Source organism: Cytobacillus oceanisediminis (assembly GCF_007830235.1).
In the GTDB taxonomy this organism is placed as follows: domain Bacteria; phylum Bacillota; class Bacilli; order Bacillales; family Cytobacillaceae; genus Cytobacillus; species Cytobacillus oceanisediminis.
This window is the reverse complement of sequence record NZ_VLKI01000015.1, coordinates 57,672-115,342: the sequence shown is the minus strand read 5'-3', so window position 1 is coordinate 115,342 and position 57,671 is coordinate 57,672. Positions and strand designations below refer to the sequence as shown.

The following is a 57,671-nucleotide window of genomic DNA, read 5'->3' as shown; positions in this document are numbered from 1 at the left end:
ATACGCTTGGCAAGGATCGGATTAAGGAAATAAGCAAAAAGGAGCCTGGGATCCTGCTTCCGCTCTACCATCATGCTATCCAGGACCATATTAATCTGAAAAACAGGGACCATTACCGCGAGGCCGTCCGGAAAATGAAAAAGCTTCGTACCCTGTACAACAAGCTGAAACGCCAGGAAGACTGGCAGCTTTTCCTTGAAATGCTGCTCGAAAAAACAAAACGTCTCCGCGCCTTTCAGGAAGAATGCAAAAGGGGTAAGCTAATCGATGCTTAAAACGAGATTTCTCCATGTGAAAGTCAAACCGATAACCCATGACCGCTATCTGATTTTTGCTGTAAATGAAGAAGGCCGCCTCCTTTCTCCAAAAGAATGGAAGCCGCTGCTATTTAATCATCATAGAGAAAGCTTTTTCGGTACGATGCTCGATATCGAAAATATAGATGGAATCAATGGCATCGCAGTCAGCGGCTGGCAGCTTGTAACTCTTTTTGCCGCTGAGCAGTTTAACCGGCTTATAGATTGGGATTGGGATGATACTGCCCAAATTCTCCTGGCTTCATCGCATGCACTTCATGATGCCATTTTAGAAAAAGAGTGGATGCCCGACTTCACTGCCTGGGAAAATGACCAGTTCCGCTGGGCACTCCCGGAAAGTGTGATGACTGAGTTCGGCTCAAACTTTTGGGAGCAGTCAGTCGAAGCTGCTCCTGTCAGAGAGTTTATTGGGGATTTATTTCACCACTCCCTTGACGGCTATATGAACCAAAATCGTGAAACAAAAGCCCAGTTTGGCGAAAAGCTTGAGGCATTGCGAAGTGAGCATCTCTCCCCACGCGACCTTGCCGCCTACTTTGATGAAGAAAGCTGGCAGGAATGGATTGGGGTTAAATCAAATGAAGCTCCTTTTTCGATCGGACTTAAACTCGAGGAGCCAGGGGATATTGATACAAGCTGGGATCTGAACATTTTCCTCCGCGGGAAAAATGATCCGGATGTGTTTGTCGATTACAAGGATTATTCAAATTATCCTCGAGCCTGGCATGATTACGAAGACACGATTGAAAAAGAGGTAAACCGCTGGCTTGAGCTATTTCCATGGCTTGAGGGTAAAAGCGGCCAGATTGCGTCCCAGCTCACCGAGGATGAGGCATGGACATTCCTGACTGAAGCGAGCGAAACCTTACTGGCACTTGGCGTGGAAATCCTGCTCCCTTCCTGGTGGCAGGCTATGAAAAACGCGAGCCTGAAGGTAAAAGCAAAAGTCAAAGGAACCGGCAGCCATCGCCCATCCTTTGTGGGACTTCAGTCCATGCTCGATTATGACTGGCGCTTTTCCATGAATGGCGTGGATTTGTCTGAGGAAGAATTCCGGGGCATGGTGGAGGAAAAAAGACGTCTCGTCTATATTCGCGGCCGCTGGATTAAGCTGGATCCCCATTTTGTGCGGCATATCCAGGATTTAATGAAAAAAGCGGAAAAGGAAGGCCTGCATGTTCGCGACCTGATTGAGCAGGAGCTGATGGCGGACGAAACCCAGCAAGAAGAAGAACTCGACAATCCAAAAGCTTTTGCCCGGATTCAAATCGAGCTCAATCGCCAGTGGAAGCAGATGGTCAAGCAGCTGCGTGATATTAAAAACCTTCCGCTTGAAGACGCCCCTGCCAGCTTTAAGGGTGATCTTCGCCCCTATCAGAAGCTTGGCATGAGCTGGCTGCTGTTTTTACGCCGATATGGCTTCGGTGCCATCCTTGCTGACGATATGGGACTCGGCAAAACAATTCAGCTGATTTCCTATCTTTTAAAAGTAAAAAAAGAGGAAGACAGCGGTCCTTCCCTTATTATCTGCCCGACATCTGTACTCGGCAATTGGCAGAAGGAAATTGAGCGATTTGCACCTAATTTGAGTGTTTATCTCCATTATGGTTCTAATCGTTTAAAAGGCGATAGCTTTTCTGAAAAAGTTATGGAATCTGATATTGTGCTGACATCCTACGGGCTGACCCATATGGACCTGGATGATTTTGAAACGATTGAATGGAGCTCCATCAGCATTGACGAAGCACAGAATATTAAAAATGCCCAGACGAAACAATCAAGAGCAGTCCGCAAGTTAAAGGGCAAGCATCATATTGCTCTAACCGGTACACCGATGGAAAACCGCCTAACTGAACTCTGGTCCATTTTTGATTTTACGAACCATGGTTATCTCGGCAGTCTCGGCCAGTTCCAGAAGCGCTTCGTCCTGCCAATTGAAAAAGAGGACAACAAAGACAAAGTGAAGCAGCTTCAAGCCTATATCCGGCCGTTCCTGCTGCGCCGCACGAAGAAGGACGAAGAAGTGGCACTGAACCTGCCAGATAAGCTCGAGCAAAAGGAATACTGCCCGCTTACTGCGGAGCAGGCATCCTTGTATGAACAACTCGTCCAGGATACGTTTGCGCAGATCGAAAAGCTTTCCGGCTTTGAACGGAAGGGCTTGATTTTACAATTATTGAGCCGCTTGAAACAGCTGTGCAACCACCCTGCCCTCTATTTAAAAGAGGAAAAACCGAAGCATGTGCTGGAGCGCTCTGTTAAACTTGAAAAACTGAGCGAACTTGTTGGCGCTGTTCACGAACAAGGTGAAAGCTGCCTGATTTTTACCCAGTATATCGAAATGGGTAATATTATCGCACGCCTGATAAAAAAGCAATTCGGCTTTGATGTGCCATTTTTAAATGGAAGCGTGCCTAAAAACGATCGCGATCAAATGATTACGCGATTCCAGAATCACGAATTCCCCGTATTCCTGCTGTCTCTTAAAGCAGGCGGGACCGGCCTGAACCTGACAGCCGCCAACCATGTCATCCACTATGACCGCTGGTGGAACCCGGCCGTTGAAAACCAGGCTACTGACCGTGCATACCGAATCGGGCAAAAACGCTTTGTCCATGTTCATAAAATGATCGCGACCGGCACTTTAGAAGAAAAAATCGACGCCATGCTTGAGAAAAAGCAGTCGCTTAATGATCAAATAATTACCAGCGAGAATTGGATTACCGAGCTCTCAACTGATGAGCTTCGGGAACTTGTTCACCTCACATAGGGCTGCAGGGACCTTGAGGGTGCTTAAAACCTTGATCTTATGCGAAGTGACCGATAAAAACGGAAAAGTGACCGATATATTTAAAATCTGACCGATAAATCATGGAAAGTGACCGATATATCCGGAAAGTGACCGATAAATTATATGAGGATGAGACTTTTCGAAAAAAAACAATATCTCAACCTAAAAAAATTAGTATTTTGATCAAAATAGAAAGAAAACGTCTGTTTTTAGGCAGTAACTTACCATTAGACAACCTAAATTCCAAAAAACTGCAGCTGGAAATAGCTTTATCTTAAACTTTGGTTAAAATATCATCAACTTAGCAAATTTTTTCGGCAACCTAGCCAATATATCATCAACTCTCTAAATATATTGACAACTCAATCCATATATCGTCAAGTATTCCTCTCAGTCGCCAAGCCCTCTTATCAAAGCCGGGCCTGGCGACATTTTGTTTTTTCGACAAAATTCGGGTGGTACCTGGTACCTTAAAAAAGCCAAAAAACTCCCGGCACAAATTGTACCGGGAAAAAACGGGGAAGTTACGGGGACTTGATTGATTCTCTATAGGAAGGAAAAAATAGCGGACATTTTATTTGCGGGAATAATTTAATTCATGATGGTGAAGCGCCGTGACGGGGATGGTTCCTTGGGATGGCCGTTTTGTATTATGGTTTCCCGGATGAGGTATTCGAGCTGAATAACGCGCTTGCTGAGGTCATCTACTCTTTGGTTGGAACGGCCCAGCATTTTTATCAGGCTTTCAAGCAAGGATTCGAGTGTTTTTTCTCTATCAGATGCTCTGTTCAAAAGGGCAGCTCCTCCTTTGTTACGGGAACTTCTTCCGTCTTCCGCGGATCAAGGAAACGGACGGATTCCGCTACCACTTCTGTTACGTATATCCGCTTTTTTTCCTGATTATCATAATGCCTCGTTTGGATTCTGCCGGTAATCCCGATCAGGGAACCCTTGCGGCAATACTGGGAGGTGTTCTCCGCCGTCTTTTTCCATAATGTGCATTGCACAAAGTCGGCATCGACTTCACCCTGCTGGTTTCGGTAATGACGATTGACTGCCAGGGTAACATTTGTAACAGGTATTCCTTCCTGTGTCCGTTTCAATTCCGGATCCCTCGTCAGCCTGCCGACCAGTGTGACTTGATTTATCATGTTTTCAACTCCTCTCTTTGATGAATTCATCTTAACTGCAGATACCTACCAGTGTAAAAATGCCAAAATTCGATTTTATTTGCCGATTTTTATGAAAAACACCCTTCAAAATTCAATTTTCAGCCCCTTTTTTCAGAAAAACTCCTCGAAAATTCGATTTTCACCTCCTAAGGAAATAAAATTCGACAAATCGCCGAATTCGCTTTCAGCCAGCCCTGTGTTATAATTTTTATATACATTATTCGGAAATGTCTGTGGACTATTTAATAAAAAGAGATGGAGGTAAAGGATGAAGACATTTAAACTTGTTTCTCTGCAGTTAGTGGAAGAAGACGGTCTTGTTGATATTGAATTGGATGATGGCTTAATCATTAATAAAGAAGACGAAAAGAGCAACTGGCTGCTTGAGGCCTATATTGATAAGTCGTATCTTGATTATTTTAAAAAGCGTGCTGACAACAAGGATGAGCTGATAATCCAAGTCGTGATTACAAAAAAAGAAAATGACCCGGCCGCGTTCCAGACGAAAATTACCTCTATCAACGAACTTGAAAACCACATTAGCATCCTTTTTGAAGGATCTTTAAAAAGAACGAAAAACGATTACGCCGAACTGCTGCTGCAAGATCTGCTCGGCAAAGGCTTTAAAGGGGACAATCTCCTTGATGAATTTAAAATCAAGATGCAAAGCAAGCCGCGCCTTGCCGCTACTAAAAAACAAAATAAAGAAACTCCCGTCCAATAATGACGGGAGTTTTTATTATTTATTTGTATTAATGCAGTAACACACTATCAAATACATCCGTTCCATTAGAAAGCTTCACTTGCAGCTGCTCTATAATATATTCGACATCCTGCTTGCGGTAATTAAGCAGCGGAAGATCCTCCTGATAAGCCTGGTAGTAAAGAATGGAGGCAATCTTTAGCTCCTCTTCCCCAGCAGGCATTAGCTGCTGCGCTTTTTTTTTAGTTGTTCCTTCATTACCTCTATGACATACTTGGCTTCCAATTTACAGGAATAGTCGTAGTCTTTTTCAAGCTGTTCCTGAAGTTCATTAATCTCATCCATTTGCGCCTTTGTAGGCTTTTCAGATAAAATTTTATTAATGACTTCATTGATTTTTACAGCCAGTTCCTCATGAAAAACAGGATCCGCTTTCGTCTCCTCGCTGATCTGGTTATACCAGGATGCGTGGTTGATTATGTATTCGCGCCATTCGGCTACAAAGTTTTGCATATTAAATTTATCTTCATTCCAGTTAATTCCGTTCATATAAGATTCAAATGAAGTGGTGATCGAACGAGAAATGCTGATTTTTATCCCCTGAGAAAGATCTTTAAACGCCATCCTTGTAAAAGTACCCCCCAAATGTTAAATCTACTCTATATATCCATATAATTCTTATTTTTAATCATATCATAAATACATTACCACAAGTGCGCAGGAAAAACTAAAAAACATGCTCAATATATGGTAAATTACCCATTTTTAAACATCAAAAAAGGACAGGTTACCCCTGCCCCTTACTTTATACTATTCGTCTTTATTGTCTTCGTCTTGCAAATCGCCCTGATCTTCAATGATTTCTTCATTTTCAGTATTTTCATCTTCTACTGGATCTCCATTTTGGTTTTCATCTTCTGTTCCATTCATGCCGCCATTGTCATTGATAAGGCCATTGTCATCACCGTTGTTGTTGTCATCGACAATGCCATTATCGTTGTCCTCTGGAGGCGGCTCCTGGTCATTATTTGTTGCACATCCTGCTAAAAGCATTGCTGAAAGAAGTGAACCTCCGATAAGTTTTAAAAGCTTTTTATTCATCGTAAAAGCTCCTTTCCTAAGTAGTATTTTTTTGACCTGCTGCACTGGTCTTCCTTTATATTTCCCAAAATCCGAAACAACTTGCATAGATTTTTCATTTCTTTTCAGCCGCTTTTTCATAAAAAAAATCCCGCACAATCTGTACGGGATTTCCAATAGGTATTATCTTTCAATCGCAAACATAATCTCGGCTTCCATTGCCACTTCATCGCCCACTTTGGCTACTGCTTTCCCTTTGCCGATGCCTCTGCGGACTGAGATTAATTCGACTTCCATGATGAGCGTATCTCCTGGGCGGACCTGGCGCTTCCATCGGCATTTCTCAACACCTGCGAAAAACGCCAGCTTTCCTTTGTATTCATCAAGAGACAATAGAGCTACCGCACCAGTTTGGGCACACGCTTCCAAAGTAAGACATCCGGGAAATACGTTGTAATTAGGAAAATGTCCATTAAACACTTCCTCGTTCGCACTCACATTCTTTTTCCCAACCGCCCTCTTTCCAGGCTCGAGCTCCTCAATGGAATCCACAAACAAAAACGGATAACGGTGCGGGATAATTTCTTTAATTTCTTCAACATTTAATTTCAATGACGATCGCTCCCTTATAGATATGTAATAATTAGTACCAGATACTAATAATAGCTTACACCTATTTTACTAAAAAAAGCGGTTTTGGCAAAGGGCTGGAGTATATAGGTTTTTATTTGGTACAGCATTAACGGCAAATTTATCTAGTATGTCTTCAAGATTTTCTTATGATTTGAGGCATAGCTAGAACCTACTGGCAAAACTAAACCGGATAAATAAAAAAGAAGGGCTCTGGCCCTCCTTCTCCAACATTATTCCTTTTCAACCAATTCCATGATATGTGTCCAGGTTGATTTTGTGAAAATGTCTTTCACTTCTCCATTGCCCAATACCCCGTATCCGACAGCGGCTCCGGCCATAACGCTCAGGAAAATTAAAAGTGCTACAATGATAATCCGAAGCCAGATTGGAATAAGGCGAACGCGAATCCGCCCTTTACGCGGTGCTTCTTCCTTGCTGCGTTCTTTCTTCTGTTGTTCGCGCGTCTTGACTGCTTCTTGATTACTGTTGTTTACAGACATTCTACTTTCCCCTTTTACCTAACGTATTCCGTTGACCAGCCCCATCATTTGATCGGCCATTGATACGGATCTTGATTGAAATTGATAAGCACGCTGCAGGTTGATCAAATCTGTCATCTCTTTGGACATATCTACGTTTGACTGCTCAAGAGCGCCTTGTGCCATTCCAATTTGGCCGCGGAGAGCTCCGTTCAGCTCGGTAAAAATCTCCTCGCCATCGATACCATCCGGAAGACCAAGCAGATTCCCGCCTTTTTGCTCCAGGAATTGCGGCTTGTTCACTTGAACAACACTCAGATTAAACTCCTGCACAGTACCATTTGCTGCTTCCGCTATAAAGCGGCCATTATTCGTTACTTTATAACTTTTAGCTTGTCCATTTATTATAATTGAATTGTTATTTTCATCAAGTACAGGATAACCATCACCTGTCACAAGCATTGTCTCATTTTCGGAAACCGGTGTTAAGTAAAAAGCACCGTCTCTTGTAAAACGGACAGCCGTACCCCCTTCAGTCTGCTCCAGCACCCGGAAGTACTGGCCTTCCTTTGTGAAAGCCATATCAAGCGGACGCTCTGTTGCTTTCAGAGCTCCCTGTTTCATGACGATTTGGGATTGTGCAAGCTTTGCCCCAACACCCTGCCGGATGCCTGCGGGCGTTAATCTTCCAGCTTCGAAATCCTGATTCTTTTGGTTATTGTATTGCTGGAAAAGCAAGTCGGTAAAATTGGCTTCCTTTCGCTTATAGCCAGTTGTATCGATGTTCGCCATATTGTGGCTGACGATATCCATCTGCTTCTGCAGCTGGGCGAGCGTATTCGTCGCTGTGATCATCGTTCTGTTCATGTTTCTCCCCCTTAGTGGGTTTGCGGCGGGACCTTACCCGATCCGCCCGATTTCATTTGCGGCTTTATCCATACTGCGGTCATAAGCCTGAAGGACCTTTTGATTGGCTTCAAAAGAGCGGTAAGCAGTCAGCATATCTGTCGTCGTTCTGGATGCATCCACATTGGAGCGTTCCAGATATCCCTGCTGCAGCTTGAATTGCACACCTTCTGCATTATAGGCATTTTCAAGAACGCTATCATCAGTTGCAGCGAACAATCCGTCGCCTTCTTTCCGCAAGCTTTCAGGATTTTCTGCAAAGGCAATTCCCAGTCTTGCTGTTTCACCGGCCTCACCTGTCAGGATTCCATCCTCATTTACAGTAAATCTGTCACTGGAAAGCTGAATCCGCTCGTCTTCATTATTCAAAATATATAAACCGCTGGCAGTAGTTAAAAAGCCTTCGCCATCGATTGTAAAATTTCCGTTCCTGGTATAGCGCGGCTGGCCATCTGGGCCTGATACTGTATAAAAAACCGAACCTCTTAGACCGCTTTCATTTGCCGGCATATTGATATCCAGAAGAGCCAGGTCAGTTTTTAAACCAGTATCCGTTAAATCCCCCTGCATAAAGGATGGAAGGCTCTCCTGCATATAAACACCAGTGTTAAGGCTGCCGATTCTTTTGTTAAAAGGAAGATTCAAGCCTTTTTCAGCGGGAACAGACTGCTGGTCAAAACGCTGCAGCAGCATTTCGGGAAAAGCCCTCATACTCGTTTGGTCAGCCTTAAACCCTGGGGTATTGGCATTAGCCATATTATTTGTCAGCACTTCCGTCCTGCGCTGCTGGGCAAGCATCCCGGAAGCCGCCGTATAAAAACCTCTAAACATCAAGTTCACCTCTAAATGAAAAAGCCAATTTATAAAACAAATCCGCACACTTATTCACGATACTTCTATTATAAGAAAATTTCCGACAATAAACATTAAAAAATTGAAGAAAAAAGTCAGAATTTGAAAAAAGTTGTACCTTCCTTTTAAATCGGCTGGAATCGTTAAAACTTTAAGTAAAAATGAAAAAACCCGCCAAAAGGCAGGTTTTCTGTAAACTGTACCATTTTTAGATTAACTTTCGCTTAGGAAGCCTATCAATATTATCAAGCATCATACCTGTTCCAATTGCCACACAGTCCATCGGATTTTCCGCAATCAGGACTGGCACTTTTAGCTCTTCTGCCAGCAGCTGATCAATGCCGTGAAGCAGTGCGCCGCCGCCTGTTAAGATAACGCCCCGGTCAATGATGTCAGCAGATAATTCCGGCGGTGTACGTTCAAGAACACTTCTCGCAGCTTGTACGATTACTTCTACTGACTCGTTTAGAGCTCCTTGAATTTCCTCTGAACGAACTGTTATCGTTCTTGGAAGACCTGAAACCATGTCACGGCCGCGGATTTCCATTTCTTCGTTTTTAGACCCAGGGAAAACAGTACCGATCGTAATTTTAATATTTTCAGCCGTTCTTTCCCCGATTAAGAGCTTGTACTCCTTTTTAATATATTGAAGAATTTCGTTATCAAACTTATCTCCAGCCATTTTTATGGATGAAGAAGTAACAATGTCGCCCATTGACAAAACCGCAACATCTGTTGTGCCGCCGCCAATATCCACGACCATATTTCCGCTTGGCTGGAAGATATCCATCCCTGCTCCAATCGCAGCAACCTTTGGCTCTTCCTCAAGATAAACCTTTTTGCCGCCGCTTTTTTCAGCAGCTTCTCTAATCGCCTTTTGTTCAACACCTGTGACATTTGTCGGACAGCAAATCAAAATGCGCGGCTTCGATAAAAATCCTTTGACATTTAATTTGTTGATGAAATGCTTCAGCATCGCTTCCGTTACATCAAAGTCAGCAATAACCCCGTCTTTCAGAGGACGGATGGCCACGATATTTCCAGGCGTACGGCCGACCATGCGGCGCGCTTCTTCGCCCACAGCCAACACTTTATTCGTATTTTTATCAATCGCCACAACAGACGGTTCATTCAGCACAATTCCGCGGCCTTTTACGTGGATCAGCACGTTCGCCGTTCCTAAATCAATCCCGATATCCCTTGCAAACATTTCTTTTCGTTCCTCCTTGCACAAATGGCCAGCTTATGTCCGCAGCTTTGAAGGCTCTCTCTATTTCGGCTTTCTTAAAGCGAACTTCGCTTTTAATTTTTTAGTTAAAAGTTTAAGTAGTAATTTTTCATAACAGCAGTTTAAGCCACGCAAAAAAATCAGTTCTTTTTCCTAAAAAGAAATGATCTTGCCCGGCATTCTTTGAAGTCCTAGTCTTTACGAACCAGGTTCTATCCTAATTTTATATTTTAACACATTCCTTGTGAATACAGTAACATTTTGTAAAAAATCGCGTGACTTTTTGAGGAATTATGTCGTAAAAAGGAGAAATAAAATGAAGGCGACTTAAGAAGGGGCTAAAAGCATAAGGGAAGGCCATATTGCTGGCCAAAAGAACAACTTATGATCTCAAGCCCCCGGGAGCCGCATGTGAGGTTATTCATAAAGCTTCAAGTTTGGGACTGCACAGCTTTAAAGGAAGCTGCCAAAGCATTTGCAAAGCACGGCTAAAAACACAGCTTTTCGCCGGTGACGCCTAATCGGGCGCATTACGCTTTTCTCATTTAACTGGCTCTTCTTCCAATTCTTCTTTTTTATACTTCATTTTTGTGGCTTCACCACCGCGCAGATGGCGGATCGATTTATGATAATCCAGTATTTCCTTTACTTCGTTTGCCAGTTCAGGATTGATTTCAGGTAGTCTTTCCGTTAGGTCTTTATGGACTGTACTTTTGGATACGCCAAACTCCTTCGCGATTACGCGAACCGTTTTTTTCGTCTCCACGATATACTTTCCAATCTTGATAGTTCTCTCTTTGATGTAATCGTGCACACCACTCGCCCTCCCCGATTTGGATGTGAGAAGTGTGAAATGAGACTCGCTTTTTGCCTGGTTCTATACTGTATTCCGCATGGTGTCTGCTTAAAGCAAACACTAGATAGGATTTGATCTGCATACATGCGGCTGAAAGCTAAAGCCCTCAGCTTGCGATAATTAAACATGTCCTCAACTTATACATTGGTTTCAGTAAAACGATCCCTCACCTCATACATTCTCTTTGTAAGGTTTGTAACAGTTTATTAGCTTGGTTGATGTAATATGCACGAAAAACTCAATAGGGACAAGGTTTTGTGTAAATTTTTTGAAAATAGGACATCTGGAGGCTAAAAACAGGAAATGTTTTCATTAAAATCTTCGGCGTAAAAGAAAACAAACAGGCTAAAGACCAATGAGATGTTACCTACATAATTTCCAGTCAGATAGCCATAACTAGGTATAATTCCCGATTATTCGACAAATATCGATTTTGAGAACTTTAAATCATTTGTTCCAAAAACATTTCTTTTTTAACAGGTAAATTCAATAATCTGAGAATAAGTAGGCTAATTTTAATATTCATCTTTTTATAAAACAGGTGTAAATAATCACCCTAAACCCATTATCTTATAAGCTTTCATACCTATTGTTATAGCCCTATTTATCCCTTACCATGATTCTGGGATTAGCATTCATATATATGGTTATATGACCAGTTTTATCCAAGTTAATTTTCATATGATGGAGTGGGGAAATATGGAGAAAAATGTTTCACGGTCACGAAAAGAAAGAATTTTAGAAGATCAGAAAAAACGGGCAAAAGCCAGAAGATCTAAATTAGCTGGCGTTACATTAGCTACAGTTATTGCAGCAGGTGGTTTACAAGTTGGCGGGAAAGATGCAAAAGCTGCAGCTGGAACCTACACTGTGCAAAAAGGAGACAATCTTTACCGAATCTCAAAAAAATATGAAACGACTGTTAAAGATCTCAAAATGGCTAACAATCTTACATCAGATACCATCTATCCCGGTCAAAAACTTGAGGTGCCACCCGGAAATAAATTAATTCAGCAGAACGAAAGCATCAATGAAAAAGCTGGTGAATCTCCAAATGACTCTGCTGGATCATATACTGTAAAAAAAGGGGACAACCTTTATCGAATTGCCCAAAAGTATGATATGACCATTAAAGAACTAAAAAAAGCGAATAACCTTACGTCAGACTATATCTATCCAGGCCAAGTGCTTAACGTACCTGCTGAGTGGCATACAGCAGAGACATTCCTGCAGCATGCTGCTATCTATACCGTGGTGCCAGGCGACACGCTATTAGACATTTCCAAGCGCTACAACATCTCGATGAACGAGCTTAAAGCTATAAATAACTTGAAAAATTATATGGTTCTTATCAACCAAAGACTTATTATTATGGAAGACATCACTTCTACCAAGGCACAAATTGTCGGTGCAGCCGACAATTTCACAATTGAATTTAAAGCTGGAAATCAATATCTCTCCTTAAAAGTTCCATACGGGACTGCTCAATCCTATCAGAGACTGGCAGGAAAAGAAGTTATTGTTGCACATAAAAATGGGGCATTGATCAATATTCAGTAGGGAAATAAGAAGTAAAGCCGGATCTCTGGGTGATCCGGCTTTTTTATCTATTTTTAATTAGCCAATCTCCTTAGTGACCATTCTTGCCTCTTTTTGATCCTTCAGGCAATAATCTTACTCTTGAGTCCCCTTCATCCATTCTTTCTTCCGTCCAACAGCACTATTCACACTTTTGAGTTCCTGCCCTCGGCTCTTTTTCCATTCTTCGGGAACTATCCAACCACTCAGCTATTAATCCTGAGCCTTAAACCATCCCCCATCATCGCTCACCCGCTCACCAACATGTCAACCACATTCATTTCTCCCCTTAAAACTGCATCGATCTCATCTGGCTGTCGGTTGCTTTGATCAGTTCGCCCCAGGTGTTATAGCCTCTGTCTTTGAACTGTAGAAGCAATTCAACAAATAGGTAAGCAGTGGTTAGTGCATCCCCTATTGCACTATGGCGCTCATAAATTCGGGTGCCAAATGCCATGGCGTACCTCTCGAGATCCCGCATGTCATAGGAGGGGGCGATAAAGCCAATCAAATCCAGAGTGTCGATAGTCAGGAAGTTTTTCAAAGCAAACTTTTCCCGTTTAAATTCGCTTTTCATGGCAAGTGCATCAAAACTGACATAGTGGCCGACCAGGCAGACAGTTTCCCTTGATTCGACATAATCAAAAAAGCTCACCATTGCCTCCAATGCTTGCGGTGCAGCTTTAACCCGCTCATCGGAAATAGAGGTCAATTCTGTTATTTCCCGAGAAATTTGTCGATTTGGGTTTACATATGTCTGAAAAATATCCTTTTCGCACACTTCCAGACCTCTAACTGGAACAGCGCCAATTTCAATAATCCGGTCTATTGTCGAAACCTGGAATCCCGTGGTTTCCGTATCAAACACGACAAATTGCAGATCCTCCAAAGGTGTTGATAGTGGAATATTCTCATAGGTTAAGGAACATGCTACATTTTTTCTGCGAAAAAACATTACCAGCCTCCTTCTGTAGAGCTATACTGAAAAGTGTGCAAACACCTGGCTCTGCAGCTCCCTTAATGTTTTTAAGCTTAAAATCAATTCTTCCTTTTCGCGTGTTGACAGTCTTGCAAACGATACAACGGATGTTAGCTCACTGCCCGATTTCGCCTGCTGCCATCTCTGGGTGACATACATGGCCAAGATGGTACTTACTGCTTCCTTTAGGTCTAAAGAAAACGACTCGGAGAAAACTCTCTTTGCTTTTAAGAAATTAATTTTTTCAATCGGAGTCCCCGATTGTTTCCCATGCAATAGAGATAAAATTTGCAGGCTGTGATGATATGGGAATAGAACTTCTTTTTTCATATCAATGCTTTTCCGTTCAAGTTTAAATAAAGAACGGATTGGCTGGTCCAGGGTCGGAATCGGATTCTCCTTTTCAAGCTGTGCCAGCCGGTACAAAAAGATCCTCGACCTTTTCATCTGCTCAGCAATCAATTCTTCAAATTTCTGATGCAATTTCTCACTGCCAGTAATCAACCGGTACGAAAAGAAATTCTGGGCTAATAATAGATTGTCGTTAGTAGATTGCAGCCTCCATTTTAGCAGTCTATCTTCCCACACAGCCAATGAGCCGCGCCATTTCTGTTCACTGCACATCATTAATCCTTTGCAGCGGGCATATCCTGCGGCTTCCATATTGGATGTAATCTCTCTTCCCAGTTCTTCAAAATAAGCAGAGGCTTCCTCCCTATGATTTTCATAGACCAGGAAATGGTCCTGATCAGTGAGCATAAACTGCTCGCCCCGGCCGCTGCTGCCCATTTGATAGAACGCAAAATCACAAGGCTTCTGTTTGCCTTTCTCCTGCAGATTTTTAATAGAGAGCTCTACTATTCTGCACACAAGGCGGTCATAAAGCCTTGTAATGATTTCAAAGGTTGTCAAAATAGGAAGCCGATCCTTTATTAGCGTATCGATTACCTCATAAATGGCCTTTTTCACCTGCGGAAGGCTATCCATGTCCGCCTGTTCAATCTTCTGGATCGTTTTCATGACATTCTCATTTTTCTTCCTCAGCAAATCTGATAGAGTGACAATTCCAACTACCTTGGAATCCTCCACAACGGGCAAGTGCTTGATTCCTTTTGTAAAGATGAGTGAAATCGCATCATAATAATAAGCAGACCTTGGTATCGAGACCGGATCTCGTGTCATAATGGTACCGGCATCGGCTGATAACTCGATTCCCCTGGCAACCACCCGCTCAACCATGTCCCTTTCCGTAATAATCCCTTTTAATGAATCATTTTCTACGACCAGCACAGAGCTCGTTCTCTTTTCATGCATCAAACGGGCTGCCTTCTGGATACTCTCTTCCGGATTAACAGCAGCAACCTCTTCAGTCATCACATCCTGGACACGTATCATAAAGGCATCATTTTCTCCGTAGTCCGTAGCAAGCTTTACCTGTTCGGCCAGAGAGGTATAAATATCTTTTAACCGAATGGCAACCTGTGTCAGGAGATAATCGTGGACTGCCGGGTCATCCCATCTTCTTGTAACCACTTCAAACGGGATGTACATCGCCCTTACAGCACTCACTGCTTTCACTTCAACCATCACTTCGGTTTTCGCTGGCTTAGATACACCAAGGAAGTCAGCGAGACTGGAAAATCCAATCATTTCGCCTTTTTGGACCACTTCGAGAACTTCCTCGCGTCCATGGGTTTCATTTTTCACAAAAACCTCTGAAAGACCTTCTAAAATGAGCAGAAGGCCTTCCCGGGGTTTATCTTTTTTTAACATGACTTCATTTTTTTCGTATTGGCGGACTTCGCATAATGATATAAGTGAAAGGGCTGTGTCAGTTTCCACCCCTCTGAAAAAGGGGTGAAATCGCACAGCCTCCAAATTGTCTAAATTATACGGATTTTGGTCCATCATCATTCAACCAAACTTCACCGTTTTTATAAACCATTTGCTCCGGATAGCGAAGATCCATAACTTCATCCTGAATCTTTTGCGAAGGAGCCGCAGTCATAAGGGAAACAACGATGTTGGCGATAAATGCAGCTGCTGCACCAAAGACGCCCGCTCCTGTATCAATGATTCCAAGGATTGTAAAGCCGCCATATTTTGCTGCGAAGATGTATGCCAGTGTCACACCCAAACCAACGAGCAAGCCGGCAATAACACCCTGTGAGTTTGAACGCTTCCACCATACACCCAGTACAAGCGCTGGGAAGAAGGTTCCTGTAGCTAGTGCAAATGCCCAGGCAACAATTTGCGTGATCGCTCCCGGCGGGTTAAGCGCGATAAGTCCTGCCAGTAGAGTTGCCACAACTATCGACCAGCGTGCTACAGATAGACGTGTTTTTTCTGTTGAGTTCGGCTTTAGCACTCGATAGAAAATATCGTGGGCAAAAGCGGAAGAAATAGCAATCATTAATCCGCCGGCAGTTGATAACGCTGCGGCCATTGCACCTGCTGCCACTAGACCGATGACAAACAAACCTAGGTTGGCAATTTCCGGTGTCGCCATAACGACAATATCGTTAGAGATAATTAATTCGCTCCACTGGAGAATGCCATCACCATTGGAATCCGCTACTTGCAGCTTGCCTGTATCCACCCATGATTTTGTCCAGCCAGGCAGTTCGGTAATTTTGCTGCCTGCAACCTTTGTCATCAGGATGAAACGGGAAAATGCAGCATAAGCAGGAGCCGATAAGTATAACAATCCGATGAAAAGCAATGCCCATGCACCAGACCAGCGCGCTGCCTTCATCGTGGATACCGTATAGAAACGGACGATTACGTGCGGAAGTCCGGCTGTACCAGCCATTAAAGTAAACATTAGCGCCAAGAACTGCCATTTTGTTCCATTTGTAAATGGCGCAAAATATTCAGAAATTCCCAGCTCACGATCCAATTCACCCATTTTACCAACAATCTCTCCATATGATAACCATGGAGCCGGGTTCCCTGTAATTTGCAGGGACATAAAAATAACCGGGATGATATAGGCAATAATCAGAATGACGTACTGGGCCACCTGTGTCCAGGTAATCCCCTTCATACCGCCGAATGCAGCGTAAAAGGCAATAAGCACAACGCCAATCATGGTTCCAAGCTTGGCATCAATCTCAAACAGTCGGCCAATGACTACCCCTGAACCGGAAAGCTGGCCAACCGAGTATGTGAAACTGATAATGATCGTACAAATCGCCGCAATTACGCGGGCTGTATGGCTGTTATAGCGGTCACCGATAAATTCAGGCACCGTGTAACGGCCGTACTTCCGCAGCTGCGGAGCCAAAAGGAATGTCAGAAGCAAATATCCGCCCGTCCATCCCATAATATAGGCAAGGCCATCATAGCCAAGAAGCATGATCGTTCCGGCCATACCGATAAATGAAGCAGCACTCATCCAGTCAGCACCGATCGCCATCCCGTTAAAAATGGGCGGAATTCCCCGTCCGGCAACATAGAAATCCGACGTTGCTTTTGCTTTGTTATAAATGGCAATTCCAATATATAAAGCAAATGTGGCTAAAATAATGGATAATGAGACCAAAAATTGTGTATCCAAATGCCTTCCCCCTTTTTCACGTACAATATTTTTTATGACGCCCCTTTTTATCTTGTTATAGCCGGCTCGAACAGCCGCTCAATTTTACCCAATTAATGATCAAGCACTTTTCCAGAACTAATCTGCTTATTTTTTTCTTCATCAATTCCATATTTCCGGTCAATTGCATCACCCATTTTTGCGTTAACGAACAGCAAAATAATAAAAGTTAGAACAGCTCCCTGCGCTCCCATGAAATAATGGAACGGGAAACCGTTAATCGTAATGTCACTTAAAGGCTCTGCAAAAAAGACGACTCCAAAGGAAGCCAGAAATCCAATAGCAAAATAAATGATCATATTCCGAGTCTTTTCACGAAAATAACTGTCCGCTACTTTCTTTTCAATTTTCTTCACAACTCCACCCCCGGTTAAAATAATTGGATTTACATGAATGCATAATAGCTGGTAAACAGATTTTCAGCGTGCGGAACCACTCCTTTTAAATAATGCAGCCTGATTGACTGCTATTTCACCGGATCCGTTGACCGGACCCGGAAAAAACCATTACCTTAAACTGAAAATAAATTTGACTGTTTCCATAAATGGTGCAGGGACAAGGATGATTTGAACGAGGAAGTAAGCAAAAATAGACAGGAAAGGTACAGCTAGGAAGATCGGCTTTTTCTGTCTTAAAGCAAGAAAAAGGCAGACACCGGTAATCACCATCAAAGACAATAAAGTAAGCAAGTTTGTTTCCCCCTTTTAAAAGAAAGCGCTGTCATTATTTGTCGCTTTCTGCTTTAAGTTTTTGCGATGGCCGTCTGGGTGTGTGTTTTCTGATTAAACTAAATTTTGAGAAAATTTATACTTCATTATGTACAAAAATTAATTCTAGGTCAAGTATATGCTGTAAATATATTTATATTTTTTTTGTAAAAATAAAGCGGGTTGGCGGCAAGGCTGGCAGGTAAGGTTTTTCCTTAAGTTTGGCTGCCTTTTTGCAATTGGAGACTTTAGGGTATTAGAGGAAAACACTATAGCGATGATAATAACCTATCCCTAAATTATTATAGTGATAATTTAATTTAGCATATAAAAAGGAGCCAAACGGCTTGGCTCCTTAATCTAGTTCTTCTATTATTAATGTGATTGCCTGCAGCAGATCCCCATCCGACCAGCTCGCCATGCTTTTTTTACTTGCAGCAGCCAGGGCATGTGAAGCCGGAATATGTACAAACCCGGCAGGTATTTCTTTGTCTGATGATTTTAACTTATGAAGCACGGAATACATGACATTATTGCAAAGATAGGTTCCCGCTGTATTCGAGATTGCTGAAGGATAACCTGCCTCTTTTAGCCTATTGGCCATACGGCGGATCGGCAAAGTCGAGAAATACCCATCAGGACCATTTTCCTCTATGGCATTGTCTTCAAGGGTAACTCCTCTATTATCAGGCTCCCCGTCCTGGCAGTTAATCGCAATTCTTTCAGGCGTGATAGCTGCACGCCCTGCTGCCAACCCAAGTGAAATAACAGCATCCGGATTTTCCTCAGCTACCGCCTCTACTATTTTCTTTGGTGCCAAATTAAAATCTACCGGCAAATGCAAACCTTTAATTTCATAGTTTCCAACCTTTTGCCCGTCCAGTTCCTTGACAATTGTTTCCGTTGGATTGATCGGAAATTCAAGAAAAGGTTCAAACCCCGTTAAAAGCAATTTCTTCATACTAAAGTCCCCCTGCACAACTTTTCGTCTTTCGAAATATTATACAGGAGGCCGGCAGAATTGTCGAAACATTCCTATTCGACAAAATTCGGGTGGTACCAAGAAAAGCGGAGGCACCCTTCGGAACAAGCCAAAAGCAGCTTGTTCCTGCGAAGCTTATTCTTGGAAGCATTCCTTAGTGCGCATCGATGGAGCGTGGTGGACTGAGGCCCACAGGACAAGGAAGGCCTTCGTCAGCTTTACGTCGCACGACCGAAAGCGGCAGCTTTTGGGAGGATGTGGGCCACTCAGACATTGCCACAGGACGTGGCGTTCTTAGTCTGAGTTCCTTTTTTGAGATAAAGGAAACACAAAGAGCAATAGCGATTCGATGTTGACTTATAACGCTCGGAAGCGCGCACGTCCTGTGCGCCTCGCCTTACTAGCACATCCTATGCGTCGTCGTAGGCGAGGTGAGAGAAGCACGTCGAGTCGATAGGGTGCCGGAGCTAGACAGTTATGGAAGTTCAAAGATAACCAAAAGAGCCCGCCAGTTTGGCGGACTCCCTATTATTATGCGTCTGTAGATTCAGTAGTTTCTCCTTCGACTTGGTCGTCAGTTTGACCTTCGTCTTCAGAGTTTTCAGCTGGATCTTCTTCTGTGTCAGTAGATTTGTCTTCGTCAGTTTGGCCGGCATCTTCATCTGTAGTGCCAGACTCTTCAGTAGACTTATCTTCAGAAGGAGCAGCTTCGTCGTTTTCTTCATTTGCACCGCTGTTGTCAGCAGCATCTGTGTCATCAGATTGCTCCAGCTCTTGTAAAGAGCTTAGCGGCTTATTGAAGTAATCAAGCGGATTGACCGGCAGTCCATCTTTGCGGATTTCAAAGTGTACGTGTACGCCTGCTTCTTCATTAAACAAGCTTTCGCCTGCTTTAGCAAGAGCAGCACCTTGTTCTACCTGGTCGCCAACCTCAACATTCATCTCAGTAACAGATTGATATTGTGTTACAATTCCTTTGTCATGCTCAACTTCAATGACATTGCCCAACAGTGCATCTTCTTCTACCTTCGTAACAGTTCCGCTTAATGCAGCTAGTACATCAAACGTTTCTCCATCCTTCATGCTGATATCAATACCAGTGTTCGGATGGTATGTGTTATTGTAAAATACTAGAGCAGCTTCCTGTTCTTCAGCTTTGCCATCATAGTCATAGAATTGTTTTTGAATGACAACAGAGTCTGGATCCTGAACAGGCATTACGAAGTTTTCCATCGCGCGGTTAACTTCCAATGCTGGCTCATCGTACTTCTTGCCGGTAATATCAGTGGCTTCGTAGTCGTAGCTGTCTGTGTCTGTAGCGTTGTCGCTGCTTTGATACCAAAGAACCCCGGTTAGAATGATTGCTGCACTTGCAATGTAGATAGCTGGGAATGCCCACCGCTTTTTCATAAAGCGTTTAAAGCTGGAATCTTGAGAAGATCGTTTCTTTTCTTCCTCTCTCATTTATCATCACCTCAGCAATCAGTCTGAACAGATTGAGAGGATTATATACATTTCTAAAAAAAAATTTTTTGGGTTTATTTTTCGACAAAGGTTTTATTATTATGCATGATATAAGAAAAAATTATTAAAGGAGTTATTGGAATATGCTTAAGTGGATTATGAGAGTTCTCCCCTTCCTATATATGGCGCTAATCTGGACCCTGTCCGGCCTGCCGCATAATGCCGTTGTGGAGCTGCCCGATTCGGCAGTTGACCGGTTTATAAAAGAATCCCTGCATCTCGTTGAATTTGGCATTCTGTATGTACTTCTCGTTCTCGCTGTATTGACTACAGGCAAGCTAACTCCTGCAGTGAATATCCTGCTGGCAGTCTTTGCCTGCTTTTACGGGATCCTGGATGAGATTCACCAATCCTTTGTCCCTTACCGGTCTGCTACCCTTATCGACGCTGTAAAGGACATTACAGGCGTTTTGGTGTGCTGGTATTTTATTAGCCGCGCTCTTTTTCAAGGCCGGTTTAAAAAGCTAGCTTTCATTCTTTCCTATTTTAAAAAAAGGTAAATAGAAAAGGCTGATTCTGTTATAGAACCAGCCTTTTTATTATTTTTTCGCGGTGATTTTCGTAAGCAATTGGTCAGAGGCTGCAATCTCTACACCTTGATAATAATGAGAAACAATTTCTTTATAATTCTTTCCTTCAGATGCCATCCCATTTGCGCCGTATTGGGACATGCCAACTCCATGGCCGTAGCCTTCTGTATTAATTATGATATTGTCGCCCTTGCGTTCCCATGTAAAGTCCGTAGATTTCAAACCAAGCTTTTCCCTGATGTCCTTTCCGCTGACAACCTTCCCGTTAATCTCCACCTTGGCCACCCGCTGGCCGGCTGTCCGCTCGGTCACATTGCCGATCGTGCTATCGTTAGGAAGCTTCACGCCCAGTTTCTTTTCAAATTCCTGAACCGTGTACACCGCTCTGCCATTAAACTTCGGTGACTGCAGATCCCACTTGCTTTCTACACTTTTTAAATAAGGAACTGAATTTGGCCAGATGGCCTCGGAATTCTCGGTAAATCCATTGCTTGTTGAAAAAAAGGAAGCCGTAATAGGAGAGCCGTCAAAAGTGAGGATTTGGCCTCTCGTTTCATTAACTGCCTCTCTTACCTTCTGGATTTTCCACTTGTAATCGGGTCCCCAAACTTGCTTTAATTCATTTTCATTTTTATAAACCTGATGGACGACTGTATCGTATACTAAGGCTCCTTCAGGCAGATCTGCTTTATTCTCATTCAGCATTTGTTCAACAATAAAAGTCCTTGCTGCCAGTGCCTGTGCCTTCAATGCTTCTTTTTCAAATTCAGCCGGCATTTCCGATGCGACAACACCGACAATATAGTCCTCTAAAGGTACCGTTTCAATCTTCTTTTGTGCCAGGCGATAGACACCTACCTCTATGGCAGGCCCTTGTGGGATTTCCGCCGTCTTCTCCGTTTTAGCATCCTGTTTTAGCTCCTCGCCAAGCTTTCCGCTCACTGTCCCCTCAGTAAAAGGAATCACAAGCAGAGCCGGAACCACAAGAGTGACGGCAAACAACACTGCGGCTAGTACGATGAATGGTTTGAATTTTGTCATGTTTTAAGCCTCCATAGCAAAAAAATAATTCTAACTCACTTCATATTTATGGCTATGGACAAGCTAATATGACAACTTAATGAGCTGGTCTGCATTTTTGTGAAAATGGGTTTATTCAGGTGGCTCGGCTCAGTTTTCTTCCTATATTGAAGGGCGTTTTTGAACAAAGTTATAAGGACTAACCGATTTTCATTCTTTTATTTACCCTTTTTATAAAAAAACAGTTCGCGGCGGCTCCAAAGCCCGCTTTCTTCCGCTAAGAATAAATTTAAAGCATTTTTTACCTAACATGTTTTGGACTTTACCTAACATATTTTCTGTTTTATCTAACATGTTTTACGGTTTATCTAGCATGTTTCAAAATTTATCTAACATTACACACAATTCGCAGTCCGTAAAACCGGTTTCTGGGTCATTTTTAATGTTTATGCTTCACTTATTTAACTTACAGCACTACTTTTAAAATTTATGCGTAATTTCAATTCATTTACGCACCACTTTTAACATATATGCATTACTTCCCGCCATATCAATAAACAGGATCCATATTAGACTCTCCTCAACCGGGTCAACACCGCCAGCATAGTCACTTCCAGCTAAATCAAAAAACCGCAGAATCGATTTGTCAGACTTCTGACAGCTCGATTCTGCGGTTTCTGGTAGGAATGCACGCAAGGCGACTATTTTATGACGACTCTCAAAGGTCGCCTTGATTGGCATTTCTTATGCGTTCATGTCAGAAACGTAGCTGTTATTTTTAGCTGGCGTTTCTTCCACTTCTGTAATACGTTCGATATCAGCGCCAAGTGCAGCAAGTTTCTCGTGGAAGTTTACGTATCCACGGTCAAGATGCTTAAGCTCCGTTACGCGCGTTACGCCGTCTGCAACCAATCCAGTCAGGATTAGAGCGGCAGCTGCACGAAGGTCTGTAGCTGCAACTTCAGCGCCCTGCAGGTTGCTTGGTCCGTTCATGATCACAGAACGCCCTTCGATTTTAATCTCAGCATTCATGCGTCGGAATTCTTCCACATGCATGAAGCGGTTTTCAAATACTGTTTCCGTAATCACACTTGTACCCTGTGCGTGGAGCAATAAGGCCATCATTTGTGATTGCATATCTGTCGGGAATCCTGGATGAGGCATTGTTTTAATATCAACAGCCTTCAGCTTATCTGGACCCATTACACGGATTCCTTCCGCTTCTTCAATGAACGTAACACCCATTTCTTCCATCTTTGCAATTAAAGAAGTGGAGTGCTCTGGCACAGCGCCTTTTACAAGGACGTCTCCTCCTGTAATGGCTGCTGCCACCATGAAAGTTCCTGCTTCAATGCGGTCAGGAATGATATTATGGTCTGCACCAAACAGAACATCAACACCTTCAATGCGGATGGTTCCAGTTCCTGCACCTTTAACTTTGGCACCCATTTTATTTAGGAAGTTAGCCAAGTCAACAATCTCAGGTTCCTTCGCCACGTTTTCCAAAATGGTTGTACCTTTGGCCAATGTTGCAGCCATCATAATATTTTCCGTAGCACCTACGCTAGGGAAATCTAGATATATTTTTGCTCCATGCAAGCGGCCTTCTGGTGCTTCCGCTTCAATAAAGCCATTGCCAACCTTTACTTTCGCACCCATCGCTTCAAAGCCTTTTAAATGCTGGTCGATTGGGCGGGAACCGATTGCGCAGCCCCCTGGCAATGCTACACGAGCACGGCCATTTCTTGCTAATAAAGATCCCATGACTAAAACTGAAGCACGCATTTTGCGTACATATTCAAAAGGTGCTTCTACCTTCAACTCTCGAGATGCATTTACGATTACTGTATTATTTTCAAACTCCACTTCGGCGTTTAAATAGCGTAATACTTCATTAATAGTATATACATCGGAGAGTGTTGGGACATCACGAATTACGCTTTTGCCATCACTTGCTAACAGTGTTGCGGCGATAACCGGTAAGACAGCATTTTTTGCTCCTTCTACTTTGACAGTACCGCTTAACCTATTTCCGCCGCGGACGATGATTTTATCCAAAGTGTATTCCCCTCCGCGTCCAATTTCTCTATATTAATATTCAATCGTTATGATGGGTGTGCCAATTACTATGTTTGTCTTGGCGCCCATTCCTTTTGTCCGTAATCCAAGCTGCATGTTCATTTCCTTGCCATTCGTCTCAATTGATTCACCAAGCAGTGGCGAATATGCTGATGTTGAAATGAATTGGTCTTCTTTTAGCGCTTCTATTTCTTTTGCATCAAAAGCAGCCAATAACTGATTTACAGTATCAGGCAAAGACTTATTTATCTTATCATTGAATTCGCCCTGGATACAAGAGAAAATTGTGGCATTTCCTCGAAAAATGTCAGAAATTTTGCTATTGAGAGTTGTAGCCAGACCCTGCTGTTCTTTCTCCCACCCTTGACCTTTGGCCTCATAAATTACATACGTTTGAACTTGACCTTTTGTGGGGGTTGATAGAATTTTGACAGCCTCTGACTGTGATTCGCTATCCTCTATAACAGCTGTTGCTTCCCAGGATTTTTCCGTTGTTTGAAATCTCCATTCCCAATCAGGATATTTCTGCTGTAATTCATCTGTGAATGCTTCAACTTCCTGAAGGCTTTGAAAATTTCCCATTTTTTCTCTTGCATGTAAAGACCATTCTTTGATTAAAATATTCTCGCCCTGCATTCTTGAGGCCAGCGTCAACAGGTCAAGCTCCCCTTTGGCTACAGTCGTCTTATTCCCAATGTTTATCACCATGAAACCAATTAACCCAATAATTGATAATAATATTGCTAAATTTTTCATTTATAAACTCCTCCCCTTAGTACCATTGTTACCAAGGATATGAGGAGCATACTTGGGAATTGTCGTCACTTTTTGACAAACCAAAAATCAGCTCTATCACATGTTTTGCAGGCCTTTTATTACCGTTTGTGCATACTTTGAAAAAAACTTCACAATAATGTATGTACGCATGAAACAAGCAACAAAACGATTTTACTTAAAAAACTTCAAATTGAAAACATGTATGAAGACCTATATTTATAAAAAATTTATGTTTTGTAGAATAAGCGGCAGCTGCTGGGACCATAAAAGATAATCGAGAAAGAAATTGCTGACTGTCGATCCGATGACAATGGATAACAATACATACAATACACGGGCCTGAAAAACATGATTCGGCCGCAAAAGCGTTTCAAACCGCAATGCCTGAAGAGCCCACCAGGCCAATGCAATGAATACCAAATGAGACATAATGCTTATCAAAGCCTGTTGCCCGAAACCTGAAACCATCATTTTCCCTCCCTTAAAAGTCTTACCACCTTGCTTACCTGTTTTGTGTGCTACATTACCATTTGACGTTAATACTAGCAGGTAAGTTTCACGAATGTGTATTTTTTGAAAATTAAGTTTTCGCTAATTTTTGTAGCACATACGTCCATTATATCGAATCTTTTCTTTTTGTCGAAAAAACACGAAGAAGGAACTGTGTAAAAAGTGATGGCTGGCAAAACAAAAAAAGAAGGGGAACATATCCCCCTCTCCGTATATATATCCCTTTTCAACCCTTTGTTCTTTTATGCCTATTAAAATCCCCACTTTAAAAAGCGAATTACTGAAAGAAATCAGTGAACTGATTGAAATTTCCCTGCAGAAAATCAAATGCCATGTTTGGTGCGACTCCAAACAGGATGGTAGCCACAATGCTAATGCTAATCACGGCAGTTAAAGCTGCAGGAAGCTTTACTTTTTGTGTATCAGCTGCAGGCCTGAAAAACATTTGAACCATCACGCCGAAGTAGTAGAAGTATGAAACTACTGTAGTGGCAATCATAATGGAAACCAGTACATAATGGCCCTCTTGCGGAACCAATGCACCCATAAAAATGTTCAGCTTGCCAATAAACCCTGCCGTTCCCGGTATTCCCGCCAGCGATAGCAGGAAGATGGCCATTGCGATTGCAAGGAATGGAGCGCGGCGGTATAAGCCGGCAAACTCGCTGATATCTTCAGAGCCAGATTTGTGGGTCACATACTGGATAATCGCAAAAGCTCCTAGGTTCATGAATAAGTAAGCTCCCAGGTAGAACCACAGTGTGTCAAACATAAACAGCGACATGGTGGCAATAACGACTAAAAGGTAGCCGGCCTGGGCAATACTTGAATAAGCGAATAACCTCTTAATGTTACGCTGCCTTAAAGCAATCAGGTTACCAATAATCATGGTGGCTCCTGCCAGGAAAGCGATGTAATCCTGCAGGGACAGGATCATTGGCAGCCCTTGAGCATCACCGGACGGCGTATTGGCGAAGATGGAAAACAGAATCCGAACAAGCAGGACAAAACCTGCTGTTTTAGAAACGACACTTAAAAAGGCTGTTACCGGTGTCGGTGCACCCTGGTACACATCCGGAGCCCACATATGGAACGGGGCTGTTGCCAATTTAAATGAAAGTCCCACAACAATCATAAAGAACGCAAGGCCTAGAAGGTAAATATGCTGTTCATCAAATACAGATGTCAAAAATCCGGCCATTGCCTTTAAGTTTGTGGTCCCTGTTAAACCGTAAACATAACTCATTCCAAACAACGTAATGGCTGTTGCTATACTGCCGTTAATAACATATTTCATAGCAGATTCATTTGATTGGATATTTCTTTTTCTCATTCCTGCCAGTATATAGGAAGAGATGGAAAGAAGTTCGAGACCAACAAACAGCGTGATTAAGTCGCCGCTTGATGACATGATCATGGCACCAAGCAAACCTGCCATGAACAGGTAGAAGAATTCTCCCCTGAATTCTTCCAGCCCATCGTTTGGCTCATAGCTAATCGCAATCAGCATCACCATAGCTGCTCCTAATAATAACAGCAGCTTAAAGGCTTTTGCAAAGGAATCCAGCCTGAAAGTATCAAGCAAAATCGATTCTGTTCCGTGTCCTACAAGGCCCAGCAAGGAAACAAGCGCTGCCAGGATTCCGGCGAAGCCAAGCCAGCCAAGTATTTTGCGGCTTTGCGATTTGGGCATAAACAAGTCTAAAAGTGAAAGAGCGGTTGCAACACCAAGGATGATGAACTCCGGCGCCATGATGCTCCATTCATATGATAATAATGTTTCGAGATCCATCCTTCATCACCCTCCTATCCCAAGCATTATCGTTTCAAGTGTGGATGTCAGCGGTTCGCTCAGTACACTTGGGTAAACACCAATGAGTACAATCAAGCCCACTAAAACCAGGACAGGCACAAACTCAAACTTTCTCATATCGGTAATTCCGGCAAAATCTCTATGTGCTTTGCCGTACGTAATTCCGAGTACTGCACGAAGCAGGTAAACGGCTGTCATAATAATACCGATTGCACCGACTGCAGCCAGTACTGGCATTTCTTTGAATAAGCCAAGGAAAGCCATAAATTCACTTACGAATCCGGACATGCCAGGCAAGCCAAGCGAAGCCATTGCCCCTGCAAGCAGGAAGCCTGCCGTAATCGGCATCCCTTTTGCCAGGCCCCCAAGATTTTGGATATTGGAGGTTTGGACCCGCTCATAAAACACCCCAACAAGGAAGAATAAAAGCGCTGCTATTAAACCGTGCGATACTACCTGGAAAATAGCACCTTGAATTCCTGCCTCATTTAATGCGCCTAATCCGATTAAAACGATTCCCATGTGGGAAATAGAAGAGTAAGCGAGTACCATTTTAAAATCTGTCTGAATGAATGCCAGGAAGGCTCCGTATAGTAAATTTACTACTCCAAGCACGGCCAGTAATACGGCCAGGCTTTGGAATTGCTCGGGAAATATCCCCATACCGAAGCGAATTAAACCGTATGCACCGATTTTAAGAAGCACTCCGGCATGCAGCATAACAATGGAAGGCGGAGCTTGTACGTGAACCCGTACCATCCAGCTATGCAGCGGAAAAATGGGAAGCTTAACGCCAAATGCAATTAAAAGAGCAATCAGCATGCCCATTTTCATATCTTCAGAGATTTGCGCTACCAGCTGTGGATTATCTGCATTCATTACAGCCATCAAAGCATCAATATTGGCTGTGCCTGTACGGGCAAACAGCACCATAATGACAATCAATAGTACAGCAGATCCAAGTCCGTTATAGATTAAAAAGCTGTACGCTGCATTTTCTTTTTCAAAGTAACCCCATTTTCCGATCAGGAAGAAGGTTGGAATAAGGGTAATCTCAAAGAAAATAAAGAATAGAATCAGGTTTTCAGCTGCAAACACACCAAGCATACCGACTTCAAGCAGCAGGAATAGCATGAAGTAGCCCTTCCACTCTTTTTTTATATGAATGGAGGCAATTGCTGCAAGTGTTGATAAAACAGCTGTCAGCACGATCATGATCAGCGAGAAACCATCAAGCCCCAGCTCATAATCGATGGAGAACAAGTTTCCCAGCTGTTCGGAATTGCCGAATTGAATCCAGCTTACTTTTTCATTCAGGCCTTCAAGATTTGCGCCCGCCCGGTACTGAAAGTAGGCGATCAGCGACAAAAGCAAAGCTGGCAGGGTTGCTAAAAACCCGACCATTTTAATCAAAGATTCCTGTGTCTTTGGCAGGAACGATAAGACTAAAATACCAAGCAAAGGGGAGAAAACTAAAATTGATAGGAAATAGGCAAAATTCATTTTAAGTACCCCCCTGTTACAGCATAGATGACAACTAAAATGGCAAGGCCGACAAATGCCATGGTTCCATATGTCTGAATCTGGCCGTTCTGGAATTTGGAGCCCAGTTTGCCAAGCGCTGATGTGATGCCTGCAACACCCTTAACAATTCCTTCAACAAGGAATACTTCCAGGAAGCGAAGGAATGAGCTAAAGAATTTAGTGCCAGTAACAATTGTCAGCTGATAAAATTCATCGATGTAGTATTTGTTATACAAAGTCTTGTACGTAAGCGGTGCTCTGCTTGTGAGCCAGTCACGGGACAGTGAGCGCTTACCGTACATAAGCCAAGCAAGGAAAATTCCGAGCAGGGACACAACTGTAGCAACAACCATGATCCAAGCCGGACCCTCAATGTGGCCATGTCCCAATGAATGGTTTCCTTCTACTAGCCAATCTCCAAGGAACGTGCCGAACCATGGAGTATTTACATAACCGGCCACTACTGCCAATACACCGAGCACGACCATCGGCATGGTCATTACACTTGGCGACTCGTGGACATTTTTCATATCGCTTCTCGCTTCGCCTGCAAAAACCATAAAGAACAGTCGGAACATATAAAATGCCGTGAAGAAAGCGGCAATCACTGCCAGCCAGAACAGAACTGTGTTTCCGTGAGCCCAGGCGGCAATTAAGATTTCATCTTTACTGAAGAACCCTGAGAATAATGGCACACCGCTAATAGCCAGTGTCCCGATCAGGAAAAGCGGACCAGTAATGCGGAGCTTTTTCCATAATCCGCCCATATGTTCAATGTTTTGTGTATGAACTGCGTGAATGACACTTCCTGCTGCTAAAAATAGCAATGCCTTAAAGAAAGCGTGTGTCATTAAGTGGAACACGCCTGCCACATATCCGGCAGAACCAAGCGCCAGCATCATGTAACCCAGCTGGCTGACTGTTGAATAAGCGAGTACCCGTTTAATATCTTTCTGTACCAAGCCGATGCTTGCTGCAAAGATGGCTGTGAAAGCACCAATTATGGCAACAGTCATTAACGCTGTTTCACTTGCTGTGAAAAGCGGGAATAATGCCGCCACCAAGTAAACACCTGCTGCTACCATTGTCGCAGCATGAATTAATGCTGAAACCGGCGTCGGACCTTCCATCGCGTCCGGAAGCCAGGTGTGAAGTGGGAACTGGCCAGATTTTCCGACAGCTCCTATAAAAATTAGAATGGCTGTTAATGTGATCATAGTAGCTGAAATGGAACCAGCTTCAACAGCTGCAAAAATTTCATCATATTCGAAGCTGCCAACCTGCCAGAATAATAGAATCATTCCAATAAGAAGGCCGACATCGCCAATACGGGTCATAATAAATGCCTTTTTGGCGGCTGCCTTTGCTTCTTCTTTGTAAAAATAGAAACCGATCAGCAAGAATGAACCAAGCCCGACAAGCTCCCAGAAGAAATACGTTTGCAGAAGATTAGGCGAGATGACCAGGCCTAACATCGCAAATGTAAATAATCCTAAATAAGCATAGAAAACAGGGAAACGGTCATCGCCGTTCATATAGCCCTTCGAATACGTATGTACCAAGAAACTAACGAGTGACACGATCACAAGCATCAGTGCATTCAACTGATTAACTTCAAAACCCGCTGTTAACTGAACATCCCCTATGGTCAGCCAAACGCCTTCCGCCTTGTAAGTAGGTGCTGTAAATCGTTCAAAAAGCACCAATAACGAGTATACAAGCGACGCCAAGGTTAACAAAATTCCAATATAAGCGCTCGCTTCCTTAAGCCGTTTGCCGAATAGAATAAGGAACAAAAACGATAAAAGCGGGAAAAGCGGTATGATCCATGCATTCTCCATCATTATCACAATCCCCTTTTTTGAACACGCCCTAAAGCTTGGCAGTCCGAGTTGCCGGCGTGTCAGATTGGGACCCGCAGTGAACAGGTCCTTTCAGGCTCAGCCTTAAGAAGGGCCTCGAGCCTATTCTTTCTATATTTTTAGCCGCTATAGACGGCATTTCTCACAAAGTCCACTGATTAATGTTTCATCGTATCCATCTCATCAATATTGACGGTTTGCCTGTTGCGATAAAGCGCAATCAAAATCGCTAAACCAACTGCGGCTTCTGCTGCCGCAACCGTTATGACAAACAGGGCAAAAATCTGCCCGGTAATAGAAGGCGCAATGCCATATTTGCTAAAAGCTACAAGATTAATATTTACCGCATTCAGCATTAATTCGATAGAAATCAGGACAATGACTGTATTGCGTTTTGTTAACGCTCCATATAGACCGATACAGAAAAGAATCAAAGCCAATGCCAGGTAGGCTTGAACGGGAACTGCACTCATTCCTCCTCCGCCTCCTTCTCATCATCTCTTTTAGCCAGAACAATCGAACCAATCAAAGCTACCAATAATAAAACGGATGTTACTTCAAAAGGAATGATGAATTTTGAGTAAAGCTCTATCCCAATTTGTTCTGTATTATTTACATGAAGGTCAGTCGGTGTTTGGGCAATATCCAGGTTATAAATGCCGATGTAAACCGCAAAGGCAAAGCCCAGTACACCCAGAAACAGTAATAATTTCCGCCAGCGGCCTGTTTGAGGCTCGCTTGTGTCATTATGGCGTGTCAGCATGATTCCAAATAGCATGATAATGGTAATCGCACCGGAATAAATAAGGATCTGGACAGCTGCAACGAATTCAGCAGACAGCAGCACATAAATTCCGGCGATACTCACGAAGGTAAAAACAAGCGCGACGACCATATGCACGACTTTGGTAAGGTTCAATAAAAGCACGCCGCCGATGACCGCTACTAAAGCAAGGGACATAAACGCTAAAAACTCACCTGAAAACGTCATGCTTTATTCACCTTCCGTATATTCTCATCATTTTCATCCAGCCATTCGAGGTTTTTAAACAGCTCATCGCGGCTGTACTCCGACAATTCGAAGTTATTTGTCATAATAATCGCTTCTGTTGGGCAAACCTCTGTGCACAAATCGCAAAGAATGCATATTTCAAAGTTGATGTCATACGTATCAATAATTTTGCCTTTTTTCGCTGGATCCGGGTGTTTTTTTCCGGTTAATTGAATACAATCTGTCGGGCAAATGTTTGCACACTGATTACAAACGATGCATTTTTCCGGATAAAATTTTTGTATGCCCCGAAAACGGTCCGGCAATGGAAGCGGTTCATGCGGATATTCATAAGTCGGCTTTTCTCTTGTTAAGTTTTTAAGGGTATACTTTAAACCTTTTGCTAATCCAAGCATGTTTTCACCCCTTACAATTAAAGTGAACTTCTCTCAGTGTGAATCTTGCACTAAGAATTCTTCCTGCAAAATAGAGTTTTTTTAGAACAGATTCATAACTTCTTTGATAATAGCCGTTAAGAAAATATTGGCCAGCGCTACTGGCAATAGTACTTTCCAGCCAAACTCCATTAACTGGTCAGCCCTGATACGCGGGAACGTACTGCGGAACCAGATTAATAAAAAGATCACTACTGTAAACTTTAACGCAAACCATACAGCGCCTGGAATGAAGTCCAGGAATGAAAATAACGGAAGCCATCCGCCAAGGAATAGAACCGTTGTTAATGACGCCATTGCAAACATATATACATATTCTGCAAGCATAAACATTGCCCAGCGGAACCCTGAATATTCCGTCGTGAAACCGGCTACCAGTTCATTTTCGGACTCAGGAAGGTCAAATGGAATACGGTTTAACTCTGCAACTGATGCAATCAGGAACACAATGAATGCAACCGGCTGAAGCAGGATAAACCACACATTCTCCTGAGCTGCGACGATCTCATTCAAGTTTAAGCTTCCCGTTAAAAGAATGATTCCAAGCACGGACATGACTAGCGGGATTTCATAGGAAATCATCTGTGCTGCTGCACGCATTCCGCCGAGAAGGGCGTATTTGTTATTGGATGCCCATCCGCCCGTCACCATTCCAATCGTAGTCAACCCTGAGATGGCAATATAATAAAGCAGTCCTACACTAAGATCTGCAAATTGCAGTTTATCTGTAAACGGGATGGTTGCCATAACCATAAAGGCCGGAGCAAAGCCGATTACAGGTGCAATAATAAATAATGGCTTATCAGCAAGCTTTGGAATCGTATCCTCTTTTACTAAAAGCTTCAAAACGTCTGCGACGGTCTGCAATAGCCCCCAGCGTCCACCTACCTGGTTAGGACCCTGGCGAAGCTGCATAAAACCCATTACTTTACGTTCCGCCAATATGGCATACGTAACGAAGCCTAAAACGACTAAAAGCAGAACAACCGCCAGTAAAAAGAAGACCCCAAAGTTAAATATTCCTGCCTGGGAATGCAATAATTCCTCTACCATTAGCCATCCACCTCCCCTAGGATAATATCAACTGCCCCTAGTATGGAAATTAAGTTTGCTATGCTTTCTCCCTCCAGTAATTTTGGGAGAATTTGAAGATTATAAAATGATGGCCTTCTAAATTTCAGGCGATATGGTTCTTTCTTTCCATCACTTGCAATATAGCAGCCAATTTCCCCTCGAGGAGACTCGATTCTTACAAAAGCTTCCCCTTTAGGCGCCTTAATGATTTTCGGCACTTTTGCAAGGATATCGCCTTCAGCCGGGAACTGCTCGCAAGCCTGCTCTAAAATTTTCAATGACTCCTCGATTTCAGCCAGGCGAACCTGGTAGCGTGCCCATGCGTCTCCGCCATCCTGAACAGGAACATCAAAATCAAATCGATCATAAATGGAATAAGGCTCATTTTTGCGAAGATCCCATTTTACGCCGGTACAGCGAAGGTTTGCTCCACTAAGAGAGAAGTTAATTGCCTCTTCCTTCGTGTATTTCCCTATGCCTTTTACACGATTCAAGAAGATTTCGTTACCTGTAACAAGAGTATGGTAGCCTTTCAATTGCTCGCGCATATATGGAATAAACTCTGCTACCTTCTCAATCCACCCTTCCGGAGCATCCCATTTGACTCCGCCAACACGCATATAGTTGAAGGTCAAACGTGCACCCGAAAGCTCATTGAGCAAGTTAATAATCATTTCCCTTTCACGGAATGCGTAAAGGAGCGGGCTCGTTGCCCCAAGGTCAAGCAAGTATGTACCCCACCAAACCAGATGGCTTGCTACACGGCCGAGCTCCATGGCAATGACGCGCAAATATTCCGCTCTTTCCGGAACTTTTATATCCATCATTGTTTCAACTGCATGGCAAAGCACATAGTTATTCGTCATAGCGGATACATAGTCCATCCGGTCTGTGTAAGGAATGATTTGAGTATATTGCAGGTCTTCTGCCAGCTTTTCTGTTCCGCGATGAAGGTAGCCAATCACCGGCTTTGCTTCTTTAATGATTTCCCCATCAATTTTTAAGACGAGACGAAAAACACCGTGCGTACTAGGATGCTGAGGTCCTACGTTCAAAAGCATTTCTTCTGTTCGCAACAATGGTTACACCTCCACATCATACGGTTCATAGTCTTTCCTTAGCGGATAACCAACCCATTCTTCGCCAAGCATGATGCGGTGCAGGTTAGGATGATTTTTAAATTTTATCCCTAACAAATCATAAGCTTCGCATTCAGGCCAATTTGCCCCTTCCCAAAGCGGCTGCAATGAATCGATTGTTGGTTCATTACGATCAATCTTTACTTTTAAAGCAACAGATTGAGTGTTTTTATATGAGAATAAGTGAACATACACTTCCATATGTGTTTCGTAGTCTGTTCCATGCAGCTCAGATAAGTAATCAAACCCAAGCTGTTCATTATATTTAAGGAATTCAGCCAATTTATAATAGTAATCAGCCTTCACGATTAATGTCGGTACATCCTTGGATAGATTGTTAATATAGTAATCTTCCAATACATCTGAACCGAGATTTTCATTAATTACTTTTACATACTTATCAAGATAAGGCTGATTGACGGATGGCTTCTTCTCCTCGGCAGGTTCAGCATCAGCCTTTCCTCCAGCTGCTTTGGCTTTCGCTGCGGCTGCTGCGGCGGCCTTTGCTTTTGCTGCTGCAATTGCCTTCGCCTTTTCATCATCCGCGCCAGCTCCGCCTGCCGCTAACTTCGCCTTTGCTGCAGCTGCCGCTTTTGCTTTCGCGGCTGCGATCGCTTTCGCTTTTTCGTCATCTCCACCGGCTCCGCCTGCTTGCTTCGCCTGTGCGGCTGCTTTCGCCTTCGCTGCGGCTGCAGCCTTTGCTTTTGCTGCTGCGATTGCCTTCGCCTTTTCATCATCATCATCACCATCACCGGCTCCGGCCGCCTGCTTCGCCTGTGCGGCGGCCTTGGCCTTCGCCGCTGCTGCCGCTTTTGCTTTTGCTGCAGCTGCTGCCTTTTGCTTTGCTATATCCAAATCTTCAGCAGGAGATTCTTCTTTTGCTTCTCCCTGCTCTTTTGCTTTCTGTTTTGCCAGCGCGGCGGCCTTCGCTTTAGCGGCGGCTGCTGCTTTTTGCTTTGCCAGATCCATATCCTCTGCTGGAGACTCTTCCTTCGCTTCTCCCTGCTCTTTTGCCTTCATTTTTGCCAGTGCGGCGGCCTTTGCTTTAGCGGCGGCTGCTGCTTTTTGCTTTGCCAGATCCATATCCTCTGCTGGAGACTCTTCCTTCGCTTCTCCCTGCTCTTTTGCCTTCATTTTTGCCAGTGCGGCGGCCTTTGCTTTCGCGGCTGCCTCTTTTTTCTGCTGTTCAAGATCCTTCTCGCCGCTCATAGGTTAGATCACCTTCTTCCCAGTCTTAGCCTCGTAACGGATTTTCTCCCTCAATTTATTAATTCCATATATCAAAGCTGCCGGATTCGGAGGGCAACCTGGTATGTATACATCAACAGGAACAATCTGATCGACGCCCTTTACAACTGAATAGGACTTTACATATGGTCCGCCAGCTGTCGCACAAGAACCCATGGCGATAACCCATTTTGGCTCCGGCATTTGATCATAAAGACGGCGAAGAATCGGCGCCATCTTCTTCGTAACAGTTCCCGAAACAATCATTACATCCGATTGTCGTGGCGAGTTACGATAGAAAGTACCGAAACGCTCCAAATCATAATGAGCATTACTCGCCTGCATCATTTCGATGGCACAACAAGCAAGCCCGAAGGTCATTGGCCATAATGAATTACTCCGCGCCCAAGCTTTTATTTGTTCAAATGTAGAAAAAAACACAGTCCGTTTAATCTCTTCCATTTCTGCTTCTGGAATGTTTTCCATTTTTAAATCCATTTTAGCACCTTCTTCTTCCAAGCATATACAAGCCCAATTACAAGCATAAACACAAAAATCAACATCTCAATTAGTGCAAAAATACCAAGCTTCTCATACGCCACTGCCCATGGATATAAAAACACAGTCTCCACATCAAAAATGACAAACATAAGGGCAAAAATATAATAGCGGACATTGAACCGCACCCTAGAATCATGAAATGGCTCATTTCCGCTCTCATAAATGGTGTACTTTGCATCATAAGGATTATAAGGCCGCAAAAGCTTCCCTATAAACAACGCCACCACAGGCAGTAAAACCCCAAGACACAGAAACACAAAAACTATCAAATAGTTATTTTGATATAAATTCCAAAGCTCCATGTCCATCCCCTCCAATGCCGAAAATTTTCACAACATTTAAACATGTAACCGTAACCATTATAGCACCCTAAAACCCACGTGTCGACACAACCTCAGACTATTATTGGAAATTCTCTCGACTGCCGAACAAAGTTTTGCAGCGTTTGAGAGCTCGCTCTCAAAAAGCAGAAAAAGCTTTGTTCGGCGGGGATTCAGCCTGCTGAATCCAGAGACGCGCCAGCGGCTCGCAGAGAGAGAATTTCCAAAAGCAGAAACTTCGTTGTCGACACGTCCCCCTCCTCTGGGCGATTGCGTGATCTCCCTGAAAAAACACCCTCGAAACACATCAGGAGATGACGCAAAATCGAACCCTCCCCAATTTGGGCAACAAAAACCAACAAAAGTGCACGTGATCTGGAGCGCAGCGGAAGATGACGTGCCTAACGAATATAGCTTGCCTGCATTCATCAATAGAATATATGAGTATGCACCACCACAATATCCATCAAATTCTATTGGACTTTCACAAAAGAGCCTTTCCACCTACCATTTAAAAACAAAAAACAACCTCTGTCAGTGAGAAATGTAACACCTCCCCCCACTTTTTCATACTCATCTTTTAGATAAAAAGACAGAAGGTCTTCCTTTTTAAAAAGCCCCTAAAAAACCAACTCAATTAAAAACCCCCCAAAAGTCCCGTTTATCTGTTTCTCATCTAGGGTATAATCAAATCGTTAGAAAATTCTAAATAATCAGGAGGAATTAAATGAAAATCTTACGCATCACAACTCTATTCCTATTAATCTTTGGACTCATCTTCTCATCATCCATGTCCAGTCCAAAAGCAGACCTGCTATCCATCGAACTCGATCCAAAACTGCAAGAGCTGCTGGAAAACCCGCTAAACAACACAAATACAGAAGCCATCATAACCTACAAAGACCAACCGCAATCATTAGACATACAACTCTTACAAACTCTCGGGTTTGAAACCAAAACATACACTAACTTACCGATGGTTACAGTCAAAGGCAGCCTTCCCATGATCAACAGCCTTCTCAGCTCAGCCACCAACAACATCCTATCCATCTACTTAAATGAAGACCTTCAATACCTCATGAAAGACAGCAGAAAATTAATCGGAGTTGAATCCGTCTGGAACGACCTTGGCTACACCGGCAAAGGCGTAACTGTAGCCATCATAGATAGTGGCATTGACGCAACCCACCAGGACCTTCAATTCGGCGAAAAAGTCATCCAAAATGTGAAATTTTTAGTTGGCGACAGCTTATTCGGAGGAAGCAGCCTTTACCTTGAAAATGTCATAAACACAGACACAACCTCCGGACATGGAACACACGTGGCTGGAACCATAGCCGGCAGTGGAACAGCAAGCGATGGCCTTTATAAAGGAGTAGCGCCAGACGCAAAACTAGTTGGTCTTGGTGTTGGTGAAGGAATCAATATTCTGTGGTCACTCGAAGCATTTGACTATGTCCTTGCCAACCAGGAAAAATACGGAATCAATATCATCAGCAATAGTTGGGGCTCAACAGGAGAATACTCTCCAAACCATCCTATCAACATCGCATCGAAAAAAGCCCATGACGCCGGCATGACAGTTGTATTTGCTGCAGGAAATGAAGGGCCAGACGACAATACCCTTAACCCTTACTCTGCAGCTCCCTGGGTAATCAGTGTAGCAGCAGGCACAAAAGACAAAGCACTCGCTGACTTCTCATCCCGCGGTGTACCAGGAGATGAATACCTGCATCCTGATATCACTGCACCTGGCGTAGATATCGTAGCCACCCGTGCTTCAACAGGCTCAGTAATGAACACACTCGGAACAGTAACAGATGCAACCTATATCGATCCTGATTACCTGCCTTACTACACAACTTCCAGCGGAACAAGTATGGCAACTCCGCATATTTCCGGAGTCATAGCTCTTATGAAAGAGGCCCAAGCAAACCTAACACCGGACATGGCACTTGAACTTCTAACGCAAACAGCCGATCCAATGGAAAACTATCAATATCATGAAGCAGGGTCCGGCTATGTCAATGCCTATAATGCAGTCGAAGCAGCACAAAACATCAATGTTAACATTGGAAAGTACCGCGATAATAAAACTGGAAAAACATACGACACATACACCACGGAATATAATTGGGATGGAACAATCGGCTTGGGCGCTGCTGACGTAGGCATAGCCTCCCACGATTATAAAGACATTGCAATAGACAAAGGAACAGTCAGCCTTACCGTTCGAATTGACTGGGCCCTCGCCGCAAATGACTTGGATATGGAAGTAAGAGACTCTGCCGGTACCCTTGTCGGTTCATCCGGGAAAGCACTTTCCACTTTTGAAGAAACAATTATCCCTGATATCGAACAAGGAACCTATACAGTAGATGTAGTAGGTTATCTAAACACACTTGAAAACTATCAGGGTACTTATATAGTAGAAAAAATACTAAAGTAATTTGATACAGCTATAGAAAAAGGAGAGCGACTAACTTAGCCGCTCTCCTTTTTTGCTTCTAAAGGTATTTGCCTTTGAACGCAGGTACCTAAGGTAACGCCCTTCCGCCTTAACTCAAACTACCGCACTCATTTACACTCCCCTCTACTCCAAAACCTCCCCATCCTGATAATTCCTCATAAAACTCTCCACGGCTTCTTCCAGCGATCCATTCGCATCAGGCACCTGAACAAGAACCTCATTTCTCTGCTCAACCGTTGTAACCTTCACATGATTAAAACGATTAATCTCCAGCTGAACCTGTAAATCCTCCGCTATCTCATTAGCCTGAAACTGATCACTTAGTAAAAAACGAAAATTCTTCACACAACTTCATCCCTTCATAACCATTTATCACTGCTAACTTCCTTATACTTCCTCAACTCTCCAATAAATATTAATCCCCAATTTCCGAAGGACGGAGTATTTCACAAAAATTAAATCCAAATGTTAGATAAATTATGAATCATGCTAGATAAATTCAAAAACCTGCTAGATAAATCCTGAAATATGTAACATAAAAACACAAACATGCTAGAAAAATTTCATTTGCTTATGATCAAAACCCCATTACCCACTAAATCTCCACAACCGGTCCCTTTAGATGCCATTTTCAAAATTTATGAACCGCTCCCCCGATTTTTCGCCTTACTTTTTTCATTTTTATGAACAACTTTCCCCAAAATACGTACAACTTTTACAATATATGCACCACTCTCCGACGCAAAGCGGTTTCTTCGGATTCCATACACTAGCAGGTCACCAGTAAAAAAACAGCCCCAACCAAGGGGCTGCCAAAAATCAAACGCCTTTAAATGCCTTCCGATAAATTTCAGCAAGTTCTGCCACTAATGGAAGTTTTGGATTAGCAGTTGTACATTGATCTTCAAATGCTCTCTCTGCAAGGAAGTCCACTCTGCTTGCAAATTCTTCTTTTTTAACACCGTTTGATTCAATGCTCATCGGAATGTCCAATTCTTTTGCCAGTTTAATAACCGCCTTGATTAAGCTCTCTACTCCTTCTTCAGTGGTTCTTGCCGGCAATCCCAGCATTCTTGCAATTTCAGTATAACGCTGGTCTGCAATAAAGCTTTCATATTTTGGGAATGCAGTAAACTTCTTAGGTTTCTCCGCATTATAACGAATGACATGCGGCATTAAAATTGTATTGGCACGTCCATGGGCAATATGGAACTCCGCACCAAGTTTATGCGCAAGGCTGTGATTAATGCCAAGGAATGCATTGGCAAACGCCATTCCTGCAATAGTGGAGGCATTATGCACTTTTTCACGGGCTAATTCATCCTTGCCATTTCGGTAAGCCCTTGGCAAATACTCAAACACTAACTGTATGGCTTTGATCGCCAAACCATCCGTGTAATCATTTGCCATTACTGAAACATAAGCTTCAATGGCATGTGTCAGGACATCCATGCCTGTGTCTGCCGTTATATCCTTCGGCACTGTCATGACAAATTGCGGATCGATAATCGCTACATCCGGGGTTAGCTCATAATCTGCAAGCGGATATTTAATGTTTGCCTCTTTATCGGTAATGACAGAGAACGATGTTACTTCAGACCCTGTTCCAGAGGTTGTCGGTATCGCAACAAATTGCGCTCTTTCTCCCACCTTGGGATATTTTACAATCCTTTTTCTGATGTCTAAAAACTTCTGCTTCAGGCCATGGAATTCAGTCCCGGGATGCTCATAGAACAGCCACATTCCTTTTGCTGCATCCATCGCAGACCCGCCGCCAAGCGCAATAATCACATCCGGCTGGAAGCTTGCCATCATTTTAGCACCCTTCATAACCGTTTCAATAGATGGATCCGGCTCTACCTCAGAGAAGATCTCGCAATGAACATAGTCCGGACGCTTTCTTAAGTAGTATAAAACTTTATCAACATACCCAAGTTTTACCATTCCTGGGTCAGTCACAATAAGAGCCTTAGAGATATTCGGCATTTTCGTTAAATATTGAGTTGAATTTTTTTCAAAATAAATCTTAGGCGGAACCTTAAACCATTGCATATTCACGTTCCTTCTCGCCATTTTTTTAATATTCACCAGGTGTATGGCCCCCACATTGGTAGATACAGAGTTTCCGCCGTACGTACCGCATCCGAGTGTCAATGACGGCATATAAGCATTATAGATATCGCCGATTGCTCCTTGAGAAGATGGTGCATTCACAATAATACGGCCTGCTTTCATCCTAGTGCCAAACGCCTGCATAACCCTTTCATCTGTTGAGTGAAGAACTGCTGAGTGACCCAGGCCTCCGAATTCAAGCATCTCTTCCGCTCTCTTTAAACCTTCTTCTAAATTGTCTGCCTTAAAACAAGCCAGCACTGGGCTTAACTTTTCTCGGGAAAGCGGGTATTGTGGGCCTACTCCCTTTAGTTCCGCAATTAAAATCTTTATATCTTCTGGTACCGTTACTCCTGCCATTTGGGCAATTTTATACGCAGGCATCCCGACAATATCTGCATTAACTGCACAGGATTTTTCATTGATCACCAGTTTTTCAACCTTCTGCTTTTCTTGTTCGTTTAAAAAGTAACAGCCGTTTGCGATTAATTCACTCTTTGTTTCCGCATAAATTTCTTTATCTATGATGACGGCTTGTTCTGATGCACAAATCATTCCGTTATCAAAGGTCTTGGATAATATCAGGTCATTAACGGAACGTTTAATATTGGCGGACTTTTCGATATAGCAAGGTACATTTCCAGGTCCAACCCCAATTGCAGGCTTGCCTGAGCTATAAGCCGCCTTCACCATACCAGCACCGCCTGTTGCCAGGATGAGTGAAATTCCTGGGTGATTCATCAACTGTCTTGTTGCTTCAAGGGAAGGTGTCTCAATCCATTGAATGCAGTTTTCAGGTGCTCCAGCTAAAATAGCGGCATCACGCAGTACTCTTGCTGCCTCACTGCTGCATTTTTGCGCAGACGGATGGAAAGCAAAAATGATCGGATTTCTTGTTTTAATCGAGATAAGTGCTTTAAACATGGTAGTAGAAGTTGGATTTGTAACCGGCGTAACTCCAGCTATAACTCCGACAGGCTCAGCAATATGGCAAATGCCTTCATTATCATTTTCTTCAATGATTCCAACCGTTTTATCATATTTGATATTGTGGTAGACATATTCAGTCGCGAACATGTTCTTAATCATTTTATCTTCATAAACTCCGCGCTTTGTTTCCTCTACTGCCAGTTTAGCTAGCTCCATATGCTGATCGAGTCCTGCTAGAGCCATTTCTCTTACAATCATATCGATGACCGCCTGGTCAAATGCATCAAATTCTTTCAATGCTTCCTGCCCTTTTTTTACAAGAGAATCAATCATTTTTGCAACTGCCGCATTCTCACTTAACACTTTTTCTTCAACCGCCATTATAGCCACTCCTTATATATTGTGAAATTTTTCACAAATGTACTTAAAAAAATTTTACCTAACAACTGTCTACTCACAAACTGGATTACGGGGGATTCTTTCAAAAGAAATGTCCGTGATCATTTTTGCGCTTCTCTTCACGATAATCACATAATTGACAGTCCATATATATGCGGGAAACTCATCATTCCCTTTAAACATCATTGCTTCAAACTCATCCCCAATCATTTCTTCAAAAGCAGCTTGTGTATATGTTTCTGCATCAGTTGAAAAAGTTCTCCATTCGCAACTCATCATGACTATCACTCCTTTTTGTATTACCTGATTTAAGAATATCATGGATAAATAACAATCGTTTGTGAATCATTGAACATTTTATGAAATTTTATATTATATCACTTTACCCTTATTTTGTAAACGCTTTCTTAAAAAATATCTGTTTTTTATCTTCATTAGCAAATCCCTATCAAGCTTAAAAGTCTGAATAATGATCTTTTCGTTATCTTATAGAAATCTAGCCTTCCAATAAATCCCTAAAAATAACGTATAGTTTTAAATATTATCCATTTCCTCCATTATAAGGTCCAGTTATGACTATTATTGTAAAATACATAATCTATTGTGATCATATATTCTGAATATTCGTTTAATTAGACATTTTCTCGTTATCTTACTGAAATGTCCGTAATTTAATTATAACTTCCCTGTTCTTTTTCTCAGAATCTTCTGTGTTAGCATAGAAACCGTAAAACAAGCTATTAGGAGGTTATTCGATGAAAAAGTATTTGTATTATATGCTAGCGGCAATAACCATCTGGAGTGCAGCAGGTGCCAGTGTACAAGCAGAAGAAGTAGTTGTAAATAAGGGAGATACTCTTTGGTCTATAGCACAAAAACATGAAGTTTCTGTTCAAGATATTAAAAATTGGAATGGCTTATCAACAGATCTTATTCACCCAAATGATAAACTTGAAGTTTCGCCTGAAGAATTTTACATAGTGAAATCCGGTGATACTCTCTGGAATATCGCCCACACATACGGTGTTAATGTTAATAGCCTTAAAGCATGGAATCAATTAAAATCCGATCTTATTAAACCAGGCTTGGAGCTTATTATATATAGAAATGGAACAAAGCAGGCAAAAGCTGCAGAACCTTCAAACACAGTAGTAAAAGCAGCTGCTACTACTAAGCCTGCCACTGAAAAATCTAAAACTCTTACTGTCACAGCAACTGCCTATACGGCCAGCTGTGAAGGATGTATTGGAATTACCAAGACAGGAGTTAATTTATTAGAAAATCCAGATGCTAAAGTAATTGCAGTTGATCCAAATGTCATTCCGCTAGGATCAAAAGTGTATGTAGAAGGCTATGGTTATGCTACTGCTGAAGATATTGGCGGAGGAATTAAAGGAAATGAGATTGACGTATTTATCCCAACAACAGAAGCGGCTATGGAATTTGGAAGAAAAGATGTTAAGATCACAATTTTAAATTAAATATTATATAAGGAAAGAGGCCCCTCTCAGCAGTGGCCTCTTTGTTAAGTTAAAACTAAATCTATTATTGGATTTATACTAAGACGTTACGAGGCTCTTTTCTAACATCTTGCCAAACGCTTTTAAAAGGTTATGAAAACATTTTATCCGTATTGTTTCGTCGAACAAAAACACATTGAATATTTCCGTTTCAAGCATAATCAATATCTTCTTTGTTGCATCTTCCTTCATGGAAGTGCTCATATTCATATTAGAAAGATAATATGTTAATTCTCTTTCATAGTATTCTACAGTTCCAAACAAAACAGTCGACAAGGATTTCACCCCCTGGTTTCCTTTTCACCTTGTCTATTAAAAAGCACTTGTTGATAATATATGACTCTGTTCCATTAGTTTCAACTAAATTCGACATTTTTAACAGAATAGTTAAATTGGTTAAATAGCCAGTCAGTTTTTAATATAAATGAAACATGCCTGTTTCCTTTGAAATTGATTTTCGTGGTACAGTTAAACTAAGAGCTTAAATTAGGAGAATACATATGACTAAAAACAACTGCCCAGTTATTCAAAAAATTGAAGAGCTTGTTAAGAAAAGCAATGAGTTAAAGAGAGAACTCGACCTGACTCCGTTTGAAGATAAACAAAAATTTATGAGCCTTCTTAAAAAGTTAATCAACGTGCATAAAAACCTGGATCAGGTTACTTTAAATGAAATAAATAGCCATCATCATTAAAAAAGGACAGGCGCATGCCTGTCCTTTCTTAATGAACCTTGATATATCAATGGTTTCTCCCCTTTTTGTTCATCAACCACCCAACCACCAACATATCAACCAGCTCTTATCCCGCTTCCCAGAAAACCGCCAAAAACTTAAAAAGGGCCGCCCTACTCTCTTGGGCGGCCTCTTCAAATATATTAAAACCGTTTTCTGCGATTTCGTAAAAATGCTGGAGTATCAAGTGAGTCTTCTGAACGATCTGGCTGCTGCTCATAATCTTGAACAGGCTCTCGACGTTCCCTCACACTGCGCTGGTTACTTTGTTCCTCTGAATACTGATATGTATGAACTAACTCTTTCTCTGCAGATGGTTTTGAACTTGGTTTAGCTGGTGAGTCTTCTTGATTATTAAAACCGGTCGCTATAACCGTAACAATGATTTCTTCTTTTAAGTAATCGTTAATGACCGAACCAAAAATCATGTTTACTTCCTCATCTGAAGCAGAAGCGACTATATCAGCAGCCTCCTGTACTTCATATAGGCTAATATTGGCTCCACCCGTAATGTTCATGATGACACCCCGTGCACCATTGATGGATGTCTCAAGCAGCGGGCTGGAGATTGCCTTCCTGGCCGCTTCAGCTGCGCGGTCTTCACCAGTGGCGATTCCAATTCCCATTAAAGCAGTTCCTTTATGGGACATAACTGTTTTAACATCAGCAAAGTCGAGATTAATCAAACCTGGTACAGCAATTAAATCGGAAATGCCTTGAACGCCCTGGCGCAGAACATTATCCGCTTCCATGAATGCTTCAAGCATAGGTGTTTTCTTATCGATAATTTCCAGTAAACGGTCATTAGGAATAATAATTAAGGTATCCACCGCTTTTTTCATGGCTTCGATACCGGCATCTGCATTTTGAGCACGCTTGCGTCCTTCAAACTTGAACGGGCGGGTTACCACGCCAATCGTTAACGCACCAACTTCGCGTGCGATGCGCGCGATCGCTGGTGCTGCCCCAGTTCCAGTACCGCCACCCATTCCAGCTGTCACGAATACCATATCAGCACCTTTTAAAACTTCTCGCAGCTGGCTTTCGCTTTCCTCTGCCGCTTTTCTGCCTACCTCAGGATTTGCCCCTGCTCCCAGGCCCCTTGTTAAGGATGCTCCGATTTGCATTGTCACTTCTGCCTTTGATTGATTCAGAGCTTGTCCATCTGTATTTACAGCGATAAACTCTACTCCCTCAACCCCGTGTTCAATCATCCGGTTAACTGCGTTATTTCCCCCGCCGCCGACCCCGATGACTTTTATCGTAGCGTATTGGTCTATATTTGTATCAAACTCTAGCATTGCGGCTCCTCCTTTTCTTCTAATTAAAATTTTACAAAGCTTTAAAAAAGAGAGTAACCTAAATAAGATTACTCTCTTCTATTGTAAAGGCGTATATTAAAGAATTCGAATGTTTTGTCTAATTTTTGAGCAGTTTTTTTCAAAAAGAGTCTGGTAAATAATGCAAACAACAAAACACCCCCAGCCTTAGCCAAGGGTGTTAATTATGTTTATTAGAACTTTCTTTCCGAAACTTCGATACGATTGATCGCACGGCGAAGAGCTAGCTCTGCACGTCGGAAGTCGATATTTTCACGCTTTTGCTCGTTCAAGCGCTCTTCTGCACGCTGTTTAGCACGTACAGCACGTTCTACATCGATTTCATCTGCTTGTTCAGCAGATTGCGCTAAGATCGTTACTTGCTCCGGACGAACTTCTAAAAACCCGCCGCTTACTGCAACGAAATCTGTTTTTCCGCCGTTTTTTAAACGAACGGCTCCAATTTGTAACGGTGCAACCATTGGAATGTGGCCAGGTAGAATTCCTAGCTCACCGCTTTGAGCTTTCGTACTTACCATTTCCACATCTGATTCATACACCGGGCCATCGGGAGTAACAACACTGACTTTAATCGTCTTCATTTTTTACCCTCCTGGTCCAGAATTAGACCTCTACGCCCATTTTCTTTGCACTCTCGATAACTTCTTCGATTCGGCCGACAAGTCGGAATGCATCTTCCGGAAGGTGATCATACTTACCTTCAAGAATTTCTTTAAAGCCTTTAACAGTTTCTTTAACCGGTACGTATGAACCTGGCTGGCCAGTAAACTGTTCAGCAACGTGGAAGTTTTGTGATAAGAAGAATTGGATACGGCGCGCACGGGATACAACTAGCTTATCTTCGTCAGAAAGCTCGTCCATACCAAGGATCGCGATGATATCCTGTAATTCTCTATAACGCTGTAATGTTTGCTGTACTTGACGCGCAACTCCGTAGTGCTCTTCTCCAACGATTTCCGGTGATAATGCACGGGAAGTAGAAGCAAGCGGATCCACCGCTGGGTAGATACCCATCTCAGAAAGCTTACGCTCAAGGTTAGTTGTTGCATCCAAGTGAGCGAAAGTTGTAGCCGGAGCCGGGTCCGTATAGTCATCGGCTGGTACGTAAATCGCCTGGATGGAAGTAACAGAACCTACGTTAGTAGATGTGATACGTTCCTGTAATTTACCCATTTCAGTAGCAAGTGTCGGCTGGTAACCAACGGCAGAAGGCATACGGCCTAATAGCGCGGAAACCTCGGAACCTGCCTGTGTGAAACGGAAAATGTTATCCATGAAGAAAAGAACGTCCTGTCCTTGGTCATCACGGAAGAATTCAGCCATTGTCAAACCAGTCAAAGCAACACGCATACGTGCTCCTGGCGGCTCGTTCATCTGGCCGAATACCATCGCTGTTTTCTTGATAACGCCTGAATCTGTCATTTCATGATAAAGGTCGTTTCCTTCACGAGTACGCTCACCTACACCGGCGAATACGGAAATACCGCCGTGCTCCTGGGCGATGTTATTGATTAATTCCTGGATTAATACGGTTTTACCAACGCCGGCACCACCGAATAGACCGATTTTACCACCCTTGATATATGGTGCAAGAAGGTCTACTACCTTAATTCCAGTTTCAAGAATTTCTACTTCAGTTGAAAGCTGCTCAAACTTAGGAGCTTCTCTGTGGATGGAATCGCGACGTGCATCTGCAGGAATTGCAGGATCCAAGTCGATTGATTCACCAAGCACGTTGAAAACACGGCCAAGTGTTACATCACCTACTGGTACAGAAATAGGAGCACCAGTGTCAATAACTTCACTTCCGCGCATTAAGCCGTCAGTAGAAGACATTGCAATGGTACGAACTGTATCATCACCTAAATGAAGGGCAACTTCAAGGGTTAAGTTGATGTCAACATTAGATTCGTTACGCGCTGAATTTGTGATTGTCAATGCATTATAGATCTCAGGAAGCTGGCCGCTTTCGAACTTTACATCAACAACCGGACCCATAACTTGAAGAACGCGTCCTTTGTTCATCTTTTTCCCTCCGTTCATTTCACATAATGGAGAACAGGCAGAAATCACCTGCCCTCTCCGCTTTTCGTTTTATTCTAACGCGGCTGCTCCGCCGACGATTTCGGTAATTTCTTGCGTAATGGCTGCCTGACGTGCACGGTTATAGCTCAAGCTTAATGAGTTGATAAGCTCTTTTGCGTTATCCGTTGCGTTCTGCATAGCCGTCATCCTTGCAGCATGCTCACTTGCCTTACTATCTAAAAGCGCTCCGTAGATTAAGCTTTCAGCGTATTGAGGCAGCAATACTTTCAGGATTTCTTCAGCAGATGGTTCAAACTCATAAGATGTAAGCTTTTTAGAAGATGAGATATCCGTAAGCGGAAGAAGCTTCTTCTCTGTTACATCCTGTTGAATCGCGCTGACATAATGGCTGTAATACATATATAATTCATCAAATGTTTCATCAGCGAACATGCCAACTGTTTTGCTGGCAATATCTTTGATTTCAGCGAATGCAGGCTGGTCGGCAACTGCAACGATATCCAGAATGACGTTCATATTGCGCTTTCTGAAAAAGTCGCGGCCAACACGTCCGATTGCAATGATTGCGTACTCATCAGGTGATTTATGGCGTTTTTGAATCGTCTGGTAGACATTTCGCAAAACGTTACTGTTGTATGCTCCGGCAAGTCCGCGGTCAGACGTAATAACAAGGTATCCAGTCTTTTTCACAGGGCGGCTAGTCAGCATCGGATGTGATACATCCTTGCTTCCCAATGCGATGGAGGCAGTAACTTCTTGGATTTTTTCCATGTAAGGCACGAATGATTTTGCATTCATTTCTGCTTTATTCATTTTCGCAGCCGATACCATTTGCATCGCTTTCGTTATTTGACTCGTTTTCTTCGTAGAAGTAATACGATTTTTTATATCGCGTAATGATGCCACAGGTTCTCACCACCCTTATACAAGTTTGTCAGAACCGAATGCGAGCTGCGGGGGGATTCACTCCCCGCCCCTAACTGCTCTATTATTCGGATACTGCGAAAGTTTTCTTAAAGTCGTTAATCGCAGATGCCATATCGTCATCAGAAGGAAGTTCTTTTGTTTTCACGATATGGTCTAACAAATCTTTGCGGTTATGGTCTAACCATGAAAGGAATTCAGATTCGAAACGACGAATATCCTGTACAGGAATGTCATCTAAGAAGCCGCGAGTAAGAGCATATAGAATTGCAACCTGCTTCTCAACTTTTAACGGCTTGTTAAGATCCTGCTTTAGAACCTCTACTGTACGGGCACCACGGTTAAGTTTTGCCTGTGTTGCTTTATCAAGGTCAGAACCGAACTGGGCAAATGATTCTAATTCACGGTAAGAAGCAAGGTCAAGACGCAAAGTACCTGCAACCTTTTTCATCGCTTTGATTTGTGCGGATCCACCTACACGTGATACAGAAAGACCAGCATTGATCGCCGGACGAACACCGGAGAAGAATAGATCTGACTGCAAGAAAATTTGTCCGTCAGTGATTGAGATAACGTTTGTTGGAATATAAGCAGAAACGTCCCCTGCCTGTGTTTCAATAAATGGAAGCGCAGTGATTGAACCTGCACCTTTCGCATCGCTTAACTTCGCAGCACGCTCAAGAAGGCGGCTGTGCAAGTAGAATACGTCCCCTGGATATGCTTCACGACCTGGAGGACGGCGCAATAGCAATGAAAGCTCACGGTAAGCAGAAGCTTGCTTTGTTAAGTCATCATACACAACAAGAACGTGCTTGCCGTTGTACATGAACTCTTCCCCCATTGTTACACCCGCATAAGGTGCAAGATATAATAATGGAGCAGGCTGTGATGCAGATGCTGTTACAACGATTGTGTAATCCAAAGCACCTTGCTTACGTAAAGTTTCTACTGCGTTACGAACTGTAGATTCTTTTTGTCCGATTGCAACATAGATACATACCATGTTCTGGTCCTTCTGGTTCAGGATTGTATCGATTGCAACAGATGTTTTACCTGTTTGACGGTCACCGATGATTAACTCACGCTGTCCGCGTCCGATTGGCACAAGAGCGTCGATCGCTTTGATACCTGTTTGAAGCGGCTCGTGTACGGATTTACGATCCATTACACCTGGTGCCGGGCTTTCAATTGGACGAGTCTTTGTTGTGTTAATTGGTCCCATGCCATCTACTGGCTGTCCAAGAGGGTTTACCACGCGGCCAATTAGCTCTTCACCAACCGGTACCTCCATGATGCGGCCCGTGCGGCGTACTTCATCGCCTTCGCGGATTTCTGTAAATGGTCCTAAAATGATAATACCGACGTTATTTTCTTCAAGGTTTTGTGCCATACCCATAACGCCGTTTGAAAATTCAACAAGTTCTCCAGCCATGACATTGTCGAGGCCATGAGCACGAGCGATACCGTCACCAACAGAGATAACCGTACCTACATCACTCACTTGAATTTCCGACTGATAGTTTTCGATTTGCTTTTTTATCAGCGCACTGATTTCTTCAGCATTGATGCTCATGAGTTTCACCCCTATCTACGAATCTTAGCCTAACAATTGACGTTCAAGACGCTCTAGCTTTCCTCGCAAGCTGCCGTCGAAAATCCGGTTTCCGATTCGAAGCTTGATGCCGCCGAGCAAGTTAGTATCAACTATATTGTCAATACGAAGTGACTTTTTCCCAACCTTAGCCGCAAATGATACGGATAATGCTTCCTTTTCCGCTTCAGATAAAGGGCGAACCGAGTAGACTTTCGCATCAGCAATCCCTTTTTTGTCATTTGCAAGGCTTATAAAATGATCTGCCACATCAGAGATATAATCTTCACGGTGGCGCTCAATTAATATCATTAACGTATTTAGTACATAAGTGTTCACAGATGCAAATGCACCTTGTAAAATCTCTTTCTTCTTCTCAATTGGAAGCTTTGGAGACTTTAATACTGCTTTTAAATCTGAATTGTGATTTACTACTTCTTTCACTGCACGAAGCTCTTCTTCCATTTGGTCAAGAAGCTGGTGTTCATTCGCAAGCTGGAAAAGAGCCAACGCGTAGCGCTTTGCTACCGTGGAGTTGCTCATCGCTTTTCTCCTGCCTCTTGAATGTATTCATTGATCAGCTTTTCTTGATCAGCTGCACTTAATTCCTTCTCAATAACCTTGGAAGCAATTAGGACAGACAATGAAGCGACCTGCTCGCGAATAGCGGCAACCGCTTGTTCTTTCTGCTGCTCAATTTCAAGCTTAGCAGATTCCTTGATGCGATTAGACTCAGTGCGGGCAGCCGCAATGATCTCCTCACGCTGCACATCGCCTTGTTTCTTTGCATTTTCGATAAGGCCTTGTGCTTCTGTTCGTGCTTCTTTTAAAAGATTTCTTTGCTCTTCCAAAAGTTTTTTTGCTTCTGTACGGCTTTGTTCAGCCGCTTCGATTTCGCTTGCAATGTGCTCTTCACGCTGCTGCATAATGCCCATTAATGGACCCCACGCAAATTTTTTCAGCAATGCCAACAAAATGATGAACATAACCAGCTGGTACAAAACGTCCCCGCCGTTGAAACCGCCGCCTGCAGCGCCTAATACTAGACTGTTTGTTAACACCCTCGATTCACTCCCTTCAAGAGTCGTTCACTTATGAAACGGAGTCATATGCATGAATCCGAATTATGATTCCAGGTAAAAAAACATAAAGGAATGGCGAAGGTTCACAGAATGATCTTCGCCATTTTGAACGATTTGTACAGTATTAATTAACCGCCGATAACCATGAACGCGATAACAACGCCGATGATCGGAACAGCCTCTACTAACGCAACCCCGATGAACATTGTAGTTTGAAGCATACCGCGAGCTTCTGGCTGGCGAGCCATACCTTCTACTGTTTTTGATACGATAAGACCGTTACCGATACCGGCACCTAGTGCTGCTAAACCGATTGCAATTGCTGCTGCTAAAAGACCCATTATTGAGTTCCTCCTTAAATTGTATAAAAAATTATTTGTTTAAAAGGTTTTGTCCATAAAATGAACAGGTATATATTAATGGTCATGGCTCACTTTGTGTGCCATATAAACCATTGTTAACATACAGAAAATGAATGCCTGGATAGATCCGACAAAGATTGAGAATCCTTGCCATACAATTGTTGGCAGGATGGCTGCAAGCATACCGCCTACCCCTGCATGTGCAAGCCCTCCGACAAGCAATGTCAGCAGGATTTCACCTGCGTAGATATTACCGTAAAGACGAAGTCCCAGTGTTAGAGTATTTGCAAACTCTTCAATAATTTTCAATGGGAACAAGAAAGGCATTGGCCTGAAGAATTCCCGGCCGTATTCTCCTACCCCTTTTAGCTTGACGCCATAGTAATGCGATAGCCCCACAACCATAGCCGCTAAAGTTAAGGTGATAACCGGATCGGCTGTCGGCGATTTCCACCATAAAGTGTTATCGTAGACGATCGCAAACGGAAGTCCGAGCATGTTTGATATAAAGATATACATGATCAGGGTTAATCCAAGGATATGGAATCTTCCGCCTGTTTTCCAGTCCATCGTGCTGTTAATGATATTCTTAACAAAGTCCATGATCCATTCGAAAAAGTTTTGCATTCCAGCTGGTTTCATGGCAAGCTGACGGGTGGAAAGCAAAGCAATAATGAAAACAACAGCACTTGCCACTGTAATCATCAGTACATTAGATAAGTTAAAATTCAATCCTAAAAATTCTACTATAGGAGCTTCATGATGCAATAGTGTTCACCTCTCTTCCCGCTATTTACGTAAATGAAAAGATTGAAGAAAATAATCTATCATAATGACAATATAGGATGTCATTAATCCAAATACAACACTGAGCAGATGCAGCTTTTCCGGATATTCCAGAGCGATCATGACAGCAAGAACTGCCGTAGCCATTCTGGATACCGTTCCAAGAGAGCGCACCTTCTCACCTCTCTCGACCGCCTCTCCAAATTGCAGCGTCTTTCTTGCCATCAGCCACAAATTGAACAGACTTAGGCTTGTACCAAGGATCAAGCCAAGAAAAATAGATTGATAAGGCGTAAAACCCCAGCCGAGAACGTATACAGACAACAACAGGAATATGTATTTTCGCTGTCTTTGAAAAATTACTTTGATTTCCGGCATGATGTTTATTCTCCTGTGAAGAAATGTTGGATTAAGCGAAGCATGGCGTAAATCCCAGCGCCCAATCCAATGAACAAGCCGATTAATAGGAATAACGGCTCGGTTCCTGCCTTGCTGTCAAGCCATCTTCCGGCGAAAATGCCAATGAGCGTGGAACCAACTAATTGAGAAAGAATGGCGGACATTAAGGCCATCGCCTTAAATGGGTTGCGGTCTTTTTGACGCATAAAAACGCATCCTCCCTTAAGAGAATGGTAAGTGGGTTTTGAGGCCATAATTAATCACATTTACATCATGCAGAAGTGGGAAATATGTCTGCACAAATATTTTGAAAACCCTATCATCTTTTACCCTTTGTAAGCATACAATAGGGCTTTGTCAATGTCAATGCGTTTGGAGTGAAAAAGTTCACAAACAAAAAGGTAAAAATATGGTATGTTCACAGATTTATCACAATTAAATTTTTCCATTCTATTGAAAAAGGAGCGAGTTTCTGCTTCGCTCCTGGTAACGCTTTATTTCTCATGATTGACTATGTTAAATTCACGGTTGATTTCCGCTCCAGGCACTTAGTGAACCGCGGGCGGTCCTACGCTCCTCGGCGTTTTACGCATGCGGGGTCTCCCTTTGATCCGCACTCCCGCAGGATATTGAAAAAACATCCTTGAATTAACACCGCACGAGAAAAGGCGAATGCATTTTCGAGGATCGCGCGCCTTCTGCTCCAATCAACAGGGTGCTAAAATTACAATTAGCATGATCACAGCCTAATCGTTTACTAAGCTCTTTCTATTTCCTGAAGGCTCCGGCTCTCCGATCTGACCGTCCGGTCTAATAAAGAGATAAGTCTCAATCCAATCTTCTTTGCCGGCTTTTTTTGCAAAAACCTTAGCAAGATACAAACCTGGCCCTGGAAGTTTGTCCGCAGGAATCTCCTGAAGAAGCTGGCCTTTGCCTACATTCTTTTTCCAGTCCAGGAAACCCATGAAGCGAAGGCTTTCTGAATCAAACATCGCGATTCCGAATTCCTCTGCCCCTCCCGGCAAATAAACTTCATATCTATACGTGTCCTCTTTGTCGCCCTTACCAAGGCCGAAACCCATCACCCTAGGATAATTTGGCTCCTCGAGCACATAGAGATATGGAATTCTTATCTCTTCTGTTCCAGCAGCCAGCAAAAGGTTCCCATCATAAATTTTTTTCTTCAATAATGTAGGATCTACCGACATCTTCATTTCAAGCTTCTTATTCTCTCCTGGCTTTAATTGAAAAGACTTTGGCATTTCCCAGTTGATCCCCTGTTCTTTATACGGGATGGAAAAAGAATAAGACTTGTTTTTATTACTAATGTTTTCAATCGTTAGATAACTCTTGTGCTCATGAAGCCGGTCTGCAATCTGGAATTTTCCGAACTGCAGGGAAGCTGGAAGGACGACCGTTTCCGTTCGCAATGCCTTCTCCAGTTGAATCCTTCCGGCTCCCTGCTCGTAGGTTCTATACAGTTTTCCTTCATTGTTTACAAGCGGCTTTGCTGTATTCATCAGCGCGGCCTTAATTTTTTCCGGCCCCCAATCAGGATGGGCCTGTTTCAGGATGGCGCAAGCGCCCGCGACATGGGGAGCAGCCATGCTTGTTCCTTGTAAAGGAAGATATCCTCCCGGAATCGTACTATTGATTGCTACACCAGGCGCTACTACATCCGGCTTGATTTCCCATGTTGAAGTTACGGGTCCGCGTGAGCTAAAGTCAGCCAAAATATCCTTTTCTTCTATTATATAAGTGCGGCCGAGGAGCTTTCTTTTTTCTGTAAGCTTTTTGAGTTCTTCCCCTTCCTCCTTGGATAAAGCAGCAACAGGGATCGGAACTCCACTATCCAGGTTGCCAAAGAGCCTTCCCTTTGTGTTATTAAAAATGATAACCCCCACTGCACCAGCTTCCAACGCATTGAACGCTTTATCAGTAAAAGTCAGTTCGCCTCTTTCCACTAAAACAATCTTTCCATCAGCATTTTTTAATTCTTCCTTGCGCCCAATCCCCCCGTAAATAATCTCATAGGAACGATCGAAGGCCCAATCTTTTGAACCTTGAAGAAGATCCAGCCTGATCTTTCGCCCGCCAATGTTTAGGAACGGAACCTTCATGGTCGGAGTAGAAGCGCCGACAGAGATTGCTTTCGATGCTGTTCCTGGTGATCCGACTGTCCATATATTTGGACCGGAATTGCCCGAGGAGGTGACAGCCGTAATTCCTTTTTCAACTGCTTTATTAAGTGCGAGGCTGATTGGAAGGTCGGGCCCGTTTACGTTATTTCCTAAGGAAAGATTTAGTACATCCACCTTGTCCTTTATGGCCTGGTCAATAGCCGCAATTACCTGTTCCGTTGTCCCGCTGCCACCTGGCCCCAGTGCACGGTAAGCGATAATCGTCGCTTCTGGCGCCACACCCTGAACTTTTCCATTTGCAGCTATGATGCCAGCCACATGGGTGCCGTGCAGTGTGCCCTGCCCCCCAGCTGCTTTCGTTTCCATCGGATCCTTATCATTATCCACCAGATCATGACCGCCGCCGTAACTTCTTCTTAAGTCAGGGTGGTTATAATCAATGCCCGTATCAATGACACCAACCTTTACCCCCTTGCCGGTCAGGCGCTGGTTGTTTTGATCATAAAACCCTCTAGCGGTTATACCACCAATCAGCTTGATGTTATCAACTGAATGAACATAATAGGTATTAACCGGGGAAACAGCGGAAACATCCTCTTTATTAAGCAATTTGTCCAAAGCAGACTGCTTCCCTTTAACAGAAAAACCATTTAGAGCATGTTTGTATACATGCCTGATTTGCAGCTCCGGATTACGCTCGATCAGTCTTTTTATTTCCAGGTTATCCTTTTCTTCTTCAAGGACAACAATAGCCACCTTCTCGATATCAGGTGATTCTTTCGGAAGAGGAGGGTGTGAAAGAGTGCGGCCTGAGACAGGAGTTTGGCCTAATATTATTAGCATGATTGTAAAAGTCACCAAGAATTTCTTCATAAAAAAGTCCACCCTCTTTTTATTTTAGGGTGGGCTGATTAAGGGGTGAGTATGCGTGTTTGTTTTACTTAGAAAAATTGACGCCAATCATGAAGCGCTGGGGCACTTCATATGTATTAAAATAACTGATTCGGTTCGAGCTTTCCTTTTTGAATTAAACGATCGCGCTTTTTATCTCTCCACATATCAATGATAGTTGCAAAAATTAATAATAATGTGAGGGCGACGCCTTCGCCTTCTGCCAGCTTAAATACCAAGGCAATAAAACCTTCTGACATGAAGGTTCCCATTAATGATCCAAGCAACAAGATGATCCAGAGAATCAAAACTGCCTCTAATATAGCCAAAGCTCTCATTTATTCAACCTCCCGGGTATTTAAAATCATTATGCCAATACCCTGTTGCTATCCGTTTAAACGTTAAATTCCCAAACAGGCCTGACTTTACTTACCAAATAGCTTTTGCCAAATGCTTTTGCTCTTTTCAGCCTCCACTGCAATCGCTACTTCCTCCACTGACTTCTGCGTTGCCATGAGCTTTTCATAAAGAGAAGTGACTTTTTCACTTTCTTGCTCATTCCCTTGTTCATGGGCCATTCTTAGATCGTCGATCGTCTGTTTGAGCTCTTGAACTTCATGGATCAGTTGTTTGTTTTGCTCTCTGATCTTATTTTGCTGAAGGCGGGATTGTTCATTTTGCTGGACTAGAAAACTGACAAGCTTTTTCATATCGGTAAGCTCATGATTAACATTCATAAGCGATGTGCTGCTGCTTTCCTCCTCATCCTCCACTGTAATGGTGACAGGGAATCCAGCTTCTTCAAGCTTGGTGGTTACTTCTTCTTTCTTTAAACCATCTGAATATAATTTCCTGATTAATTTCAGCTTCTCAATTTCTGAAGCCTGTATTTTATAGCGATTATGTTCTTTTTTGAAATTTATGTATTCTGCATGCTCCTGCAAATAACGTTTTAAACTATTTTCAGGTATCTCCGGAAGTGCTTCTTTGAGCTCCTTCATTGTCAAATATTGATTTGCCAACGTCCTCAGCACCTTTCTTGGTTTATTGCGGATCAACCGGCAATTGATGGGCAGTGTTCATTATCAACCACCTAACCGCCAACAAAACCACCACGCTTCATTTCGCAGCCCCTTCATTACCCCATCGAAATGGCTGCAATTAAAAATACTCCCCCATGACCCCGACAGACCTTAACAGTTCAATCGTCCTAAAACACTGTTATATCAACACTCTTGCACAGAAACAATTTTCAACCATCCAACCACCAACATAATAACCACATATATTTATACATATAAAACCGCTTCCTATCCTCTATATATTCTATCATAGCTTTATCAGCTCCTGCAGAAAAGAGACTTTTAACTTAAAAAACTATTAATTACCAATAATCAGCGCTTTCAACAATCTAACCACTTTCAACCACCTAACTACCAACATTTCAACTACTTGATTTTGCTCGGGATTTTCTGCCTCCTCCCCTCCCCTTTTAACATGCATCGGTCATTTTTCCGATAAAAATGCACCTATCAAAAGCTGCTATAGGCAGTCATTTTAATAGGTGCACTTTTATTAGTTTTGCGGTTTGTAGTCCTCCGGCCGTTCACTTACCTGCTTGAAATGATAGCAGATGGCTTCGCAAATTCGTTTTGAAGCATTCCCGTCTCCATATGG

At 42.9% G+C, this 57,671-nt stretch carries 61 protein-coding genes (2 of these 61 cut by a window edge); 9 read left to right on the top strand and 52 right to left on the bottom strand.

What is annotated here, in order from left to right; translation table 11 throughout:
- Positions 1-275, top strand: the final stretch of a protein-coding gene (locus IQ19_RS20170; RefSeq protein WP_144544471.1) for an SWIM zinc finger family protein. Its footprint begins 1,348 nt before the window's first position; the window shows 275 of its 1,623 coding nt (coding positions 1,349-1,623); the start codon falls outside the window, past its left edge; it ends in the stop codon at positions 273-275.
- A complete protein-coding gene (locus tag IQ19_RS20165; RefSeq protein WP_144544469.1) occupies positions 268-3,087 on the top strand; it encodes a DEAD/DEAH box helicase in 2,820 nt (939 codons plus the stop codon). Before IQ19_RS20170 ends, IQ19_RS20165 begins: the two co-directional genes overlap by 8 nt.
- 612 nt (positions 3,088-3,699) lie before the next feature.
- On the opposite strand, the gene IQ19_RS20160 is transcribed toward IQ19_RS20165, so the two are convergent.
- Entirely contained in the window at positions 3,700-3,900 is a 201-nt protein-coding gene (locus IQ19_RS20160) for a hypothetical protein (protein WP_144544467.1), read from the bottom strand.
- Positions 3,897-4,259, bottom strand: a complete 363-nt coding sequence (ssb, locus tag IQ19_RS20155) for a single-stranded DNA-binding protein (protein ID WP_144544465.1) — start codon at positions 4,257-4,259, stop codon at positions 3,897-3,899. The genes IQ19_RS20160 and ssb overlap by 4 nt, the downstream gene beginning before the upstream one ends.
- A 289-nt stretch (positions 4,260-4,548) precedes the next feature.
- On the opposite strand from ssb, the gene IQ19_RS20150 reads away from it, so the two are divergent.
- Positions 4,549-5,004 carry a YwpF-like family protein gene (locus IQ19_RS20150; protein WP_144544463.1) on the top strand — a complete coding sequence of 152 codons (456 nt, stop codon included), beginning with the start codon at positions 4,549-4,551 and terminating at the stop codon, positions 5,002-5,004.
- Positions 5,005-5,032: 28 nt separating this feature from the next.
- Here the strand turns inward: IQ19_RS20150 and IQ19_RS27835 are convergent, their stop codons facing one another.
- The 9 genes from IQ19_RS27835 to spoIIID all read right to left on the bottom strand — a co-directional run bounded on the left by IQ19_RS27835 (position 5,033) and on the right by spoIIID (position 10,975).
- Positions 5,033-5,206: a hypothetical protein gene (locus tag IQ19_RS27835; protein ID WP_158638865.1), complete on the bottom strand. Its 174-nt coding sequence runs from the start codon at positions 5,204-5,206 to the stop codon at positions 5,033-5,035.
- Positions 5,206-5,607, bottom strand: coding sequence for a hypothetical protein (locus IQ19_RS20145; RefSeq protein WP_144544461.1), 402 nt, complete (start codon positions 5,605-5,607; stop codon positions 5,206-5,208). Before IQ19_RS20145 ends, IQ19_RS27835 begins: the two co-directional genes overlap by 1 nt.
- 186 nt (positions 5,608-5,793) lie before the next feature.
- Positions 5,794-6,084, bottom strand: coding sequence for a hypothetical protein (locus tag IQ19_RS20140; RefSeq protein WP_144544459.1), 291 nt, complete (start codon positions 6,082-6,084; stop codon positions 5,794-5,796).
- Positions 6,085-6,246: 162 nt separating this feature from the next.
- A complete protein-coding gene (gene fabZ, locus IQ19_RS20135) occupies positions 6,247-6,675 on the bottom strand; it encodes a 3-hydroxyacyl-ACP dehydratase FabZ (protein ID WP_144544457.1) in 429 nt (142 codons plus the stop codon).
- Positions 6,676-6,926: 251 nt separating this feature from the next.
- Positions 6,927-7,196 carry a DNA-directed RNA polymerase subunit beta gene (locus IQ19_RS20130; RefSeq protein ID WP_144544455.1) on the bottom strand — a complete coding sequence of 90 codons (270 nt, stop codon included), beginning with the start codon at positions 7,194-7,196 and terminating at the stop codon, positions 6,927-6,929.
- Between the two features lie 18 nt (positions 7,197-7,214).
- On the bottom strand, positions 7,215-8,042 hold the full coding sequence (locus IQ19_RS20125; protein WP_144544453.1) for a flagellar hook-basal body protein: 828 nt from the start codon (positions 8,040-8,042) through the stop codon (positions 7,215-7,217).
- 33 nt (positions 8,043-8,075) lie between these two features.
- Positions 8,076-8,912: a flagellar hook-basal body protein gene (locus IQ19_RS20120; protein ID WP_144544451.1), complete on the bottom strand. Its 837-nt coding sequence runs from the start codon at positions 8,910-8,912 to the stop codon at positions 8,076-8,078.
- A gap of 229 nt (positions 8,913-9,141) precedes the next feature.
- Positions 9,142-10,143 (bottom strand): rod shape-determining protein, encoded by a 1,002-nt coding sequence (gene mreB / locus IQ19_RS20115; protein WP_144544449.1) that lies wholly within the window; start codon positions 10,141-10,143, stop codon positions 9,142-9,144.
- A 559-nt stretch (positions 10,144-10,702) separates the two neighbouring features.
- Positions 10,703-10,975 carry a sporulation transcriptional regulator SpoIIID gene (gene spoIIID, locus IQ19_RS20110; RefSeq protein ID WP_144544447.1) on the bottom strand — a complete coding sequence of 91 codons (273 nt, stop codon included), beginning with the start codon at positions 10,973-10,975 and terminating at the stop codon, positions 10,703-10,705.
- Between the two features lie 741 nt (positions 10,976-11,716).
- On the opposite strand from spoIIID, the gene IQ19_RS20105 reads away from it, so the two are divergent.
- Positions 11,717-12,577: a LysM peptidoglycan-binding domain-containing protein gene (locus tag IQ19_RS20105; protein WP_158638863.1), complete on the top strand. Its 861-nt coding sequence runs from the start codon at positions 11,717-11,719 to the stop codon at positions 12,575-12,577.
- 307 nt (positions 12,578-12,884) lie between these two features.
- Here IQ19_RS20105 and IQ19_RS20100 read toward each other — a convergent pair whose 3' ends face one another.
- The 7 genes from IQ19_RS20100 to IQ19_RS20070 form a co-directional block, all read right to left on the bottom strand.
- Entirely contained in the window at positions 12,885-13,550 is a 666-nt protein-coding gene (locus IQ19_RS20100; RefSeq protein WP_144544443.1) for a 3'-5' exonuclease, read from the bottom strand.
- Positions 13,551-13,571: 21 nt separating this feature from the next.
- The gene (locus IQ19_RS20095) at positions 13,572-15,482 is read right to left on the bottom strand and encodes a DUF294 nucleotidyltransferase-like domain-containing protein (RefSeq protein WP_144544481.1); all 1,911 of its coding nucleotides are present in this window, start codon (positions 15,480-15,482) and stop codon (positions 13,572-13,574) included.
- Positions 15,463-17,133 (bottom strand): sodium:solute symporter family protein, encoded by a 1,671-nt coding sequence (locus tag IQ19_RS20090; protein ID WP_144544441.1) that lies wholly within the window; start codon positions 17,131-17,133, stop codon positions 15,463-15,465. The genes IQ19_RS20095 and IQ19_RS20090 overlap by 20 nt, the downstream gene beginning before the upstream one ends.
- Positions 17,134-17,225: 92 nt before the next feature.
- Positions 17,226-17,528 carry a DUF4212 domain-containing protein gene (locus IQ19_RS20085; protein ID WP_144544438.1) on the bottom strand — a complete coding sequence of 101 codons (303 nt, stop codon included), beginning with the start codon at positions 17,526-17,528 and terminating at the stop codon, positions 17,226-17,228.
- 150 nt (positions 17,529-17,678) lie between these two features.
- Positions 17,679-17,861, bottom strand: a complete 183-nt coding sequence (locus IQ19_RS20080) for a hypothetical protein (RefSeq protein ID WP_144544436.1) — start codon at positions 17,859-17,861, stop codon at positions 17,679-17,681.
- Between the two features lie 373 nt (positions 17,862-18,234).
- The gene (locus IQ19_RS20075; RefSeq protein WP_144544435.1) at positions 18,235-18,840 is read right to left on the bottom strand and encodes a pyroglutamyl-peptidase I; all 606 of its coding nucleotides are present in this window, start codon (positions 18,838-18,840) and stop codon (positions 18,235-18,237) included.
- 552 nt (positions 18,841-19,392) lie between these two features.
- Positions 19,393-20,325, bottom strand: coding sequence for a stage II sporulation protein SpoIIQ (locus IQ19_RS20070; protein ID WP_144544434.1), 933 nt, complete (start codon positions 20,323-20,325; stop codon positions 19,393-19,395).
- A 143-nt stretch (positions 20,326-20,468) separates the two neighbouring features.
- On the opposite strand from IQ19_RS20070, the gene IQ19_RS20065 reads away from it, so the two are divergent.
- On the top strand, positions 20,469-20,885 hold the full coding sequence (locus IQ19_RS20065) for a VanZ family protein (RefSeq protein WP_144544433.1): 417 nt from the start codon (positions 20,469-20,471) through the stop codon (positions 20,883-20,885).
- Positions 20,886-20,924: 39 nt separating this feature from the next.
- Here the strand turns inward: IQ19_RS20065 and spoIID are convergent, their stop codons facing one another.
- The 15 genes from spoIID to IQ19_RS19990 all read right to left on the bottom strand — a co-directional run bounded on the left by spoIID (position 20,925) and on the right by IQ19_RS19990 (position 36,249).
- On the bottom strand, positions 20,925-21,956 hold the full coding sequence (gene spoIID / locus IQ19_RS20060) for a stage II sporulation protein D (RefSeq protein ID WP_144544432.1): 1,032 nt from the start codon (positions 21,954-21,956) through the stop codon (positions 20,925-20,927).
- Between the two features lie 723 nt (positions 21,957-22,679).
- Entirely contained in the window at positions 22,680-23,993 is a 1,314-nt protein-coding gene (gene murA, locus IQ19_RS20055; RefSeq protein WP_144544431.1) for a UDP-N-acetylglucosamine 1-carboxyvinyltransferase, read from the bottom strand.
- A 33-nt stretch (positions 23,994-24,026) separates the two neighbouring features.
- Complete coding sequence (locus IQ19_RS20050; RefSeq protein ID WP_144544430.1) at positions 24,027-24,770, bottom strand: YwmB family TATA-box binding protein; 744 nt, start codon at positions 24,768-24,770, stop codon at positions 24,027-24,029.
- A gap of 237 nt (positions 24,771-25,007) precedes the next feature.
- Positions 25,008-25,259, bottom strand: a complete 252-nt coding sequence (locus IQ19_RS20045) for a DUF1146 family protein (protein ID WP_110063754.1) — start codon at positions 25,257-25,259, stop codon at positions 25,008-25,010.
- Positions 25,260-25,578: 319 nt separating this feature from the next.
- Complete coding sequence (gene nuoN, locus IQ19_RS20040; protein ID WP_144544429.1) at positions 25,579-27,093, bottom strand: NADH-quinone oxidoreductase subunit NuoN; 1,515 nt, start codon at positions 27,091-27,093, stop codon at positions 25,579-25,581.
- 6 nt (positions 27,094-27,099) lie between these two features.
- Complete coding sequence (locus IQ19_RS20035; RefSeq protein ID WP_144544428.1) at positions 27,100-28,617, bottom strand: NADH-quinone oxidoreductase subunit M; 1,518 nt, start codon at positions 28,615-28,617, stop codon at positions 27,100-27,102.
- Positions 28,614-30,482 carry an NADH-quinone oxidoreductase subunit L gene (gene nuoL / locus IQ19_RS20030; protein WP_144544427.1) on the bottom strand — a complete coding sequence of 623 codons (1,869 nt, stop codon included), beginning with the start codon at positions 30,480-30,482 and terminating at the stop codon, positions 28,614-28,616. The genes IQ19_RS20035 and nuoL overlap by 4 nt, the downstream gene beginning before the upstream one ends.
- A gap of 176 nt (positions 30,483-30,658) precedes the next feature.
- Positions 30,659-30,973, bottom strand: a complete 315-nt coding sequence (nuoK, locus tag IQ19_RS20025) for an NADH-quinone oxidoreductase subunit NuoK (RefSeq protein ID WP_144544426.1) — start codon at positions 30,971-30,973, stop codon at positions 30,659-30,661.
- Positions 30,970-31,491: an NADH-quinone oxidoreductase subunit J gene (locus tag IQ19_RS20020; RefSeq protein WP_110063748.1), complete on the bottom strand. Its 522-nt coding sequence runs from the start codon at positions 31,489-31,491 to the stop codon at positions 30,970-30,972. The genes nuoK and IQ19_RS20020 overlap by 4 nt, the downstream gene beginning before the upstream one ends.
- Entirely contained in the window at positions 31,488-31,907 is a 420-nt protein-coding gene (gene nuoI / locus IQ19_RS20015; protein ID WP_110063747.1) for an NADH-quinone oxidoreductase subunit NuoI, read from the bottom strand. The genes IQ19_RS20020 and nuoI overlap by 4 nt, the downstream gene beginning before the upstream one ends.
- An 81-nt stretch (positions 31,908-31,988) precedes the next feature.
- A complete protein-coding gene (gene nuoH / locus IQ19_RS20010) occupies positions 31,989-32,999 on the bottom strand; it encodes an NADH-quinone oxidoreductase subunit NuoH (protein ID WP_144544425.1) in 1,011 nt (336 codons plus the stop codon).
- A complete protein-coding gene (locus tag IQ19_RS20005) occupies positions 32,999-34,099 on the bottom strand; it encodes an NADH-quinone oxidoreductase subunit D (RefSeq protein ID WP_144544424.1) in 1,101 nt (366 codons plus the stop codon). Before IQ19_RS20005 ends, nuoH begins: the two co-directional genes overlap by 1 nt.
- A 3-nt stretch (positions 34,100-34,102) precedes the next feature.
- Positions 34,103-35,368, bottom strand: a complete 1,266-nt coding sequence (locus tag IQ19_RS20000) for an NADH-quinone oxidoreductase subunit C (RefSeq protein ID WP_144544423.1) — start codon at positions 35,366-35,368, stop codon at positions 34,103-34,105.
- 3 nt (positions 35,369-35,371) lie between these two features.
- Positions 35,372-35,884, bottom strand: a complete 513-nt coding sequence (locus IQ19_RS19995) for a NuoB/complex I 20 kDa subunit family protein (protein ID WP_110063743.1) — start codon at positions 35,882-35,884, stop codon at positions 35,372-35,374.
- Positions 35,875-36,249 carry an NADH-quinone oxidoreductase subunit A gene (locus IQ19_RS19990; protein ID WP_110063742.1) on the bottom strand — a complete coding sequence of 125 codons (375 nt, stop codon included), beginning with the start codon at positions 36,247-36,249 and terminating at the stop codon, positions 35,875-35,877. Before IQ19_RS19990 ends, IQ19_RS19995 begins: the two co-directional genes overlap by 10 nt.
- Positions 36,250-36,352: 103 nt before the next feature.
- On the opposite strand from IQ19_RS19990, the gene IQ19_RS19985 reads away from it, so the two are divergent.
- Complete coding sequence (locus IQ19_RS19985; protein WP_144544422.1) at positions 36,353-36,808, top strand: hypothetical protein; 456 nt, start codon at positions 36,353-36,355, stop codon at positions 36,806-36,808.
- Between the two features lie 186 nt (positions 36,809-36,994).
- On the top strand, positions 36,995-38,716 hold the full coding sequence (locus IQ19_RS19980) for a S8 family serine peptidase (protein ID WP_144544421.1): 1,722 nt from the start codon (positions 36,995-36,997) through the stop codon (positions 38,714-38,716).
- A 144-nt stretch (positions 38,717-38,860) separates the two neighbouring features.
- Here IQ19_RS19980 and IQ19_RS19975 read toward each other — a convergent pair whose 3' ends face one another.
- The 3 genes from IQ19_RS19975 to IQ19_RS19965 form a co-directional block, all read right to left on the bottom strand.
- On the bottom strand, positions 38,861-39,082 hold the full coding sequence (locus tag IQ19_RS19975; RefSeq protein WP_144544420.1) for a hypothetical protein: 222 nt from the start codon (positions 39,080-39,082) through the stop codon (positions 38,861-38,863).
- A 474-nt stretch (positions 39,083-39,556) separates the two neighbouring features.
- Complete coding sequence (adhE, locus tag IQ19_RS19970) at positions 39,557-42,160, bottom strand: bifunctional acetaldehyde-CoA/alcohol dehydrogenase (protein WP_144544418.1); 2,604 nt, start codon at positions 42,158-42,160, stop codon at positions 39,557-39,559.
- Positions 42,161-42,229: 69 nt separating this feature from the next.
- Positions 42,230-42,457: a hypothetical protein gene (locus tag IQ19_RS19965; RefSeq protein WP_144544416.1), complete on the bottom strand. Its 228-nt coding sequence runs from the start codon at positions 42,455-42,457 to the stop codon at positions 42,230-42,232.
- 476 nt (positions 42,458-42,933) lie between these two features.
- On the opposite strand from IQ19_RS19965, the gene IQ19_RS19960 reads away from it, so the two are divergent.
- Positions 42,934-43,659: a LysM peptidoglycan-binding and 3D domain-containing protein gene (locus IQ19_RS19960; RefSeq protein ID WP_144544414.1), complete on the top strand. Its 726-nt coding sequence runs from the start codon at positions 42,934-42,936 to the stop codon at positions 43,657-43,659.
- A 78-nt stretch (positions 43,660-43,737) separates the two neighbouring features.
- On the opposite strand, the gene IQ19_RS19955 is transcribed toward IQ19_RS19960, so the two are convergent.
- Positions 43,738-43,974 (bottom strand): hypothetical protein, encoded by a 237-nt coding sequence (locus IQ19_RS19955; protein ID WP_144544412.1) that lies wholly within the window; start codon positions 43,972-43,974, stop codon positions 43,738-43,740.
- Positions 43,975-44,198: 224 nt separating this feature from the next.
- Here IQ19_RS19955 and IQ19_RS19950 point away from each other — a divergent pair, with 224 nt between their 5' ends.
- Complete coding sequence (locus tag IQ19_RS19950; protein WP_144544410.1) at positions 44,199-44,393, top strand: hypothetical protein; 195 nt, start codon at positions 44,199-44,201, stop codon at positions 44,391-44,393.
- Positions 44,394-44,575: 182 nt separating this feature from the next.
- On the opposite strand, the gene ftsZ is transcribed toward IQ19_RS19950, so the two are convergent.
- The 15 genes from ftsZ to wecB all read right to left on the bottom strand — a co-directional run.
- Positions 44,576-45,733, bottom strand: coding sequence for a cell division protein FtsZ (gene ftsZ / locus IQ19_RS19945; RefSeq protein ID WP_144544408.1), 1,158 nt, complete (start codon positions 45,731-45,733; stop codon positions 44,576-44,578).
- Positions 45,734-45,945: 212 nt separating this feature from the next.
- Positions 45,946-46,353, bottom strand: coding sequence for a F0F1 ATP synthase subunit epsilon (locus IQ19_RS19940; protein WP_110063735.1), 408 nt, complete (start codon positions 46,351-46,353; stop codon positions 45,946-45,948).
- Between the two features lie 22 nt (positions 46,354-46,375).
- Positions 46,376-47,797 (bottom strand): F0F1 ATP synthase subunit beta, encoded by a 1,422-nt coding sequence (gene atpD, locus IQ19_RS19935; RefSeq protein ID WP_144544406.1) that lies wholly within the window; start codon positions 47,795-47,797, stop codon positions 46,376-46,378.
- Positions 47,798-47,866: 69 nt separating this feature from the next.
- Positions 47,867-48,724: a F0F1 ATP synthase subunit gamma gene (locus IQ19_RS19930; RefSeq protein WP_144544404.1), complete on the bottom strand. Its 858-nt coding sequence runs from the start codon at positions 48,722-48,724 to the stop codon at positions 47,867-47,869.
- Between the two features lie 82 nt (positions 48,725-48,806).
- The gene (atpA, locus tag IQ19_RS19925) at positions 48,807-50,315 is read right to left on the bottom strand and encodes a F0F1 ATP synthase subunit alpha (RefSeq protein WP_144544402.1); all 1,509 of its coding nucleotides are present in this window, start codon (positions 50,313-50,315) and stop codon (positions 48,807-48,809) included.
- A 24-nt stretch (positions 50,316-50,339) separates the two neighbouring features.
- Positions 50,340-50,876, bottom strand: coding sequence for a F0F1 ATP synthase subunit delta (locus IQ19_RS19920; RefSeq protein WP_144544400.1), 537 nt, complete (start codon positions 50,874-50,876; stop codon positions 50,340-50,342).
- Entirely contained in the window at positions 50,873-51,394 is a 522-nt protein-coding gene (locus IQ19_RS19915; protein ID WP_144544398.1) for a F0F1 ATP synthase subunit B, read from the bottom strand. Before IQ19_RS19915 ends, IQ19_RS19920 begins: the two co-directional genes overlap by 4 nt.
- A gap of 149 nt (positions 51,395-51,543) precedes the next feature.
- The gene (gene atpE, locus IQ19_RS19910) at positions 51,544-51,756 is read right to left on the bottom strand and encodes a F0F1 ATP synthase subunit C (RefSeq protein ID WP_009332220.1); all 213 of its coding nucleotides are present in this window, start codon (positions 51,754-51,756) and stop codon (positions 51,544-51,546) included.
- Between the two features lie 75 nt (positions 51,757-51,831).
- A complete protein-coding gene (gene atpB, locus IQ19_RS19905; RefSeq protein ID WP_144544396.1) occupies positions 51,832-52,545 on the bottom strand; it encodes a F0F1 ATP synthase subunit A in 714 nt (237 codons plus the stop codon).
- A 21-nt stretch (positions 52,546-52,566) separates the two neighbouring features.
- Positions 52,567-52,941 carry an ATP synthase subunit I gene (locus IQ19_RS19900; protein ID WP_144544394.1) on the bottom strand — a complete coding sequence of 125 codons (375 nt, stop codon included), beginning with the start codon at positions 52,939-52,941 and terminating at the stop codon, positions 52,567-52,569.
- Positions 52,942-52,946: 5 nt separating this feature from the next.
- Positions 52,947-53,168 (bottom strand): AtpZ/AtpI family protein, encoded by a 222-nt coding sequence (locus tag IQ19_RS19895; RefSeq protein WP_048007940.1) that lies wholly within the window; start codon positions 53,166-53,168, stop codon positions 52,947-52,949.
- A 540-nt stretch (positions 53,169-53,708) separates the two neighbouring features.
- Entirely contained in the window at positions 53,709-55,976 is a 2,268-nt protein-coding gene (locus tag IQ19_RS19890; RefSeq protein WP_144544392.1) for a S8 family serine peptidase, read from the bottom strand.
- 116 nt (positions 55,977-56,092) lie between these two features.
- Entirely contained in the window at positions 56,093-56,332 is a 240-nt protein-coding gene (locus IQ19_RS19885) for a hypothetical protein (RefSeq protein WP_144544390.1), read from the bottom strand.
- A gap of 87 nt (positions 56,333-56,419) precedes the next feature.
- A complete protein-coding gene (locus IQ19_RS19880) occupies positions 56,420-57,016 on the bottom strand; it encodes a hypothetical protein (RefSeq protein WP_144544389.1) in 597 nt (198 codons plus the stop codon).
- 553 nt (positions 57,017-57,569) lie between these two features.
- Positions 57,570-57,671: the 3' end of a non-hydrolyzing UDP-N-acetylglucosamine 2-epimerase gene (gene wecB / locus IQ19_RS19875; RefSeq protein WP_144544387.1), read on the bottom strand. 1,050 nt of this gene lie beyond the right edge of the window; the window shows 102 of its 1,152 coding nt (coding positions 1,051-1,152); its start codon lies off the right edge, out of view; the stop codon is at positions 57,570-57,572.

Coding starts and splice junctions, on each gene's coding strand:
- IQ19_RS20165 (WP_144544469.1), top strand. CDS start 268: ATGCTTAAAACGAGATTTCTCCATGTGAAAGTCAAACCGATAACCCAT.
- ssb (WP_144544465.1), bottom strand. CDS start 4,259: ATGATAAATCAAGTCACACTGGTCGGCAGGCTGACGAGGGATCCGGAA.
- IQ19_RS20150 (WP_144544463.1), top strand. CDS start 4,549: ATGAAGACATTTAAACTTGTTTCTCTGCAGTTAGTGGAAGAAGACGGT.
- IQ19_RS27835 (WP_158638865.1), bottom strand. CDS start 5,206: ATGCCTGCTGGGGAAGAGGAGCTAAAGATTGCCTCCATTCTTTACTAC.
- IQ19_RS20145 (WP_144544461.1), bottom strand. CDS start 5,607: ATGGCGTTTAAAGATCTTTCTCAGGGGATAAAAATCAGCATTTCTCGT.
- IQ19_RS20140 (WP_144544459.1), bottom strand. CDS start 6,084: ATGAATAAAAAGCTTTTAAAACTTATCGGAGGTTCACTTCTTTCAGCA.
- IQ19_RS20130 (WP_144544455.1), bottom strand. CDS start 7,196: ATGTCTGTAAACAACAGTAATCAAGAAGCAGTCAAGACGCGCGAACAA.
- IQ19_RS20125 (WP_144544453.1), bottom strand. CDS start 8,042: ATGAACAGAACGATGATCACAGCGACGAATACGCTCGCCCAGCTGCAG.
- IQ19_RS20120 (WP_144544451.1), bottom strand. CDS start 8,912: ATGTTTAGAGGTTTTTATACGGCGGCTTCCGGGATGCTTGCCCAGCAG.
- mreB (WP_144544449.1), bottom strand. CDS start 10,143: ATGTTTGCAAGGGATATCGGGATTGATTTAGGAACGGCGAACGTGCTG.
- IQ19_RS20105 (WP_158638863.1), top strand. CDS start 11,717: ATGGAGAAAAATGTTTCACGGTCACGAAAAGAAAGAATTTTAGAAGAT.
- IQ19_RS20100 (WP_144544443.1), bottom strand. CDS start 13,550: ATGTTTTTTCGCAGAAAAAATGTAGCATGTTCCTTAACCTATGAGAAT.
- IQ19_RS20095 (WP_144544481.1), bottom strand. CDS start 15,482: ATGGACCAAAATCCGTATAATTTAGACAATTTGGAGGCTGTGCGATTT.
- IQ19_RS20075 (WP_144544435.1), bottom strand. CDS start 18,840: ATGAAGAAATTGCTTTTAACGGGGTTTGAACCTTTTCTTGAATTTCCG.
- IQ19_RS20070 (WP_144544434.1), bottom strand. CDS start 20,325: ATGAGAGAGGAAGAAAAGAAACGATCTTCTCAAGATTCCAGCTTTAAA.
- IQ19_RS20065 (WP_144544433.1), top strand. CDS start 20,469: ATGCTTAAGTGGATTATGAGAGTTCTCCCCTTCCTATATATGGCGCTA.
- spoIID (WP_144544432.1), bottom strand. CDS start 21,956: ATGACAAAATTCAAACCATTCATCGTACTAGCCGCAGTGTTGTTTGCC.
- IQ19_RS20050 (WP_144544430.1), bottom strand. CDS start 24,770: ATGAAAAATTTAGCAATATTATTATCAATTATTGGGTTAATTGGTTTC.
- IQ19_RS20045 (WP_110063754.1), bottom strand. CDS start 25,259: ATGGTTTCAGGTTTCGGGCAACAGGCTTTGATAAGCATTATGTCTCAT.
- nuoN (WP_144544429.1), bottom strand. CDS start 27,093: ATGGATCTCGAAACATTATTATCATATGAATGGAGCATCATGGCGCCG.
- IQ19_RS20035 (WP_144544428.1), bottom strand. CDS start 28,617: ATGAATTTTGCCTATTTCCTATCAATTTTAGTTTTCTCCCCTTTGCTT.
- nuoL (WP_144544427.1), bottom strand. CDS start 30,482: ATGATGGAGAATGCATGGATCATACCGCTTTTCCCGCTTTTATCGTTT.
- nuoK (WP_144544426.1), bottom strand. CDS start 30,973: ATGAGTGCAGTTCCCGTTCAAGCCTACCTGGCATTGGCTTTGATTCTT.
- IQ19_RS20020 (WP_110063748.1), bottom strand. CDS start 31,491: ATGACGTTTTCAGGTGAGTTTTTAGCGTTTATGTCCCTTGCTTTAGTA.
- nuoI (WP_110063747.1), bottom strand. CDS start 31,907: ATGCTTGGATTAGCAAAAGGTTTAAAGTATACCCTTAAAAACTTAACA.
- nuoH (WP_144544425.1), bottom strand. CDS start 32,999: ATGGTAGAGGAATTATTGCATTCCCAGGCAGGAATATTTAACTTTGGG.
- IQ19_RS20000 (WP_144544423.1), bottom strand. CDS start 35,368: ATGAGCGGCGAGAAGGATCTTGAACAGCAGAAAAAAGAGGCAGCCGCG.
- IQ19_RS19995 (WP_110063743.1), bottom strand. CDS start 35,884: ATGGATTTAAAAATGGAAAACATTCCAGAAGCAGAAATGGAAGAGATT.
- IQ19_RS19990 (WP_110063742.1), bottom strand. CDS start 36,249: ATGGAGCTTTGGAATTTATATCAAAATAACTATTTGATAGTTTTTGTG.
- IQ19_RS19980 (WP_144544421.1), top strand. CDS start 36,995: ATGAAAATCTTACGCATCACAACTCTATTCCTATTAATCTTTGGACTC.
- adhE (WP_144544418.1), bottom strand. CDS start 42,160: ATGGCGGTTGAAGAAAAAGTGTTAAGTGAGAATGCGGCAGTTGCAAAA.
- IQ19_RS19965 (WP_144544416.1), bottom strand. CDS start 42,457: ATGATGAGTTGCGAATGGAGAACTTTTTCAACTGATGCAGAAACATAT.
- IQ19_RS19960 (WP_144544414.1), top strand. CDS start 42,934: ATGAAAAAGTATTTGTATTATATGCTAGCGGCAATAACCATCTGGAGT.
- IQ19_RS19950 (WP_144544410.1), top strand. CDS start 44,199: ATGACTAAAAACAACTGCCCAGTTATTCAAAAAATTGAAGAGCTTGTT.
- ftsZ (WP_144544408.1), bottom strand. CDS start 45,733: ATGCTAGAGTTTGATACAAATATAGACCAATACGCTACGATAAAAGTC.
- IQ19_RS19940 (WP_110063735.1), bottom strand. CDS start 46,353: ATGAAGACGATTAAAGTCAGTGTTGTTACTCCCGATGGCCCGGTGTAT.
- atpD (WP_144544406.1), bottom strand. CDS start 47,797: ATGAACAAAGGACGCGTTCTTCAAGTTATGGGTCCGGTTGTTGATGTA.
- atpA (WP_144544402.1), bottom strand. CDS start 50,315: ATGAGCATCAATGCTGAAGAAATCAGTGCGCTGATAAAAAAGCAAATC.
- IQ19_RS19920 (WP_144544400.1), bottom strand. CDS start 50,876: ATGAGCAACTCCACGGTAGCAAAGCGCTACGCGTTGGCTCTTTTCCAG.
- atpE (WP_009332220.1), bottom strand. CDS start 51,756: ATGGGTCTTTTAGCAGCAGCAATTGCAATCGGTTTAGCAGCACTAGGT.
- IQ19_RS19900 (WP_144544394.1), bottom strand. CDS start 52,941: ATGCCGGAAATCAAAGTAATTTTTCAAAGACAGCGAAAATACATATTC.
- IQ19_RS19895 (WP_048007940.1), bottom strand. CDS start 53,168: ATGCGTCAAAAAGACCGCAACCCATTTAAGGCGATGGCCTTAATGTCC.
- IQ19_RS19890 (WP_144544392.1), bottom strand. CDS start 55,976: ATGAAGAAATTCTTGGTGACTTTTACAATCATGCTAATAATATTAGGC.
- IQ19_RS19885 (WP_144544390.1), bottom strand. CDS start 56,332: ATGAGAGCTTTGGCTATATTAGAGGCAGTTTTGATTCTCTGGATCATC.